The 57,671-nt window shown below is 55.8% G+C and carries 52 protein-coding genes and 2 pseudogenes (1 of these 54 cut by a window edge); 17 read left to right on the top strand and 37 right to left on the bottom strand.

What is annotated here, in order from left to right; translation table 11 throughout:
• Positions 1 to 516 carry the 5' portion of a DUF1206 domain-containing protein gene (locus tag JMN22_RS03060; RefSeq protein WP_030141799.1) on the bottom strand. 288 nt of this gene lie to the left of the window's left edge, so 516 of the gene's 804 nt are visible here — the first part of the coding sequence; the start codon lies at positions 514 to 516; its stop codon lies off the left edge, out of view.
• A gap of 386 nt (positions 517 to 902) precedes the next feature.
• Here JMN22_RS03060 and JMN22_RS03055 point away from each other — a divergent pair, with 386 nt between their 5' ends.
• The gene (locus JMN22_RS03055) at positions 903 to 1,358 is read left to right on the top strand and encodes a hypothetical protein (RefSeq protein ID WP_198795758.1); all 456 of its coding nucleotides are present in this window, start codon (positions 903 to 905) and stop codon (positions 1,356 to 1,358) included.
• Positions 1,359 to 1,375: 17 nt separating this feature from the next.
• On the opposite strand, the pseudogene JMN22_RS26480 reads toward JMN22_RS03055, so the two are convergent.
• Positions 1,376 to 1,504 (bottom strand): annotated as a pseudogene (locus JMN22_RS26480) (2,4-dienoyl-CoA reductase); the annotation flags it as partial.
• Between the two features lie 212 nt (positions 1,505 to 1,716).
• Between JMN22_RS26480 and JMN22_RS03050 the strand changes: the two are divergent.
• Entirely contained in the window at positions 1,717 to 2,961 is a 1,245-nt protein-coding gene (locus JMN22_RS03050) for a serine hydrolase domain-containing protein (protein ID WP_198795757.1), read from the top strand.
• A gap of 105 nt (positions 2,962 to 3,066) precedes the next feature.
• Here the strand turns inward: JMN22_RS03050 and JMN22_RS03045 are convergent, their stop codons facing one another.
• The 14 genes from JMN22_RS03045 to JMN22_RS02980 form a co-directional block, all read right to left on the bottom strand.
• Complete coding sequence (locus tag JMN22_RS03045; RefSeq protein ID WP_198795756.1) at positions 3,067 to 5,457, bottom strand: TonB-dependent siderophore receptor; 2,391 nt, start codon at positions 5,455 to 5,457, stop codon at positions 3,067 to 3,069.
• A 118-nt stretch (positions 5,458 to 5,575) separates the two neighbouring features.
• Positions 5,576 to 6,556 carry a FecR domain-containing protein gene (locus JMN22_RS03040; RefSeq protein ID WP_030141803.1) on the bottom strand — a complete coding sequence of 327 codons (981 nt, stop codon included), beginning with the start codon at positions 6,554 to 6,556 and terminating at the stop codon, positions 5,576 to 5,578.
• Positions 6,543 to 7,058, bottom strand: coding sequence for a sigma-70 family RNA polymerase sigma factor (locus JMN22_RS03035; RefSeq protein ID WP_030141804.1), 516 nt, complete (start codon positions 7,056 to 7,058; stop codon positions 6,543 to 6,545). The genes JMN22_RS03040 and JMN22_RS03035 overlap by 14 nt, the downstream gene beginning before the upstream one ends.
• 235 nt (positions 7,059 to 7,293) lie before the next feature.
• The gene (locus JMN22_RS03030; protein ID WP_051066039.1) at positions 7,294 to 7,992 is read right to left on the bottom strand and encodes a lysophospholipid acyltransferase family protein; all 699 of its coding nucleotides are present in this window, start codon (positions 7,990 to 7,992) and stop codon (positions 7,294 to 7,296) included.
• Positions 7,989 to 9,026 carry a beta-ketoacyl synthase N-terminal-like domain-containing protein gene (locus JMN22_RS03025; protein ID WP_198795755.1) on the bottom strand — a complete coding sequence of 346 codons (1,038 nt, stop codon included), beginning with the start codon at positions 9,024 to 9,026 and terminating at the stop codon, positions 7,989 to 7,991. The genes JMN22_RS03030 and JMN22_RS03025 overlap by 4 nt, the downstream gene beginning before the upstream one ends.
• Positions 9,023 to 10,234 carry a beta-ketoacyl-[acyl-carrier-protein] synthase family protein gene (locus JMN22_RS03020; protein ID WP_030141807.1) on the bottom strand — a complete coding sequence of 404 codons (1,212 nt, stop codon included), beginning with the start codon at positions 10,232 to 10,234 and terminating at the stop codon, positions 9,023 to 9,025. Before JMN22_RS03020 ends, JMN22_RS03025 begins: the two co-directional genes overlap by 4 nt.
• The gene (locus tag JMN22_RS03015) at positions 10,231 to 10,482 is read right to left on the bottom strand and encodes an acyl carrier protein (RefSeq protein ID WP_198795754.1); all 252 of its coding nucleotides are present in this window, start codon (positions 10,480 to 10,482) and stop codon (positions 10,231 to 10,233) included. The genes JMN22_RS03020 and JMN22_RS03015 overlap by 4 nt, the downstream gene beginning before the upstream one ends.
• Before the next feature lie 22 nt (positions 10,483 to 10,504).
• Positions 10,505 to 11,119 carry a methyltransferase family protein gene (locus tag JMN22_RS03010; protein ID WP_202334958.1) on the bottom strand — a complete coding sequence of 205 codons (615 nt, stop codon included), beginning with the start codon at positions 11,117 to 11,119 and terminating at the stop codon, positions 10,505 to 10,507.
• Positions 11,100 to 12,005, bottom strand: a complete 906-nt coding sequence (locus tag JMN22_RS03005; RefSeq protein ID WP_030141810.1) for an NAD-dependent epimerase/dehydratase family protein — start codon at positions 12,003 to 12,005, stop codon at positions 11,100 to 11,102. Before JMN22_RS03005 ends, JMN22_RS03010 begins: the two co-directional genes overlap by 20 nt.
• Positions 12,006 to 12,012: 7 nt before the next feature.
• The gene (locus JMN22_RS03000; RefSeq protein ID WP_030141811.1) at positions 12,013 to 12,594 is read right to left on the bottom strand and encodes a histidine phosphatase family protein; all 582 of its coding nucleotides are present in this window, start codon (positions 12,592 to 12,594) and stop codon (positions 12,013 to 12,015) included.
• Positions 12,591 to 13,328 carry a hypothetical protein gene (locus JMN22_RS02995; protein ID WP_198795752.1) on the bottom strand — a complete coding sequence of 246 codons (738 nt, stop codon included), beginning with the start codon at positions 13,326 to 13,328 and terminating at the stop codon, positions 12,591 to 12,593. The genes JMN22_RS03000 and JMN22_RS02995 overlap by 4 nt, the downstream gene beginning before the upstream one ends.
• A 16-nt stretch (positions 13,329 to 13,344) precedes the next feature.
• A complete protein-coding gene (locus tag JMN22_RS02990; RefSeq protein ID WP_030141813.1) occupies positions 13,345 to 14,499 on the bottom strand; it encodes an aminotransferase class I/II-fold pyridoxal phosphate-dependent enzyme in 1,155 nt (384 codons plus the stop codon).
• Positions 14,500 to 14,506: 7 nt separating this feature from the next.
• The gene (locus JMN22_RS02985; RefSeq protein WP_202334957.1) at positions 14,507 to 15,553 is read right to left on the bottom strand and encodes a GNAT family N-acetyltransferase; all 1,047 of its coding nucleotides are present in this window, start codon (positions 15,551 to 15,553) and stop codon (positions 14,507 to 14,509) included.
• 31 nt (positions 15,554 to 15,584) lie between these two features.
• Positions 15,585 to 16,169 (bottom strand): acyl-homoserine-lactone synthase, encoded by a 585-nt coding sequence (locus JMN22_RS02980; protein ID WP_198795750.1) that lies wholly within the window; start codon positions 16,167 to 16,169, stop codon positions 15,585 to 15,587.
• A 387-nt stretch (positions 16,170 to 16,556) separates the two neighbouring features.
• Between JMN22_RS02980 and JMN22_RS02975 the strand changes: the two genes are divergently transcribed.
• Both JMN22_RS02975 and JMN22_RS02970 read left to right on the top strand, forming a co-directional pair.
• The gene (locus tag JMN22_RS02975) at positions 16,557 to 17,270 is read left to right on the top strand and encodes a helix-turn-helix transcriptional regulator (protein WP_030141816.1); all 714 of its coding nucleotides are present in this window, start codon (positions 16,557 to 16,559) and stop codon (positions 17,268 to 17,270) included.
• Positions 17,271 to 17,654: 384 nt separating this feature from the next.
• Positions 17,655 to 17,994 (top strand): annotated as a pseudogene (locus tag JMN22_RS02970) (tyrosine-type recombinase/integrase); the annotation flags it as partial.
• A gap of 161 nt (positions 17,995 to 18,155) precedes the next feature.
• On the opposite strand, the gene JMN22_RS02965 reads toward JMN22_RS02970, so the two are convergent.
• From JMN22_RS02965 to JMN22_RS02885, 17 genes are all read right to left on the bottom strand, one after another.
• Positions 18,156 to 19,532: an L-serine ammonia-lyase gene (locus JMN22_RS02965; RefSeq protein ID WP_198795749.1), complete on the bottom strand. Its 1,377-nt coding sequence runs from the start codon at positions 19,530 to 19,532 to the stop codon at positions 18,156 to 18,158.
• Between the two features lie 31 nt (positions 19,533 to 19,563).
• A complete protein-coding gene (glyA, locus tag JMN22_RS02960) occupies positions 19,564 to 20,820 on the bottom strand; it encodes a serine hydroxymethyltransferase (protein WP_198795748.1) in 1,257 nt (418 codons plus the stop codon).
• Between the two features lie 117 nt (positions 20,821 to 20,937).
• Entirely contained in the window at positions 20,938 to 21,363 is a 426-nt protein-coding gene (locus tag JMN22_RS02955) for a GlcG/HbpS family heme-binding protein (protein ID WP_198795747.1), read from the bottom strand.
• A gap of 47 nt (positions 21,364 to 21,410) precedes the next feature.
• On the bottom strand, positions 21,411 to 22,190 hold the full coding sequence (folK, locus tag JMN22_RS02950) for a 2-amino-4-hydroxy-6-hydroxymethyldihydropteridine diphosphokinase (RefSeq protein WP_198795746.1): 780 nt from the start codon (positions 22,188 to 22,190) through the stop codon (positions 21,411 to 21,413).
• Between the two features lie 37 nt (positions 22,191 to 22,227).
• Positions 22,228 to 23,286: an ABC transporter substrate-binding protein gene (locus JMN22_RS02945; RefSeq protein ID WP_198795745.1), complete on the bottom strand. Its 1,059-nt coding sequence runs from the start codon at positions 23,284 to 23,286 to the stop codon at positions 22,228 to 22,230.
• Between the two features lie 22 nt (positions 23,287 to 23,308).
• Positions 23,309 to 24,157 carry an ABC transporter permease gene (locus JMN22_RS02940; RefSeq protein WP_058420301.1) on the bottom strand — a complete coding sequence of 283 codons (849 nt, stop codon included), beginning with the start codon at positions 24,155 to 24,157 and terminating at the stop codon, positions 23,309 to 23,311.
• A gap of 3 nt (positions 24,158 to 24,160) precedes the next feature.
• Positions 24,161 to 25,441, bottom strand: a complete 1,281-nt coding sequence (locus JMN22_RS02935) for an ABC transporter permease (protein ID WP_198795744.1) — start codon at positions 25,439 to 25,441, stop codon at positions 24,161 to 24,163.
• Positions 25,442 to 25,472: 31 nt separating this feature from the next.
• Positions 25,473 to 26,567, bottom strand: coding sequence for an ABC transporter ATP-binding protein (locus JMN22_RS02930; protein ID WP_198795743.1), 1,095 nt, complete (start codon positions 26,565 to 26,567; stop codon positions 25,473 to 25,475).
• A 402-nt stretch (positions 26,568 to 26,969) separates the two neighbouring features.
• The gene (locus JMN22_RS02925; RefSeq protein ID WP_198795742.1) at positions 26,970 to 29,420 is read right to left on the bottom strand and encodes a GcvT family protein; all 2,451 of its coding nucleotides are present in this window, start codon (positions 29,418 to 29,420) and stop codon (positions 26,970 to 26,972) included.
• A gap of 58 nt (positions 29,421 to 29,478) precedes the next feature.
• The gene (purU, locus tag JMN22_RS02920) at positions 29,479 to 30,336 is read right to left on the bottom strand and encodes a formyltetrahydrofolate deformylase (RefSeq protein ID WP_198795741.1); all 858 of its coding nucleotides are present in this window, start codon (positions 30,334 to 30,336) and stop codon (positions 29,479 to 29,481) included.
• Between the two features lie 10 nt (positions 30,337 to 30,346).
• A complete protein-coding gene (locus JMN22_RS02915; protein WP_060614006.1) occupies positions 30,347 to 31,285 on the bottom strand; it encodes an electron transfer flavoprotein subunit alpha/FixB family protein in 939 nt (312 codons plus the stop codon).
• Positions 31,285 to 32,034, bottom strand: a complete 750-nt coding sequence (locus JMN22_RS02910; RefSeq protein ID WP_060614007.1) for an electron transfer flavoprotein subunit beta/FixA family protein — start codon at positions 32,032 to 32,034, stop codon at positions 31,285 to 31,287. Before JMN22_RS02910 ends, JMN22_RS02915 begins: the two co-directional genes overlap by 1 nt.
• A 703-nt stretch (positions 32,035 to 32,737) precedes the next feature.
• A complete protein-coding gene (locus tag JMN22_RS02905) occupies positions 32,738 to 33,586 on the bottom strand; it encodes a 3-hydroxybutyryl-CoA dehydrogenase (protein WP_198795740.1) in 849 nt (282 codons plus the stop codon).
• Positions 33,583 to 33,981 carry a carboxymuconolactone decarboxylase family protein gene (locus tag JMN22_RS02900; protein WP_198795739.1) on the bottom strand — a complete coding sequence of 133 codons (399 nt, stop codon included), beginning with the start codon at positions 33,979 to 33,981 and terminating at the stop codon, positions 33,583 to 33,585. Before JMN22_RS02900 ends, JMN22_RS02905 begins: the two co-directional genes overlap by 4 nt.
• A 34-nt stretch (positions 33,982 to 34,015) precedes the next feature.
• Positions 34,016 to 35,203 (bottom strand): OprD family porin, encoded by a 1,188-nt coding sequence (locus JMN22_RS02895; RefSeq protein ID WP_198795909.1) that lies wholly within the window; start codon positions 35,201 to 35,203, stop codon positions 34,016 to 34,018.
• A 240-nt stretch (positions 35,204 to 35,443) separates the two neighbouring features.
• The gene (locus JMN22_RS02890) at positions 35,444 to 35,971 is read right to left on the bottom strand and encodes a cupin domain-containing protein (protein WP_198795738.1); all 528 of its coding nucleotides are present in this window, start codon (positions 35,969 to 35,971) and stop codon (positions 35,444 to 35,446) included.
• 150 nt (positions 35,972 to 36,121) lie between these two features.
• Positions 36,122 to 37,168: an AraC family transcriptional regulator gene (locus tag JMN22_RS02885; protein WP_198795737.1), complete on the bottom strand. Its 1,047-nt coding sequence runs from the start codon at positions 37,166 to 37,168 to the stop codon at positions 36,122 to 36,124.
• 131 nt (positions 37,169 to 37,299) lie between these two features.
• Here JMN22_RS02885 and JMN22_RS02880 point away from each other — a divergent pair, with 131 nt between their 5' ends.
• From JMN22_RS02880 to JMN22_RS02870, 3 genes are all read left to right on the top strand, one after another.
• Entirely contained in the window at positions 37,300 to 38,223 is a 924-nt protein-coding gene (locus JMN22_RS02880; protein WP_198795736.1) for a 3-hydroxyacyl-CoA dehydrogenase family protein, read from the top strand.
• A gap of 23 nt (positions 38,224 to 38,246) precedes the next feature.
• Positions 38,247 to 39,185 carry a 3-keto-5-aminohexanoate cleavage protein gene (locus JMN22_RS02875; protein WP_198795735.1) on the top strand — a complete coding sequence of 313 codons (939 nt, stop codon included), beginning with the start codon at positions 38,247 to 38,249 and terminating at the stop codon, positions 39,183 to 39,185.
• Between the two features lie 122 nt (positions 39,186 to 39,307).
• Positions 39,308 to 40,669 carry an MFS transporter gene (locus JMN22_RS02870; protein WP_198795734.1) on the top strand — a complete coding sequence of 454 codons (1,362 nt, stop codon included), beginning with the start codon at positions 39,308 to 39,310 and terminating at the stop codon, positions 40,667 to 40,669.
• Between the two features lie 478 nt (positions 40,670 to 41,147).
• Here the strand turns inward: JMN22_RS02870 and JMN22_RS02865 are convergent, their stop codons facing one another.
• On the bottom strand, positions 41,148 to 42,350 hold the full coding sequence (locus JMN22_RS02865; RefSeq protein ID WP_198795733.1) for a LysR family transcriptional regulator: 1,203 nt from the start codon (positions 42,348 to 42,350) through the stop codon (positions 41,148 to 41,150).
• Positions 42,351 to 42,503: 153 nt separating this feature from the next.
• Between JMN22_RS02865 and galB the strand changes: the two genes are divergently transcribed.
• The 8 genes from galB to JMN22_RS02825 all read left to right on the top strand — a co-directional run bounded on the left by galB (position 42,504) and on the right by JMN22_RS02825 (position 50,542).
• Complete coding sequence (galB, locus tag JMN22_RS02860; RefSeq protein WP_014338903.1) at positions 42,504 to 43,238, top strand: 4-oxalmesaconate hydratase; 735 nt, start codon at positions 42,504 to 42,506, stop codon at positions 43,236 to 43,238.
• Positions 43,235 to 43,951 carry a 4-carboxy-4-hydroxy-2-oxoadipate aldolase/oxaloacetate decarboxylase gene (locus tag JMN22_RS02855; protein WP_060614010.1) on the top strand — a complete coding sequence of 239 codons (717 nt, stop codon included), beginning with the start codon at positions 43,235 to 43,237 and terminating at the stop codon, positions 43,949 to 43,951. The genes galB and JMN22_RS02855 overlap by 4 nt, the downstream gene beginning before the upstream one ends.
• Before the next feature lie 5 nt (positions 43,952 to 43,956).
• The gene (locus JMN22_RS02850) at positions 43,957 to 45,048 is read left to right on the top strand and encodes a 4-oxalomesaconate tautomerase (protein ID WP_198795732.1); all 1,092 of its coding nucleotides are present in this window, start codon (positions 43,957 to 43,959) and stop codon (positions 45,046 to 45,048) included.
• Positions 45,045 to 45,971, top strand: coding sequence for an NAD(P)-dependent oxidoreductase (locus JMN22_RS02845; protein ID WP_198795731.1), 927 nt, complete (start codon positions 45,045 to 45,047; stop codon positions 45,969 to 45,971). Before JMN22_RS02850 ends, JMN22_RS02845 begins: the two co-directional genes overlap by 4 nt.
• Before the next feature lie 28 nt (positions 45,972 to 45,999).
• The gene (locus JMN22_RS02840; protein ID WP_060614013.1) at positions 46,000 to 46,884 is read left to right on the top strand and encodes a LysR family transcriptional regulator; all 885 of its coding nucleotides are present in this window, start codon (positions 46,000 to 46,002) and stop codon (positions 46,882 to 46,884) included.
• 113 nt (positions 46,885 to 46,997) lie between these two features.
• Positions 46,998 to 47,861, top strand: a complete 864-nt coding sequence (locus JMN22_RS02835) for an amidohydrolase family protein (protein WP_014338898.1) — start codon at positions 46,998 to 47,000, stop codon at positions 47,859 to 47,861.
• 53 nt (positions 47,862 to 47,914) lie between these two features.
• Entirely contained in the window at positions 47,915 to 49,228 is a 1,314-nt protein-coding gene (locus JMN22_RS02830) for a dicarboxylate/amino acid:cation symporter (RefSeq protein ID WP_044059285.1), read from the top strand.
• An 84-nt stretch (positions 49,229 to 49,312) separates the two neighbouring features.
• Positions 49,313 to 50,542 carry an OprD family porin gene (locus JMN22_RS02825; protein ID WP_198795730.1) on the top strand — a complete coding sequence of 410 codons (1,230 nt, stop codon included), beginning with the start codon at positions 49,313 to 49,315 and terminating at the stop codon, positions 50,540 to 50,542.
• 160 nt (positions 50,543 to 50,702) lie between these two features.
• On the opposite strand, the gene JMN22_RS02820 is transcribed toward JMN22_RS02825, so the two are convergent.
• The 3 genes from JMN22_RS02820 to JMN22_RS02810 all read right to left on the bottom strand — a co-directional run bounded on the left by JMN22_RS02820 (position 50,703) and on the right by JMN22_RS02810 (position 54,592).
• The gene (locus JMN22_RS02820; RefSeq protein ID WP_060614016.1) at positions 50,703 to 51,758 is read right to left on the bottom strand and encodes an ABC transporter substrate-binding protein; all 1,056 of its coding nucleotides are present in this window, start codon (positions 51,756 to 51,758) and stop codon (positions 50,703 to 50,705) included.
• A 121-nt stretch (positions 51,759 to 51,879) separates the two neighbouring features.
• Positions 51,880 to 53,532: an electron transfer flavoprotein-ubiquinone oxidoreductase gene (locus JMN22_RS02815; protein ID WP_198795729.1), complete on the bottom strand. Its 1,653-nt coding sequence runs from the start codon at positions 53,530 to 53,532 to the stop codon at positions 51,880 to 51,882.
• 139 nt (positions 53,533 to 53,671) lie between these two features.
• Positions 53,672 to 54,592 carry a LysR family transcriptional regulator gene (locus tag JMN22_RS02810; protein WP_198795728.1) on the bottom strand — a complete coding sequence of 307 codons (921 nt, stop codon included), beginning with the start codon at positions 54,590 to 54,592 and terminating at the stop codon, positions 53,672 to 53,674.
• A 159-nt stretch (positions 54,593 to 54,751) separates the two neighbouring features.
• Between JMN22_RS02810 and JMN22_RS02805 the strand changes: the two genes are divergently transcribed.
• Together JMN22_RS02805 and JMN22_RS02800 are read left to right on the top strand one after the other, a co-directional pair.
• The gene (locus tag JMN22_RS02805; protein WP_060614019.1) at positions 54,752 to 56,098 is read left to right on the top strand and encodes an aspartate aminotransferase family protein; all 1,347 of its coding nucleotides are present in this window, start codon (positions 54,752 to 54,754) and stop codon (positions 56,096 to 56,098) included.
• Positions 56,099 to 56,173: 75 nt separating this feature from the next.
• Entirely contained in the window at positions 56,174 to 57,670 is a 1,497-nt protein-coding gene (locus JMN22_RS02800) for a CoA-acylating methylmalonate-semialdehyde dehydrogenase (RefSeq protein WP_060614020.1), read from the top strand.
• Position 57,671: the final 1 nt, after the last annotated feature.

The raw sequence follows: 57,671 nt of genomic DNA, 5'->3' as shown, positions 1-57,671 counted from the left end.
ATACTTTTCAAACGACGCTTTCCATCCCTTGATAATGTGAGCGATTCCAACGCCAAGCGGAATAAGAGCAATCAGATACACCAATACATTGGAATGCTGCCAGGACAATAGATGCGCCAGCCAATCTCTGGTGTGTTCCCCTGAGTTACCCGAGCTACCTATTCCGCTTACAAGTAGGCCTAGCGCAAAAAATGCCAGAGCACCATTGACCAAACCTCCTGCAAACAGACCGGTGCGAATTATCAGACCCTTGAGATGTTTGCCGTGATGGTCGACATCACGCGTAGCTTGCAGAACACGCCATGCCGCAAATGCGAGCAGACCCGCCACGACGATTCCCACTAAAAAATAGCCAAACGGCTGGCCTAATAGGGCTTCCAGGCTTTTTTGACTGTCTTTCGGCTTTGTCGAATCTTGTGCCGCAAGCAATGCAAAGATACCGATGATCAGGTAAATCACTCCTCGAGCAGCGTACCCTCCGCGTGCAAGGACAATAAGGCTATGGCGCGCTGACATTGGCTGTTTTCCCGAAAGTAATACAGGAACAGACTCGTCTGGCTGGAAGGGGTTCTATCGTTAAATTCAAGGCCGCAGCCCTGACCGACTCAGAGTCGCTCGTTGATGACCGAGGCGACAGGCAGCTCCCAAGCCAAAAGCGGCCGGTTAGCATTTACGAAAATCGAGAAGCTATTGCTTATCGCTGTTATGCAATCTGCTCGACCGCCGTCAGGCTGACCTGAGTGCACACCGGTTCACAGCGCGAGCCATTGCCAGCAAGCGTTGGGGTTCACAAAGTCCTAAGCCCCGTAATCCATTTTAATTTACCATTCGCAGGCGGTCTGCTCCGGCGCCGCCCAGCCCACTCCTGCACTCCGAATTTCAACTGGAAGGATCCCCGTTTCATGTCCAATACTTTGTTCCGCACACTCGCCTTGTCCAGCGTGTTAGCCCTCGTCAACTGCACCACTGCAAAGCCAACCGTATCGACGCCTGTCACCTCCAAGGCCATCGAAGCCTTCGTCGACATCTGTCTGAAGACCGCCCCCTCATTCGCCGGCTCTGCTGAAGCGGCCAAGCGGTTCGGCATCAACGACCTCCAGGACATGGGCTTCACGCGCATCGGCTTCACCGCGGACAAAAACCTCGCTGTGCAACTTTCCGAAAAGGAATGCGTCGTCACCACCCCGAAGCAACCCGACGACAGCCTGACCCGCCAACTACTGAGTGCCGCGCAGACTTACTCGCAAACGCCGGTAGCAGATCGTGTGCCATCGAAGGTGCGTATCCAGGACAACAACTTTATTCTTCAACATGACCGAAACGGCGGTGAAGCTTATGTGCTGTTGCGGAATAGGTAATTAGCACTCTTACCGGACATCACGGGCATTTTGGCGACGGTCTGTATCTGGCGGGCAAACTCGAGGAAATAAACCTCACGTGCCTCACCCTGCATGGCGGCGACTTCGTAACGGCCGCCAGATAATTCCACCAGGTCCCCCCCCAGGCCGCCGTTGGCAGCCCCACCAGCGAGACACCCAATGGAAAGGCTCTGCCTAAACGCTGCCGAAGCCCCTACCGCTGACAGATCCAGAAGCCCGCTGGACCGCAGTTGGAGGTAGCCCAGCGCTCGGGCGCGATTGCAATGAGTGGGCTATGGTTCAAGCGGCCGCTCGTCTTGACGTGCGTGAATAGCAAAACAAAAAAGAAGGATAGGTTATGCACTCATCCGCTATTTTTCGTGGGACTGCGCCTGGTCGCTCGCTGCTTCTCTCACTTGGTCTGCTCGCTGCGGCTATCACCTCGGGCGCATGGGCTGAGGATTATCCCCACGCCCAGGAACCGATTGGCACCGTGGAGCAGATCTATGACGGCGCCATGCTCCCCGATCTGGCAGTCAGTACCTACCGCAACATCGACCGGCTCTTCCCCACCCACAGGATTAAAGCCGGCGATCATCCGTATGCGCTGCCGAAATCAGATAAACAGTTGCCCAACGTGCGCTTCACTGTCGGAGATAAAAAGTACGACCTGTATGACTTCGTCGCACTGGACAGCATTACGGCGATGCTCGTGCTCAAGGACGGCAAGATCGTGTTCGAGACCTATCAGCGTGGCAACACCGAGAAAACCCGATGGATGTCGATGTCGATAGCCAAGTCCATCACCTCCACACTGGCGGCTGCAGCGATCAAGGACGGCCTCATCAAGGGCATTGATGCGCAGGTGGTGGATTACGTTCCCGAGCTCAAGGGCAGCGCCTACGAAGGCGTGACCGTGCGCGACGTGCTGATGATGTCTTCGGGCGTAAAGTGGAACGAGACCTACACCGATCCGGCGTCCGATCGTCGCGCGCTACTCAAGGCGCAGATATCGCAGAAACCGCGTTCGGCCATGGCTTTGATGGCAAGTTTGCCGAGAGCTGCCGAGCCCGGCACGGCCAACACTTACAGCACTGGCGAAACGCAGGTGCTCGGCGAGATCGTCCGTGGCGCTGTGAAGATGCCGCTGGCCGATTATCTATCGCAGAAGATCTGGCAGCCGTTCGGTATGGAGAGTGATGCCCGGTGGTGGCTCGATTCGCCTGACGGGGTGGAAATCGGTGGCAGCGGCATCAGCGCCACGCTACGCGATTATGGACGCTTCGGGCTGTTTTTCATGAACGGCGGCAAGATCAATGGCACATCGATTCTGCCTGAAGGCTGGGTCAAGGAAGCAACGCTGCCGACCACACTCAAAGGCGGTAAGTCCCTGGACTACGGTTACATGTGGTGGACGGCGTGGACCGAGCCATCGGTGAAAGACGGCGCCTATTCGGCGGTCGGTATCCAGGGCCAGAACATCTATATCAACCCTGCCAATAACGTGGTGATTGTCACCTTTGGTGCCCAGCCCAAGCCGGTTGACAAAGAGCCGATCGACCCGATGGTATTCTTCGATGCCGTGGTAGCTGCGTTGAAGTAAATTCGCGCCTTGGAGAACGTTAATCTGCGGCGCGGAGGACAACTGTGGGGGTGATGACAGTGCCCGAAATATATCGGGCACTGCTTCTTATAGATGGGAACCTGCTTACCAGCTGTAACTCACTTTGGCGGTAATTTCGCGACCCGGGTTGTAGAAGTTCGCTGTGCCGGAACCGACCACGTGCTGCTCATCCAGCAGATTGCTGACGTTCACCGCAAGGTCGGTGCCCTTGGCGATCTCATAGTTGAAGGCGGCGTCGAACAGCGTGGTGCCATCGCTTTTGCCGGAGTTGGCTGCATCGAAGTAATAAGAGCCGACGTAGCGCGCACCCAAGCCAACGCTGACATCAGTGCCCGGCACGTCGTAATAGCTCCAGAGCGAAGCGGAATGCTTGGGTGCCGTGGAGAACTCATTACCCTTCAGCGAGCTGCCGTCGTACAACGAACCGCGCAGTACCTCGGACTCCATATAAGAGTAGCCACCAATCAGGCTGAGGTTCTGCGTCACCTGCGCCTTGGCCTCCAGGTCGAGGCCACGTGCCCGCGATTCGCCCACCGTCTGTTGCTCGATGACGCCGCTCGGCAGCACCACGGCGATGGTGACGTTTTCCTGGGTCAGGTCATAAACGGCTGCGGAGAACAGTGCGTCCATCCCCATCGGCGCAAACTTCACGCCCACCTCGTACTGTGTGCCTGTCTGCGGTGTTACGCCAACCTGAGGCGGCGAGACGGATTCCACCATGCTCACATAGGTGGACACCTCATCGTTGACGATATAGGTCAACGCACCTCGGTAGGAGGTTTCGGAGAAGTTGTCTTTCTCAGTGGATTGCAAGCCTTTGCTGGTAAGGTCCATCGAGTCGTTGCGCATACCCGCGGTGACGATGAAACGCTCGTAGAACGATAGGTTCTGCTGAAGGAACACGGCCTTGGTGGTCGCGTCTCGCTTGTTGACGGCATACGGCGTGATTGAGCGTGGAACGCCAGTGAACACGGGATTTGCAATGTCAATCGGGGTCGTCGGGGCGTAGACCGAGCTTTCCTTGGTGGTCGAATCGAGGTACTCCACGCCCACCAGGCTGCTGCTGTCGATGTTCTCGAAGCGGGCATCGTATTGCAGCATCAGATTGCCGTTGAACTGGTCGGCCTCGGTGTCCGTTCCAAACAGAAACCGGTCAACGGTAGTACCGACACGTGCGGCGCTGTCGCTGAGGTAAACGTAGCCAAAATCATCGGTCAATTTGCTGTAGCGCAGATTACTGCGCAATACGAAGCCGTTATCGAAATCATGGGTGACGTTACCGCTGAGGCTGGTGCGCTCGACATCATGGAAATTGTAGCTGGGCTCACCATAAAACTTGCTGCGGTCGTATTCCTTGTCCAGCGGATAACCGCCACTGTTGGGTGAACTTTCAGTTTTCAGATAGTCCAGAATTACGGTGGCTGACGTGTAATCCGTCGGTGCCCAGGTGAGGCCACCCATCACCAACCGGTTGTCGTCCTGTGAGTGATCGTACTCGCGGTCGCTGTTTTGGCCTTTGGCAGTAAAACGGCCAGCCAAGGTTTTCTCGTCGTTCAGCGCATCCCCCACATCGATGCCTGTCTCGACATGGTCAAACGAACCGTAGGTCACATAGCCTTGGCCAAACTGCTCGAAACGCGGCTGTTTGGTCACGAAATTCACCGAACCGCCCGGGTCCGCTGGGCCAAACAGCGTGGAGTTGGCGCCACGCAGAATCTCTATGCGTTCATAAGCGAATGGATCTTCGCGTACGCCGCGCATCGAACTCAGGGTCAAGCCGTCACGGTAGGTGGTGGCCTGGAAACCCCGGATCTGGAAATAGTCGTTGCGGTCATCCGTACCATAGAAGTCACTGACCACGCCCGGCGTGTATTGCAGCGCCTCTTCCGTGGTGCTGACGCTGCGTTGCTCCATTTCCTTGTTGGTAACAACCGACACCGATGCCGGTGTATTGAGAATGCTGGTTGCCACCTTGCCGCCAACCCAGAGCTCCTTGGCGACCACCGAGTTGGCATCGTCATCGGCACTGACCCTGACCTTGGCATTGATGATGAGAGGTGCAAGGCGGTATTCCTCGACGTCCGTTGCGTCGAGCTCCAGCGGGCCGGCGGGCTTTGGTTGAGGGATCAGTAGATAGGCATTCGGGCCTTGCTGTTCGATTTGCAATTCGCTCCCCTGCAGCAACGATGACAGCGCTGCCGACGTAACGAGCGTGCCATTCACGCCAGCAGTGCTGCGGTTCGCTACACTCGACGCGTCGAAGGAAAGACTGATGCCAGCCTCGCGCGCAAAGCGGTCAAGCGCCGGCGCCAGTGGGCCGGCAGCGATGTTCCACTGTTTGGCTTGATTGTTGTGGCCAGCGCTTGACGTTTGCGCCAGCGACGGCAATGCATAGCTGCTAACGATCAAACCCAAAATCGCACCTTGCAAGGCACGATTTAGTGGATGGCGCTGTGAAACAGGGGACGAACTCATTTTCTCGCTCCAAGAAAGGACATCGGCAGACTGGCCTGTATTCCGGCCTTCCTTAGAGGTCGAACGAGAATGAGAAACTACCTCATTATTTTTCAGCCGATACAAAGTTTGGATGGGTTCAGGTGGCAGCGGTCACGGTCACCCAATAACGGGTTCGATAATCAATGTGCAAGTGCAATGACTGCGCGATCAATGCCAGCACCTGGTCGTTGTCGGCGAGCTGGAAGGTGCCGGAAACGCGACGATCAGCGACTTCTTCGGCGCAGCGCAGTACTCCGGGGCGATAACGCGACAACTCCGCGATGAAATCATCGAGGCGCATATTGCGCGCACTGATCACCCCGTCACCCCAACTCCATAGATCAAGGCCGTTGTCCCTGAACATTCGGGTGCCGCTTGATGTGAACAGCAGCTGATTTCCAGCCTGGACGCTGCGGCTCGCAGGACTCTGACTGGAGCCGGGGAACACCGTGACTGATCCTTCCCGAGCCGCGACCAGAGTGCCATCGTCAAGCTCGCGTGCCAGAAAGCGGGAACTCTGAGCGCGCATGATCCCGTTACGTGATTGCACCCAGAACGGTCGTGCTCGAGGCGAGTGTTGATCCGCGCCGACATTCACGATGATTTCACCACGTCGAAGGATTATCAGGCGTCGCTGGGCGTCGAAATCGCTGTCGACGGCGCTATCGCTATTGAGCTGGATAAGGCTGCCATCATCGAGTTGGAAGCGTCGTTGCTCGCCGGTACTGCTGCGCTGCTGCGCAAGCATGGCGGGTACGGGTGTATAGTCCCGGCCGAGCCAGGCTGCCGTGCTGACAGTAGCCAATAGACCCAGTAACTTCAGGCTTTCCCGCCGCCGCATTCCATGACGGGTACCATTAAGGGTTTGCCGGGCCAGTTGAGCTGGCACGCCTGCAAATTCATCCCCAAGCGTATCCACACGCTGCCACGCCAACACGTGCTCTGGGCGCTGCTGCAGCCAGTGCTCAAAAGTGCGCTGTGTTTGCTCATCGGGTTGATTGAAGCGAAGGCGCACTTGCCAGTGGATCGCCTGGTCGACAACGGCCGGATCCAGCGCCTGCGACTCACGCCTCGACATAACGCAAGCGATAGCAGTGTTGCAGGGCTATGGCCAGGTCGCGTTCCACCGTCGCACTGGAAACACCCAGCTTTTCGGCTATTTGCGCGCAGGTCAAACCGTCGAGCCGGGCAAATAAAAACGCTTGGCGAACTCTCGGCTTAAGCATATCGAGCATGCGGTCTATGCGCTCAAGCGCATCAAGAATCAGCAGTCGGCGCTCTTCCGAGGGAACCTCGTGTTGAGGCAGCAACGTGATGCTTTCCAAGTAGGCACGTTCGAGTTCGCGACGACGATACTGATCAATCATCAGTCCGCGGGCGATACTGCTCAAATAGGCGCGTGGTTCACGCAAGGGGCTGGACTGACGGGATTTGAGCAGACGTACAAAGGTGTCCTGCGCCAAATCTGCTGCGTTATCGCGACATCCAATGCGTCGGATCAGCCAACCTTGTAACCACGAGTGGTGGGTGCGATAGAGCAGCCCTAGATCTGCAGTACCTAGTGTTTCATCGCTGCGCATCGGAATACCGGCAAGTACATGATTGATAATTAATCGCATTCTACTCGCGCAATAGGCCTCAGGTAAATACGTGGCGCTCAGCGTCCGCTTTTGGGCAAACGCTGTGATTCAACACCCGCCGCCCTTCCAGCGATGATAAAGGATCTGCCCGCCGCCGCAGTCGTTGCTGCTGGTGGCCGAGCGACGGAACGACCCGCACACCGTGCCTGGAAAGGATGCCGTGTGAGCTTCTGGCTCAAACGATTGGGATCATGTTGCTGATGATCTCGCGCGTGTGGCTCGCCAAGTCCTTGCTATTCATGCTTGCCACGACATCCGCCTCGATGGGCGGGTGGGCGACGATGCTGACGTCAGTGGAGCGCAATGAATTGTAGGCAACGTCTCTGACAGCGGAGCAGATCGTCACGGGAACGATCCCCACCCCCATGTCCTTGGCGAGCCGGAACGCGCCGCTCTTGAAAGGTAACAAGTTCCCGCCGTTGTTCCGGGTGCCTTCAGGGAAAATCCAGAGGGACGTATTGTTGGCCGCGACATTCTTGGCCACCTTGCGCATGCTCTGGATCGAGGCCCGCGGATTGCTTCGGTCAATGAACAGGCTGCCGGTCAGCCAATACAATTGCCCCACCAGGGGCAACCACTTGAGCGATTCCTTCCCGACAATGACCGTGCCTGGCTTGAGCGCCTCGGCAACGATCATCACGTCATAGTTGCATTGATGGTTGACCACGTAGATATACGGCTTGCCCTCGGCAATCGTGTTGAAGCCCCTGACAGCGACACGAACCAGAAATATTCGATTGATCACCGAATAGGCGCGGCAGGCGACGTGCAGGTTCCGGTTCTTCTTCGGATTGATCAACATGAACACACATAAAAATGGAAAGCTCAGGACGATGAACAGCCCGACCAACAGCCATCTCACTACCAGAATCATACGTCACCCACCTTGCTTGAATCCCTTGAACCCTTGGCAGCACCGGCCTGGGCTTCGCTACACCCCACCAATGCGATGCCATAGAAGCCTTCCTCATCGACACACGCCATTACCCCAACATCGCCGGCCTTGACCGATTGCGCCAAGTCGGCGAGTTGGTAGGCTCCGACCAGGGACAGGCTCAATGCTTTTGCCCGTTGCAGGACAGCGAGTTTTTCCCCGAATGCCTGGCCGAGATCGTCCAGGGCGGCCCGCCACGATTCCGCTACCGACACGCTGACCTGACCGAGTCTATCAAGCGCCACCCCATTGCCTGCCACGAACGTGAGTATCAGGTCGCCCAGGCTGGCCCCGCTCGTGGGGAACAAGCGCCCGGTCACGCAGGACCTGACCACCGGCCCCGGCGTTTGCGGATCGGAACAGGTTCGGAGACTGAAAATCGCGGCGGTATCGATTCGTTCTGCCGCGTCCAGCCCATGGCTGTCGGCATAAAGAGTACCGAATTCGCCGCTGAAGGTTTCCATGGCTGTCGCGTAGATCCGCTCGAAGTCCCCGCGCCTGGCGAATCGCAGCCCTTGCACCATCGCGCTGTAGAAGCTCAGTTCCTTGGCGCAGAGCGAAACGTTGGCACCCTTGATGCCGTATTTGATCGCCAACTGCCCCACCGAGGAATTTATGACGGTGTTGGGGATCTGTGCCGGATTGACCTGGAATGCAAAACGACTTTCGTTCGACTCCTTGATCAACTGGATGACGGTATCGATCGAACCGTTGGACGTGCCACCAATGACGGCCGCACGCGCCAGGGATTCGCCCTGGTTGGCATCCTCGATCAACGACATCGCCGCCAACAGCAACAGGGACTGTCGATCGAAGTTCTTCAACTCCCGGCTAGGCACCAGTTCGCCCGCTGTCAGGTCCCACCGGGGCGCCAGCCCATGATGCAACTCCGTGCCCCCTTGCTCGAATGCGCCGGGCATCCGCAACATGACCCAATCGTTTACGGCCAGTGCAACGATAGCGTCATTGCTCATTTGGGATTACCGAATACCAGGATTGAATTATTTCCGCCAAAAGCGAAGGCATTGTTGATGACCACGTCGACTTTTCCGGCCCTGAAACCCTCGCAAACCACGTCGATGGGTATTTCAGGATCCTGCTCGCTCACGTTGATCGTCGGCGGCAACCCTTCGCTGAGGGCAAGCATGCAGGCGATGGCACCGAAACCCGCCGCCGCGCCCATGCTATGCCCCATCATGGACTTGATCGAACTGACCGGTGGCGGTGAATGGCCAAAGACCGCCTCGATGGCCTTGTACTCGTTACTGTCATTGGCTGCCGTACCGGTGCCGTGGGCACAGATATAACCCACCGTCCCGGGCGGGACGCAGGCGTTTGCAAGTGCCGCCTTCATGCAGTCGCCAACGCTGTGATGATTGAGCCTCACCATGTGGTCCGCATCGCAATTCATCGCGAAGCCCAGCACTTCTGCATAAATGTGTGCTCCACGGCGAATGGCCCGTTCGTAACTTTCAAGCACCAGCGCGCTGCCGCCTTCGGAGGTCAGGACACCCTTGCGGCCGGCGTTGAACGGCGTGCAGTCCTTGTCGGTCATGCTGCCCAGGCGATGGAAGGTCGCGAAGGTGGCCTTGTACACTGCATCGCTCCCACCGCAGATGGCCAGCTCGCAGTCACCCGCCTGGATGGCCTCGTAGCCGAAGATCAACGCAGCATTACTGGCCGAGCAGGCATTGCCAATCGTCACGGCCTCGCCGGTGGAACCTATCGATCTGGCCACGTCTCGGCTGATCTCGGAGGCAAACGTGCGCCCCAGCGAAGCATGCAGGCCTGGCTGGGACTGCGCCATGGCCGTGACCATGTCGTCGATCAGGTTGGATTCACCATAAGTCGTGCCGAAGTAACAATTGACCCGCTTGCCAGCAATCGCTGCCCGCTCGATCCCGGCATCGGCAAGGGCGAGCCCGGTGGCGGCCAGGGCAAAATGACTCGGCGTACCCGATTCGGCGAACGCATCGAAATCAGCGACCCATTCAGCGATGGTGCCTTTCACCTCGCAGCCGTACTTTCTTTCGAAGCGCTGCGTGTCGATTTTCGACAGCGGCACGGTGCCGTTCACCCCTGTTTTCAAAGCATGGAAAAAGGCCTCTTTTCCGACCCCGATCGGACTGACCGGCCCCAGGCCCGTCACCACCACCCTTGTGCCCTTACCGGAGCTGTTCATGCACACTCAGCCTCAAGGGTCTTGTCGATAAACGAGAGTATCGAATCCACACTGGTGATCCTGGGGATGTAGGTTTCATCGACCCGCACCTGGAATGCACCTTCGATGCCGGCGAGGATTTCTATTCCCGACATCGAGTCGGCGCCATAAGCTTCGATGAAGTCCTTGTGGTTCTGGATTTCTTCGGCGTTGACCCCCAAGACCTGGGAAACGATTTCCTTGATTTTTGCTTCGTGAACGTGAGTCATGAGACCTCCTGGAATGACGCAATCAAATAATGAAAGGAATGACCTTGAAGCTGTCGGCCTGATAACGAACGTAGGATTGGCCAAAAAAACCGACCAACATTTTCTCTTCGCCGTCGACCCGTTTAAGAATCAATGCCAGTGCAACGGCGAAGATGATCGCCGCCGCGTATACGCTGGCGTACAAGCTGAATCCGGTCACAATGAGCAGCGTGCCGAAATAGGCTGGGTGGCGGATGTAGCGGAAGGCGCCCGCGCGGATCAACTCATGGTCATCCAGCACCCGCAGCGAATGGGAAAAGTGCCGTCCCAATATGATCTTTCCATGGGCTCGAAGGCCGATGCCGCACAGGATCAGCAGCGATCCGGCCAATTGCAGCATCGCATCGCTGCGCGTCAGTAACTGCAGCAGCATGACGATCGCGATGGCGCACGACACCATGAAGCCACTTTTCAGGCCTTTGTCGAATTGGCTGCCGCTGTCGGTTTCGCGCAGGAAATAAAACTCTGCGGCGAGCAGGATGGCGGCCATGACGACTGACTGGAACAACGCAAACCCCGTGCAGACATGCAGCACCCAAGAGGCGCATGCGACCGGCACCAGCAAACTGGCGGCGACATCAATCCTGAACGTTTTCAAAATAAGCCCCCACCAATACCGATAACGTTGAACGAGTCATGATCACTCTCACATCCTTTTCGACCCGCCAGGGGTATACGAACAAGTCATTGAAGCGCGCCCAGGGAAACAACTTGCGCTGGCGCCTGAAGGCATCGACGAAAGACAGCACCTTGTAGATCCTGAACAGTGTGCGCACCTTTACCGTGCGTAGCCTCGCCCGGCCTTCGGCGCCCTGGAGCCGGCGGTACACCTCGTCGACCAGATCGTTATAGGTAACTGTGTCGTCGCTCAGCAGATAGCAGGTTTGCAAAGTCCGTTCGGGAGGACGTGAGAGCCATTGGCGGATGGATCGGGCAATGCTCTCCACGCCAATGACGTGCAAGGCTGGAAGTTCGCTGGTGACCAATGGCAGTAACTTCAATTTGCACATCGAAATCATCGGCAGCAGGTTTTTATCGTGGCGGCCCAGTACCGTCGGCACCCGTAGGATCACGCCCTGCACTTTGTGGTCATTGGCACGAATAACCTGCTCGGCCGCCCATTTGTCGTCCGCGTACGCGTCCCGCCTTTTCTCCGGGTTATAGGCCTTGACGCTGCTCAGGTGGAACAGGTTTTTCTTATCGAGCGGGCCGACTCGGATGGACGCCATTATCTGTTGGGTCAGTGTCTCGTTATTGGCACGGCTCGGCCCCAGGCGACTGAGGCCGATGCCCGTGCAATTGACAATGAAATCGTGATCTTTGACCAGTTCGATAAACGCCCCAGAGCCGACCTCGCACACCGCAAAACCCGCCTTTGGCGAACGCGAATGGCGGGTAACCCGCAGGTCTTGTTCCTGCCTGAGGATTTCGTAGACACCCTGCCCGATAAAACCACTGGCGCCTAAAAGCAGTACCTTCTTCACCTGTCAGTCATCCTTTTCCAGGCGCTAAAGCCTCAACCGTAAAACACCCCGAGCGATACACCGTACGGAACTGCATGCCCTGTTTTTGCAGCGTCTTGCGCACGGTCCTCAAGAACATGCCGTGGGAGACCACGACCGTGGTCTCCCCGGTCCTGGTGCAGGCGGTATAAAGCTCATCGGCCACCTCCACGGCACGCAGGTGTTCCGATCTTCGGGATGCGGCCCCCAACGAAATCCCCATCAGCCAGAGCACGCGATGCAAGGCGAACCATTGCCTCAAGCCCATCTTCAACAAAGGCACGCGACCCAGCCGCAGGTCGAATTCCTTCAATCGGTTGTCTTGCCGGATACGTCCGGCATCGAACAGCCGGCAGGCCGTGGCATAGGCTCGGTTGATCGGCGATGAAATGATGTTCAGCCCTGGCGTCATCAACGGCCCGGACAACTCCGCACGACTCAGGAAATCGGCAATTTCGGTCTCGTCGATCGACGAAGTCTGGTTGTACTCATCCAGCAGCACTTTGGCCGAGACAGCACCGCAGCGTCCGTAGTCGATCAGGGGGGTGGCGTGGCGTATCAGATAAATCACAGTAAATAGGCACCAGTGATAATGGCATTGCCGACCATGAACAAGAACGGCGTATCCCACGTATGAGGGGACTTCGCTTCGGTCAGGGTCAGCGCGAGAGGAAAAACGGCGCACAGCAATACGAACTGATGCACTGCGAAGTAATCCTTGAACAACACGCAAAACAGCATCGACATCACAAACACGGTGGCCGAGCCTTCCAGGGTCCTTTTGAATGTCTTGTCGACAAAAAAACCTTTGGTCGTATATTCGTGTTTTCCAAACCTGATACCGACAGGCTCCGCCAGGCCGTCACCAAACGTCGTCGCCAGGATCGTGATGTAGAGCAGTTCCAGCGGGACGCCGATGGCCAGCCAGATATATTGCGTCACCCACAACACCAACAAGCCCGCGACCGTCTGGCTCACCAACCAGGACAGCGTGTTCGGTGCGTCTTCTGGCCGGTCAATACTGGCGAACATTTGTTGCGCGGTCAGCGACCGACGGCGTGACCAGCCACACATGGCAAAGAACAGGATGGCGGTGGACAGCGCCGAGAGCAGCAGCCGTTCATGGGTGTCCTGGATATTGAACAACGCAAAAAACAGACTGGGCAGCATGAACATCGCAAAGTGCCCGACCTTCCTCGTGTAATTGACACGCACCCCTCGGTTGATGACCAGCAGCCCCAATCCCTTGCACAGCATGAAGTAGAAAAGAACGATACTTAACAGCGCCGACCCCACTTGAATCATTTCGTTTTTCGTCCGTTCAAATGATCTGGCGCAGCGCATCGATGCAATAGTCCACATCGCTCTGAGTGTGGTTGTAAGTCAGGCACAACCTGATCCTGGACTGGTGTTTCGGCACGAACGGCGGCACGAACAACGACCCCATGATCCCTTTCCCAACCAACCCGGCGTTGACCCGTGCAGCTTCCATCGGGTCCTTGAACACCACCGGAATCACCGCTGTTTTCGAATAAAGCTTGTCGACACCGAGCGCGTCGATTTGCTCATGGGTGTAGCGAGTGAGTTCAGCGAGCCCGGCCCGGCGCATGCTTCCTTCCGTGGCATTGATCTCCAACGCGGTGCAGGACGCCGAGGCAACGCCTGGCGAAACCGAGCGCGAAGCATTGTAGGTCGGGCATCGGAACCTGACTTTTTCCGCGAACACCTCGTCCTTGAACACCACGAAGCCGCCCGATGAGCCGAACGCCTTGCTCATGGTGCCGACAATGTAGTCGATGTCCGAGAGCACCCCGGCCGCTTCGCAGGCACCTTGGCCGCTGTTGCCCAGCATGCCAACGCCGTGCGCGTCGTCGATGTAGATTTCCAGCGCCGGATGGAGTTGCTTCAAACGGGTGATTTTCTCGAGATTGGCGACGTCGCCGTCCGCCGAGAACACCCCGTCGGTCACGATCAGGATTTTCTTGTCCAGGTTCAGCAGGACCAATTGCTCCAACATTTCGATGTTGGCATGACTGTAGGCCCTGAAGGGGCTGCCCGATAACTTCACTCCGTCCCAGATGGAAACGTGGGACAGCTTGTCGAGCAGGATCAGGTCGGCGCGCTCAGCCGCCAACGGAATAACGCCGAAGTTCGCCTGGTAAGAGGTGGTGAACATCAACGCGGTGCGCCCGGTATACAGCTCGCTGTAGCGCTGCTGCAAACGCTCGTGGTACTCGGTGAAACCGCTGAAAATCATGGGTCCGCCAATGTTCGAGCCGTACTTCTGGATGGCGGAAATGGCCGACTCTTTCATGCGCGGGTGATTGGAAAGCCCCAGGTAATCGCACGATGCAAAATTCAGCATCGTCCGGCCATCCAACAGCGTCATGTCCCGGCCGCACGCCGAGCGCACTTGAGGGAAGTACGTGTAGAAACCCAACTCTTTCGATTTGAACGCGACGTCATCAATACGCATAAAACTCTCACTTAACCGATGCGGTGTATCTAAAAATGCGATAGACCCTTTCGGTGCAAATGCCATCGCGGGTGAGGTGGCGCATCGTTCGAAGCACCATGACGTTATCCTCGAGCATCCAGGACACACTGATTTTGCTGCGGCCCATCTGGTGCAAGGCGATGGCGGACAATTTCAATGTCAGCGCAACCGAGAGGCCTTTCTTCTGATATTCCGGAGCCACCCCGGTAAAGAACGCGCGGCCATATAACCCCTGCTCGTTCATTGCCGGAGCAAACATGGTGAAGCCAAGGATTTCGCCGTCCTGTTCGGCAATCAGTGCCGACATGTCCTTGATGTTGCGAGCCGCCACTTCAAATTGCCCGGCGGTAGAAGGACTGAAACCCCAGTTCCGTTGCCATGCGCGGTTGTAGCAGTCGGCCAACGCTTGACTCTTGGCGACCAACTCGTCCTGGCCATAACGATGAAACTGAATACCCGCCAAGCGCCGGGTCAATTTTTCTTCCAGGTCGTGCTGTTGGTAGCCCTCGGCTGGGGGCTCGAAGACAATTTCAATCAGGTCCTTTGCCTTTTCGCAGCCGGCCTCGATAAAGGCGTCAGCTAGCTCAGGGCTGTTGGACGGCAACGAAAACACATTGAAGTCCGACTCGAATGTTCGCAAACCGCGCTCAACGAGGAACGAACTGTGGAGAGGCCCCACCAGCTCCGTCACCTGTCCGGGCAACAACCCCGTGTCGTTTATGTACTCGACACAACTGCCCAACAGCTGTTTCAGCATGCTCGCCAGCGGCAAGGCCATCAGCGTGGAGAAATACGCGTTGCCCAAGCCATTGACCGTGTCTTGCCGATCGAAATGCACGATGCAGAACGCGACGACCTCGCCCTCTTCATCCCTCCACGCCACCGGCACATTGTGCTCGGTCGCCGAGTAGGTGCAGGCCGTGGTGACCCGCTGCTCAAGTTGTTGCCGAGAGCGCCCCACGGCCGAAATACGTGCATCCAGGCGTACCAGGGCATCCCAGTCGCACGCCGCCAAGCCCGATACTCTACTCATCAATTATTCCAACCATGATTCGCGATGATGACTAGGCGGCCTGAGACAAAGCGCTGGTGGTTTCGTCGTCGATTTCGATCCAGAAAGGCACGACACTTTTATTGTCGATAAGCCGTGGCGCAGAAATCCTTCGGGTGTTGACGCCCATCCGCTTCAACAGACGCTCGTTGCCCACGGCTGTAAAGGCAATCAGCCGAAACGCGCCTTTCGAACGTGCGACGTCGATGACTTCCTTGACCAGCTTCACTGTATTTCGCCAAGCTTGCTCAGCCGTCAGTACTTGCCCTTTCGGCTTGCTGATGGCGAACCGGGAAAGTTCCCATATCTGCGGCGACGAAGGCAGCGGATTGCTTCCCATCAAATATGGGAAAACATCCCCCAGCAGATAAGGCCGATGCGTGGGAATCAATCGAGCACAACCGAAGATCTCCTGATTGTCATCACAGGCCAGTACATACACTGTGTCAGAACGATCAAAGGCGTCTAATTCAATTCCTTTTTCACAAGCCAAAGGCCAGCCTAACTCTTTAACGAATACTTGGTATCTATATTTAGCCAGTGCAGCTTCCATTCCTGGCAAAAGATCGCTAACAGTCCCTGTTACCGCGGTCAGCATAACTACCTCCTGACGAAAATTATTCCGCCAGTACAACAAACCGGGCTCTTTGTGGGTAGCTGCCCGAATGGGCAGGCCAGGTAAATCAGCGTGTCGCCACACGGTACTTCTTGAAAATAACGAACTGTATCCACGACAAAAGAATAGTCCCGTCTCTTGCCAGCCTTTCTAGCACTTTCGTACTAAAAAATTCGCCATTAGCTCTGCCCGCTATTGCTCTATCTAGACGCATCGGCGATGCCGAATGTTTGCAAGCGTCGTGCTGCTGGCCTTATCGGCTGAAGGATTGCCGTCGGAAGGCCTCTCCATCTCCCGGCAGCGTTTCAATCCTGTATGATGTGCCCCGCTCTTGTCACGAAAGAGCGCTGACCACGGAAGGTAATATTGGTGATTGATTGGCGTGAAGACTTTATAGCGCGTGTGGCTGGCTGCACTTACGAAAACCAGCTATTTAACGAGCTCGTTAAAATTACAAGAAACTTAGGCTTCGAATTTTGTTCTTATGGATTAAGACTAAGTTCGCCGTTAGCGCCGACGCAATACTTTCTGCTTTCAAATTACCCGGACGCCTGGGAAAAAAAGTACATTGCCGGCGATTATTTCTCCCAAGACCCCACCGTTGAACATGGACTGACCCGTTCGATTCCATTGCGCTGGTCTGCGCAGCAGCAAAATCCAGGGCGCGGGTTCTGGGAAGAAGCGCGGCATTACAACCTCAACCATGGCTGGTGCCTTTCTTCGCGGCGCGAACATAACTCGATCGGTCTGCTCTCCGTCTCCCGCTCAAGCGAACGCATTTCAATACAGGAAATGGAAAGCAAAGAGACCAAGCTGATTTGGCTGACTCATCTGGTACATGAGGCCATGGCGCAGTTTTTCTTCGCAAAAACCAGGGTTGATACTTACAAGCCACTGACCGCCCGGGAGAAGGAAATACTCAGGTGGACGGCATCGGGAAAAACCTATGTCGAAATCGGGATCATCCTGAACATCGACATACGAACGGTGAAGTTCCATCTGGTGAATGCGATGCGCAAATTGCGGGCGTCGAACAAGACTGAAGCGGCGGTCAAGGCGTCGTTATCTGGCTTGTTGTCCTGAGACACCAATGTTCTGAAGCCCGAATGATGACCGCGCCTCTCATGGGAAGGCGTGGCCCGTGCAAGCCTCGGTTACCTAAGCGCTAACGTGTAGCTGTACTTTTCTGCCGTGGAAACCATGGTCGGCTTTTTCAACAGAATCGGCCGAAAGCTGCCTGTCGACATGAATACCGACATTTTCTCAGGCACAAAAAAAGCCACTCATCTGAGTGGCTTTTTTAAATCTTGGAGCGGGAAACGAGACTCTTATCTGGCGTCCGACTCGTTGAAATGTAAGGGGTTTCTTTTCTTGCCGGGGCAGGAAAAGACTTGATTCTGGACTTGTTTCTGGGGTGTTTCAAGAGCGAAAAAGGGGTAATTCGCCAAAAAGAAGCCGCATCCTCCCCCGGCTGAGCTGTTGGAACTGCACAAACCGCTTCCAGCAAATGACCGCCGATTACAACGCCCTCCCCGCAGGCCAAAAATATGACAGCATTCGGCCGCTAGAGAAGGAAACCCAACTCGCGTTCTGGATCAGCCTGGGCACGCTGTGCCGGATTGGCGAGTTGTTGCAGGCCGAATGGAAAAATGTCGATCTGGACCGGCAGACCTGATTCCTCCCCAGTGAAAACATCAAAGGCACCCGCGGCAAGAAACAAGACCACCATGTCTTCCTCTCCCCCTTCGCCCTGCATTTTTTTCAGGAACTCAAGACCCTCAAGGGAGACTCTCAGTGGTGCTTTCCGAAAATTTTTCGGATGCTAAATTGTCGCTGCCCTTCGCCCAGGTTCGCACCTCGTGCGCATCTACCAGGGCCCAATACAACAAAGATCCGGCCAATCGGTGGTTGCGACAGCTCATGTTCGCGTTGTTCTGCGATTAAGGGCAGATCACTCTGACGTCTGACTCAGCATTCGATTATGTTCACCGCAAGACCGCCTCGCGCGGTTTCCTTGTACTTGCTTTTCATGTCCGCTCCCGTTTGACGCATGGTGCGGATCACCTTGTCGAGCGAGACGAAATGTTGCCCATCACCACGCAAAGCAAGGCGCGCGGCGTTGATGGCCTTCACCGAACCCATGGCATTTCGCTCAATGCAAGGAACCTGGACGAGACCACCGATGGGATCGCAGGTCAGGCCGAGATTGTGCTCCATGCCAATTTCCGCCGCGTTTTCTACCTGTTGCACCGTTCCACCGAGGACTTCGCACAGCGCTCCAGCCGCCATCGAACAAGCCACCCCCACTTCACCTTGGCAACCGACTTCTGCGCCAGAAATCGACGCGTTTTCCTTGTAGAGAATCCCGATTGCAGCGGCAGTGAGCAGGAACCGTTGCACCCCTTCTTCATCCGCCCCGGGTACAAACCGGCGGTAATAGTGAAGAACCGCCGGGACGATACCAGCGGCGCCGTTAGTGGGTGCTGTCACTACACGGCCCCCACTGGCGTTTTCCTCATTAACCGCCAGGGCATAAAGGTTGACCCAGTCGAGCACTGAAAGGCTGTCCCTTAGATTGGCCTCAGGACTACCACTGAGCTGACGGTGCAACGCCGCAGCACGACGCTTGACCTTCAGCCCGCCAGGCATGATGCCTTCGTTGCGGCAGCCAGCAAGCACGCAATCCTGCATCACTTGCCAGATATGCAGCAGACCTTCACGGGTTTGCTCCGGACTACGCCACGCCTTCTCGTTCTCGGCCATCAACTGGCTGACCGAGAGACCGTTACGTGAGCACTGCTCAAGCAGCTCCCGTCCAGTCAAGAAAGGATAACGAAGTGGCGTTTGATCTTCGACGATACGATCAAGCCCTATCGCTTCTTCATCCACCACAAACCCGCCGCCCACCGAGTAGTACTCACGGCTACAAATCTGTAAGCCAGCCCTGTCGAATGCACGCAGGATCATGCCGTTTGGGTGATAGGGCAAAGGCTTACGGATCATCGCCAGGTGCTCTTTCTCAACAAAGCGAATGGACTTCCCCCCCAAAAGCTTCAGGGTTCCGGAACCGCGAATTATCGACAACCTTGCCTCTACTGCCGTGGTATCGACTGTATCCGGGTACTCCCCTTCCAGCCCCAGCAGTATGGCTTTGTCGCTTCCGTGCCCTTTTCCTGTGGCGCCGAGAGAACCGTACAGTTCTGCCCGAACACTCTCCACTTGCTCCAGCAAACCTTGGTCCCTCAGTCCCTCGGAAAAGCGCACGGCTGCGCGCATGGGACCGACGGTGTGCGAACTGGAAGGACCGATGCCCACCTTGAACAGATCAAAAACACTCAGCGACATACTCAACTCCGCATCGAATGCTGGTGGATGATCAGGCTTTGTAGACCGGGAAACGCTCGCACAATTCTGAAACGCGGCGGGCGATACGGGCCTCTACCTCGGCATCACCGAGTTTGTCGAGAATGTCGCAGATCCAGCTGGCAAGAACGCTGCATTCGGGCTCCTGGAAGCCACGTGTAGTCACCGCAGGTGTTCCAATGCGCAAGCCAGAAGTTACGAACGGCGACTGTGGGTCATTCGGCACGGCATTTTTGTTGACCGTGATGCGCGCGCGGCCCAAAGCGGCGTCGGCATCCTTGCCCGTCAGACGTTGGCGAATCAGGCTGACAAGGAACAGATGGTTGTCGGTCCCACCCGAGACCACGTCATAACCGCGCTGGATAAACACGCTCGCCATAGCCTTGGCGTTTTTGATCACCTGCTGTTGATACGTTTTGAATCCAGGCTCCAGCGCCTCCTTGAAGCACACAGCCTTTGCGGCGATCACATGCATTAATGGGCCGCCCTGCCCGCCTGGGAAGACCGCGGCATTGAGTTTGCGCTCAAGGTCTTCATTACCTTTGGCGAGAATCAAACCACCACGGGGACCGCGTAGCGTCTTGTGCGTGGTGGTCGTGACTACGTGGGCGTAAGGAAGTGGATTTGGATACAGACCTGCCGCTACCAATCCAGCCACATGGGCCATATCGACGAACAGGTAGGCGCCGACCTTATCGGCGATGGCGCGAAAGCGCGGGAAATCAAGGGTTTTCGAGTAAGCGGAAAACCCGGCGATGATCATTTCGGGTTGATGCTCGACCGCCAGTCGTTCGACTTCGTCGTAATCAATCAACCCCGTGACGGTATCGATACCGTACTGCACCGAGTTGTAGAGCTTGCCGGAGAAACTGACCTTGGCACCATGAGTCAAATGCCCACCGTGGGCCAGACTCATCCCCAATACGGTGTCACCCGGTTGAAGGAGTGCCAGGTAAACAGCGGCATTCGCCTGACTACCAGAGTGCGGCTGAACGTTGGCGTAATCTGCACCAAACAACTCCTTGGCTCTGTTGATCGCCAACTGCTCGACCTTGTCGACGTGCTCGCAGCCGCCGTAGTAACGCTTGCCCGGGTAACCTTCAGCATATTTGTTGGTCAGCCCACTGCCCTGGGCTTCCATCACCCGCTGACTGGTGTAGTTTTCTGAAGCAATCAGCTCGATATGCTGTTCCTGACGGCGCTCTTCGGCGTCAATCGCACTCAGCAGTTCATCATCGTAGCCCTGGATTTGGTCTTGCTGGCTGAACATCGTTTAAATCTCCATCAACTTTTATTTTTGTTCGGATCAGGAAATCAGGCGCGCAGAAACGGTTCCAACAGCAAACGTGAACGCGCCGGATGAATGACTTTTGAATTTTTGAGTTGGTCAGCTGATATAGGCGGTAAAGGCATTGACACCTGCTTGCGCCACAACTTCATCTTGATCGGGAGTACCTGAACTGCACCCTACCCCACCCACGATGAACTCTTGCATGAAGAGCGGCAGTCCACCGGCGACGATGGAAAAACGTCCCTGGTTGCTGGTATTGATGCCGAAGGCCGATTTGCCTGGCACGCTGATTTCGCCATAGGCGCGCGTCGATTTACGTGCGGCGGCAGCCGTGAAGGATTTGCTGATGGCAATGTCGATACTGGTGATCCGCGCATTGTCCATACGCTGAAACATGATCAGATGACCGGCGTCATCGGTAATGGCGATGTCCATATCAACCGCCAGTTCCCTGGCTTTCGCAAGACAAGCTTGCATGATGTGTTGAGCATCAGCCATTGTCAGTCTGGGTACCATTTTCATTGTCTTCGACCTCAGATTTGATGAATTAAAACCACTCCAATCCGTGTTTAAAACTCTAGAACTCTCTTCTTGGGTTTTACTTCTGCTCCTCCTCGCTCAATCTCTGCAAAGAACTCAGGCAGTGAAGTCGATAGCGCGGACAGGATCTTGCCCAGCGTATTAACCCCAGGGCTTGCTTGATTCTTTTCTATGACAGATATGGAACTATGGGTAACCCGTGCTTTTTCAGCGAGCTTGCGCTGAGTAAGACCTTGTCGAATACGTAGTGATTTAAGCGTTTGCGCCATCACAAAATCATCCGCCCCAGCTGTTTTTGCACCCTTGGGCAGGGACAGCCCGTCACGGGCTACAAGGACCGGTGCTTCCTCGGCAGGTATGTGCCGCTCGAACTCAAGCCAGGTTGTTTTATAGGTTTTACCAGTGACGGGATGCACTGCTTCCGGGGCGAGCACAGCAAGCGGCATTATCACGTAAGGTCTATCGATAAGATCCGACCTCGGCAGCACCCCATGCGCGTAAGTCCCCACGAAATCTCCATACAGCAAAATATCGATATCCACTGGCAAGACGATTCGAGGAACCAGCACGCGGGCGTACCTAGCCTCAAAACGCTTTAGGACATCACTCAACTGGCCCAGCGATAGATCAGTGCGCCCGGACAGAACAACGTTAAAAAAATCGTCGCCCACGCAGCCGGCAGCCGCGGAGGAATAAACCGGGGAGTACTGAACATCCACTAGCAATGCGGCCAGGAACTCCAACGCCAACCCCAAATGATGATCTCGGTCCTGGTTACTCCCTAGCCCGAGGTAAACCAAAGTCGACATGGCGCTGGACTCCTGAGAAGGCTGTGAAGGCAAAGGTTTACTTTGTCAGCCAGGCATTGAAGCGTTCATTGAGTTCGTCGGCATGGTCACCCCACCACTCGGCATTCATTTGTAACGCTGTCTTGAAGTTTTCCGGGGAGGTCGGCAGATGCGGTTTCATTTCCTCGCTGACCAGGGCTTGCGACGATTTACGCGTCGGGCCATAGGCGATGTATTTGCTTTGCTCAGCCAGCACCGGGGTGCTCGTGGCGAACTTGAGGAACTCCATGGCCCGCGCTTTGTTCTTGCTGCCGGCCGGCACAGCCCATACATCCATGTCGTACAGCTGACCGTCCCAGATAATCTTGAACGGTTGCTTCTCTTGGGTCTGGGCCGTCCAGATACGTCCATTCCATGCCGAGGTCATTACGACCTGGCCGTCCGCAAGCAATTGCGGCGGCTGAGCACCCGCTTCCCACCAGATCACCTGACTCTTGATCGAGTCGAGTTTGGCGAAAGCCCGCTCGATACCCGCCTCAGTTTCCAGGGTGGAATACACTTCATTACGAGGCACCCCATCGGCCAGCAGTGCCCACTCCAACGTGCCTTGAGGCGCCTTGCGCAAGCCACGCTTGCCAGGGAATTTGTTCAGGTCGAAGAAATCCTTCAGCGTTGCGGGCTGCTCACCTTTGAACGCGTTGACGTTGTAAGCGACCGCCGTCGACCAAATGATGTTGGCCACCGCACAGTCGGTGACAGCGCCGGAGATGAAGTCCACGTCAACCGGGGCGCCGCCCGTCCCTGCTTCCAGGTCCTTGCTCGGGTTGATACGTTCGAACAGCCCCGCATTGCACGCCTGAACGGCATCCGGTAATTCCATGTCGACGACGTCCCAAGTGACGTTTTTGGTATCGACTTGAGCTTTGAGCTGAGCGATGCCACCGGAGTAATCCTCCAGCGTGGTTTTCACCCCAGTTTTCTCGCTGAATGGCTTGATCGCTGCCTTGGTCTGGGCAGCCGCCAATGAGCCACCGTACGTGACAATCGTCAGATTCTCTTGCGCCATCGCAGACACACACACGAGGCTTGTTACCGCGCATATCAACATCTTTTTCATAACTGCTTCCCTAGATCTCAGATCAATTAGTGATTCCACGAACGCGGAGCGAACGACGGCGCAGGACTTCGATAGACAGCAACAGCAGGACAGACAAAATGATCAGCAACGTGGCAGCAGCGAGAATCGTGGGACTGATCTGCTCACGCATTCCGGACCACATCTGACGAGGGATGGTGCGCTGCTCGACTCCCCCCAAAAACTGAACGATCACCGCCTCGTCGAACGAAGTGATAAATGCGAACAGCCCGCCTGAAATGATGCCGGGGCGAATGAGCGGAAACGTCACGTTGAAAAACGTGTAAGTCGCCGATGCGCCCATGCTGGCGGCGGCGCGGGTCAGTGAATGATCGAACCCCACGAGCGTTGCGGTGACGGTCAGAATCACGAAAGGCGTACCCAGCACAGCGTGCGACAGGATCAGCGCGAGCAGGCTCTGGCCAATCCCCAATTTGCTGTAAAAGAAGTACATGCCAGCGGCGGAAATAATCACCGGGACGATCATCGGCGAAATCAGAATGCCGGTGAGCAGGCGTTTGTACGGCAGGTCAGCGCGGCTCAGCCCAATGGATGCGAGCGTACCGAGCGCGGTAGCGATCACTGTTGCACCACACGCCACCAGGAAACTGTTCTTGATCGACAGCACCCAAAGCGGGTCGTTGATCAGCTGGTGATACCAGCGTAGGGAAAATGCTTCCGGTTTCAGGTGAAGCATGTCCGACGTGAAGCTGAAATACGGCTCGACGTTAAAGGACAACGGGATGATTACTAGAATCGGTACCACCAGAAACAGCAGCACGAGCAGGGCAAATCCGCGCACGGTGAAAAACCAGCAGCGTTCGAAAGGTCCGATGTAATTTGGAAGGCTCATGGCTCACCCCAACTTCATATTGGTAATGCCTACGAATCGGTCGTAGACCCAGTACATCAGCAGCACTACCACCAGAAGCAGGCTGGCAATTGCCGAGGCAAGACCCCAGTTCAAGGACGTCTGCATGTGATAGGCGATGAAGTTGCTGATCATTTGGCCGGTTCGGCCACCGACAAGTGCAGGCGTAATGTAGTAACCAACCGCGAGAATGAAGACCAGAATCCCCCCGGCACTGACGCCCGGCAGGGACAGCGGAAAGTAGATTTTGAAAAAAGTCCGCATGGAGCTGGCGCCCATGGAGTGCGCGGCACGGATGTAGGTCTGGTCGACACCGCGCATGACGCTGTAAAGCGGCAGCACCATGAACGGCAGCAGAATATGCGTCATGGCGATGATGGTGCCGTACAGGTTGTACATCAGATCGAGCGGCTGATTGATGATGCCGAGACTGCGAAGGACATCGTTGAAAACCCCGTTTGACTGGAGAATCACGATCCAGGCGCTGGTCCGGACCAGCAACGATGTCCAGAACGGCAGTAGCACGAGGATCATCAGCAAGTTGCTGAAGCGGTCCGGCAAGCTGGCCAGGAAGTACGCCAGCGGATAGCCCAGCAGAAAGCAGATGAAAGTGATCGCGACGCTGACCGCAAGCGTCTTCAGCAGGTTGTCGACATAGATCTGTCGGCTTTCAGGCTGCTGGACGATGTCGCCGTTATCGTCGTATTGACGATCCAGCGCCGCCAGGTAATGAACTGCGGAAATCGAGGGCGCCATCACCTTGAGCTGCGACCACGTTGCGATTTCACCCCAGCGTTTGTCGATGCTGATCATCAGCGGTTTGAATTCGGTGATCCCTACCTGACTCTGTTTTTCCAGACCTCTCGCCGTCTTGTTCAACAGCAGCTTCATGCCGCTTTGCACGCGGTTCAAGTCAGTCCCGACCCGGTCCAGGTTCTGCGATTTCAGCAGGGCGAGAATATCGTTGCCGAGGACTGCAAACATCTTCTCCTCAGGCAGTGCCTGCCGCTCCCAGTGCTTCAACTCGACTGCACTGTTGGGCATATAGTCCGCGAGCGTGCCGTTTTGCACGCTGCGCATCAGCATGTCGCCGATCGGCATGAGAAAGAACACGGCGATAAATGCAAGCAGTGGCAACACCAGTAGCACGGACTTGAACTTGTTCCGACGCTCGGCCTTGTCCAGGCTTTCCTTTATTGACTGGCCAACCTTCGGCTGCACAAACAGCCGATCCGCAGGCCCTTCAGACATTACAGGGCGATTCATGGAGTGATCTCCGTGTGAGCGGTGACGAAAGTTAGATAACGGTGTTGAGCGCTCGACAGTCGTCAGCACGCCACCCTACGGTCACCAGGGCGCCGGGGGTCGGCGTCGACTGGTTGACGCCATTCACCACTTTGACGATGAAGTCTTCCTGGTCCGCGACGCTTAACCGCAGACGCAGGTGGTCCCCGTGATAGATCAGCTCTTGAATTTTTGCCGGTAGCCGGTTGTCACATTGACCGTCGGCCGGATCGAGGTAGACGCGCTCTGGGCGAATCGACAAGGTGGTTTTCGTGCCTCGGGCGGTACTCGCGGATTTCGCCGCAACGGCCTTCACTCGGAGGTTGCCGACTTGCACCTGGCAGTAATCACCATCGCGCTCGATGACCTCACCCGTCAGCCGGTTGTTTTCACCGATGAAGCTGGCAACGAAAGCGGTCTCGGGTTTCTCGTACAGGTCGGACGGATTGGCCAGTTGCTGAACCACACCATCGTTGAACACCGCAATGCGATCGGACATGGTCAGTGCTTCAGTCTGATCGTGGGTGACGTAAACAACGGTAATACCCAGCTGCTTGGAAAGGCGCTTGATCTCGTACTGCATTTGTTCACGCAGTTGCTTGTCGAGCGCGCCGAGCGGCTCGTCCATGAGCACCAGGCGAGGTTCAAAAATCAGCGCCCGAGCCAGGGCCACTCGTTGTTTCTGCCCACCGGACAGTTGCGCTGGCATGCGATTGCCCAGCGGGCCCATGGCGACCATGTCTAGTGACTTCTTAACTTTGCCCTGGATGTCGCTTGAAGACAGGCCGCGAACCTTGAGCGGAAAAGCCAGGTTCTCAGCAATGGTCATGTGCGGGAACAAGGCATAGTTTTGAAAGACCATGCCGATACCGCGCTTCTGTGGCGAGATATCGTTAACCGGCTGTTTGTCGATGGAGATTTCCCCGTGAGTGACGGTTTCAAAACCCGCCAACATCATCAGGCACGTTGTCTTTCCAGAGCCGGACGGCCCAAGCATGGTGATGAATTCGCCTCGCTGAATATCCAGATTGAAGTTTTTGACCACGAGGTTTTCGCCGTCGTAGCTCTTCTGCACATTGCGAAAACTCACAAAGGATTCTGTTTGCATGTGAACACCCTTCTGCAATTCTTTGATCAGCTAAGTGCGAAGCCGTCTTAAACGGCGCTCACACGGTTTCTCTTGTTCGCGTGGACACAGGACAGCCATCAATCAGGCGTACGGACGCCCGTGTCTGATGGTCGACGCGGCAAACTCAAGAGGAATCTTTCGGCAGAAAAGGCTCAGGGCGAGCCCGGAATCGATAAGGTGTGATGGAGCGGCACAAAGCTGCGCCCCCGACGGGGTTGGCGACGACTTGGACCTGGCGATGCATTTTGCATTCATGGTTGTCTCCGGCGATTTTTGCGCCTGGCCCGGAGTCGGACCTCCGGGCACTGCGCGATTCAATCGACTTGTTGTTATGACGTTTCTATACCGTGCCTGACCGCCGCTAATACGGTTGCCAGGGGGTCAGCACTTGATTTTGTTCATCTCAGGGTCGTAGAACGCTCGAAGGCTTGCCTCCACCTCATAGCGCTTGGTGGCCACCTCGATCTCGTACTTGCCTTCTTTCACCCAGTCGGTCGTTGCACCTTCGGCGTTACAGACATAGCCCATGGCGACGTTGCCGCCGATGAAGTGGCCGTACATGCCAGAGGTGGTGCGGCCGACGATTTCTCCGTTCCGATAGATCGGTTCTTCGTGGTAGTTGGTGGCCTCCGGGTCGAGGAACTTGAACAGGACCATGCGCTTTTTCACGCCTTCGGCTTTCTGCTTGAGCAAGGCCTCCTTCCCGATGAAACCGCCAGCCTTGTTGAAGTCCGAGGCAAATGACAGCCCAGCTTCCAGCGGCGTGTCCTCCTCCATCACGTCGTGGCCGAAGTGGCGATAGCCCTTCTCGATACGCAGGGAGTTCAGGGCGTGATAACCACACAACTTCAAGCCGTAAGGCTCACCCGCCGCGACGATTCGGTCGAATACATCCGGGGCGAATTCAGTCGGGATGTACAGCTCCCAGCCCAACTCGCCCACGTAGGTAATCCGTGACGCTCGTACGCGGGCATAGCCGAGTTCGATCTCCCTGGACGTGGCAAACGGGAAACCTTCGTTGGAGAGGTCGTCGGTGGTCAGCGGTTGCAGCACATTGCGGGCGTTAGGGCCCATCACGCTGATCACGGCCATCGACGAGGTGACATCGGTGTAGACCACATTCGCCTCGTCCGGCGTGTTGCGGCGCAGCCAGTTCAGTTCGCGCGTCTGCGTCCATGGACCGGTGACGATGAGGAACGACTCCTTCTCAAGTCGTGTCACGGTTAGGTCGGCCTCGATACCTCCGCGCTCATTGAGCCACTGGGTGTAGACGATCTTGCCCGGCTCGACATCGATGTTGTTGCTGCAAATGCGGTTGAGCACCGACATCGCATCGCGGCCCTGGACCAGTATCTTGGCGAAGGAGCTTTGATCAAACAGGCCGACGGTTTTGCGCACCGCGTTGTGTTCGGCTGCCGACCACTCGAACCAGTTTTGCTTGCCCCAGCTATAGCCGTATTCCGGCTTCTCACCCACCGGTGCGAAGAAGTTAGCGCGTTCCCAACCCACCACTTCGCCGTAGCAGGCATTGGCGGCCACTAGGCGGTCATGGAGGATACTTTTGCGCGCGTTACGGGCGGACTCGAACTGACGGAATGGCCAGTGCATGGCATACAACAGGCCCAAACCTTCCGTGGTGCGGTCATACAGGTACTGAGAGTTGCCCTGGAAAGGCAAATTACGCTTGATGTCGACGTCCCACAGATCCATCGGCGCGTGACCTTTGGCGATCCACTCGGCCAGCACCTTGCCGGCGCCGCCCGCTGACTGGATGCCCACCGAGTTGAAGCCCGCAGCGACAAAATAGTTACGCAACTCAGGTGCTTCGCCCAAGTGGTAGCGGTCATCGGGGGTAAAACTTTCCGGGCCGTTGAAGAACACTTGCAGGCCGGTTTTCTCCAGCGCCGGGATACGGCGAATGGCGGCTTCCAGGTAGGGCTCCAAGTGATCGAAATCAGGCGGCAACTCATCAAAACTGAAGCTGTCGGGAATGCCTTCATGGCCCCACGGTTTGGCATTGGGCTCAAAGGTGCCGATCAGCAGTTTGCCGGCGTCGGTCTTGAAGTAGTTGCAGTAGTCCAGGTCACGCAGTGTCGGCAGCATGATGCCGTTGATTTCCGGCATCGGCTCCGTGACCACGTAGTAGTGTTCTGCGGCGTGGAGGGGAATGTTGACCCCGGCTTTCTTGCCGAAATTACGCGCCCACATACCGGCGCAGTTCACCACGAACTCAGCGTCGATATCGCCTTGAGCCGTGACGACGCCAGCGGCCTTGCCATCCTTGATCTTGATGTCCAAGACCTGGGTGTTTTCAATGATTTTAGCGCCACCCATTCGAGCGCCCTTGGCGAGTGCCTGGGTGACGTCAACCGGGTTGACCACACCGTCCAGAGGCAAATACACGCCGCCGACGATGTCTTCGATGTTCAGAAGTGGCCACAGGTCAAGCGCTTGCTCAGGGTTGACCACTTCACAGGGAAAGCCACAAAGCTTGGCCATCGAAGCGCCGCGCTTGAGCTCGGTGAAACGTTCCTGGTGAGTCGCGACGCTCAAGGAGCCGTTACGCACGAAGCCAGTGGCCTGACCGGTTTCAGCTTCAAGGCCCTCGTAGAGACCAGCGCTGTACTTCGCCAGCATGCTCATGTTGTAGGTCGCGCGCAGGGTCGGCACCAGGCCGGCGGCATGCCAGGTCGTGCCGCAGGTCAGCGTCTTGCGCTCCAGCAGCACGACATCCTTGATACCCAGTTTGGTCAGGTGGTATGCAACGCTGCACCCGATAACCCCACCACCGACGATGACGACACGAGCCGAACTCGGAACGGTATTGCTCATTTTAAAACTCCAGGGCCAGCACCCCAGGCAGGGCAACTGGCTCGACGATTGGGGGTGCTTAAAACACGATGGTTTTATTGCCGTACACGAGCACGCGATCTTCGAGATGGTTTCGAAGCCCACGGGCCAATACGGTTTTTTCGACGTCTTTGCCTAACCGCACAAGATCATCAACAGACTGTTCGTGGCTGACGCGCGCGACGTCCTGCTCGATGATCGGCCCCTCGTCGAGGTCTTCGGTGACGTAGTGACAGGTTGCGCCAATCAGCTTTACCCCACGACGGGACGCCTGGTGATAAGGCTTTGCGCCGATGAACGAGGGCAGGAAGCTGTGATGAATGTTGATCACTTTATGGCGGTATTTTTCACACAGGTTCTGCGGAAGAATCTGCATGTAACGAGCGAGAACGATGCAGTCCGCGCGGTACTCATCGATCAGTTGTTCGGTTTTGGCAAACCCCGCAGCCTTGTTGTCTTTGTCGACCGGTACGTATTCGAATGGAATGCCGTACCACTCGACCAGGCTGCGCAAATCCTCGTGGTTGGAAATCACGCAGGCGATATCACAGACCAGATCACCGGTCTTCCAGCGATCGAGCAGATCGGTCATGCAGTGCGAGCCTTTGCTGCACATCAGCACCACACGCTTGCGCTGGTCACTGTCGACCAGCCGCCAGTTCATTGACATCTCTTGTGCAAGTGGTTCGACTTTGCGTTTCAACACTTCGAGGTCAAACGGCAGAGTCTCTGCGCGAACAACCATGCGACTGAAAAAGCGATTGCTCTCTTCGTCAGAGAACTGCGAGGCCTCCTCAACCCAACCGCCATGACTGGCGAAAAGACCCGCCGTGCGGGTGATGATTCCCACCCGGTCTGGACAATCGAAAGCGAATGTATAGGTACGCTTGGCGCTCATTTCCGACTCCTTAAGACAGGGCAGCTTCAAGAGCTGGAACGGCTTCGAACAAGTCGGCAACCAGGCCGTAGTCGGCGACGCGGAAAATCGGCGCCTCCTCGTCCTTGTTGATCGCGACGATGATTTTGGAATCTTTCATGCCGGCCAAATGTTGAATGGCGCCCGATATGCCAACAGCGATGTACAAGTCAGGCGCCACGATCTTGCCTGTCTGGCCAACCTGCATATCGTTGGAGACGAAACCTGCATCGACGGCTGCGCGAGAGGCACCCACGGCGGCACCCAACTTGTCGGCGACCTTTTCCAGCAGGGCGAAATTTTCGCCACTGCCCATGCCACGACCGCCGGAAATAACGATCTTGGCCGAGGTCAGTTCGATCCGCTCAGAGACGCTGAAATCGGCACTCAGGAATTTGGAAAGACCGGTATCGTGAGAGACGGAAATGGACTTGATGGACGCCAATGCCCCGGTCCGTTCGGCAGCTGCAAACGCCGTGGTGCGGACGGTCAGCACCTTGACTGAGTCAGCGCTTTCAATGGTCGCCAGGGCATTACCGGCGTAGTACGGCCGAACGAATGTGTTCGAGGAAACGATTTCCACAACGTCACTGACCTGGGCGACATCCAGCAATGCAGCCACACGAGGAAGCAGATTTTTGCCATACGCCGTAGAGGCGGCAATGACATGGCCATAGGTCGAGGTCTTCACCAGCTCGGTCACCAGAGCGGCCACATTCTCCACACCTTGATCTGCATACTCGGGCGCATCTGTAATCAGTACGCAACTCACACCCGCGAATCCGGCCAACTCCTCAGCGACACTGCCCGCCTGCTGACCCGCCACCAAAACGTCGACGTCTGCCCCAAGGCTCGCCGCCGCTGAAAGCGCGTTCAAGGTGCCCGATTTAAGAGCGCCTTCGTGGTGCTCAGCAATCAATAAAACAGCCATCAGATCACCCCCGCTTCGTTCTTCAGCTTCTCGACCAGTTCTTGAACGCTACTCACACGAATGCCTGCCTTGCGCTCAGGCGGCGCCGAGACCTTGATGACTTTCAAACGAGGAGTGATATCGACACCGAGGTCGCCGGCATCAATGACCTCCAGTGGTTTTTTCTTCGCTTTCATGATGTTCGGAAGAGAGGCGTAGCGTGGCTCGTTCAGGCGCAGGTCCGCGGTGATCACTGCGGGCAACCGCAAGCTTCTGGTTTCCAGTCCACCGTCGACCTCGCGAATGACATTGACCCACTCACCGACGACGTTGATTTGCGAAGCGAAGGTGCCTTGAGCGCTGCCCATCAAGGCGGAAAGCATTTGACCGGTCTGGTTGTTATCACCATCAATGGATTGCTTACCCAGGAGAACAATGCCGGGCTCTTCACGCTGGGTGACCGTGTAGAGAAGCTTGGCAACGGCAAGGGGTTCCAGATCGCTACCTGCCTTGACCAGCACGGCTCTGTCTGCGCCCATTGCCAGTGCGGTGCGCAACTGCTCCTGGCAAGCATCAGGCCCCACCGATACAGCGATGATTTCGCTGGCCTGCCCGCTTTCCTTCAACTGAAGTGCGGCCTCCACAGCGATCTCGCAAAAGGGGTTTATCGACATTTTTACGTTGTTTAACTCAACGTCAGATTCATCCGCCTTGACGCGGACTTTGACGTTGGCGTCTACGACACGCTTCACCGCCACCAGCACCTTCATAGCAATCTCCGAATAAGTCCAAACCTCTGGAATCCGATGCTATAAGCCCCTATAGACGCTTACAAACGATCTATATTGGGCACATGGATAAGCAAGGCTTATTCGTATAGCCATCTTGCTGGTTAAATTTTTGTCCTTTTCTCAAACGAAAAAACCTGACACAAACGTCGAGTAAAGTGCACCAAGCAGAGAACAATTCCTTTTGGTTCAGTCAGACTACTAGCCGTTACCCCTCATCAAATCTGGTACTTCGATGGCAAGCCGCCCCACACGGCTTCACGGCTAAATTCAGAGGATCATTTTGCAAGCCAGGCATTGAACACTCATTCAGCTCGTCAGCATGATCACCCCACCACTGCGAATCCACCTGCAACGCTGTCGCAAAGTTATCTAACTCGATCGGCATACTCGACTTCATACAGCCTGGACCAGTGGTTAGGACGACTTGCATGTAGGCCCACAAGCAATGTACTGGTTTTGGTCCGCCAAAATCTGAGTCGAGGTTGCGAGACGCGGGAAGCCCATGGCCTTGGTCATGTTGGGAGCACCAACTGGGACAGCCCACACATCAATGTCCTACATCTGACCGTCCCAGATGATTTTGAAGGGCTTTTTTTCTTTCGTTTGTGCGGCCCAGATCCTGCCATTTCAGGCGGAAGTCATCGTAACCTGACCGTCAGTCAACAGCCGTAGCGAGAACCGACTAATACGGATAAAACCCTTTTCCCGTTTTTCTTCCCAGCAACCCTCCAGCCACCATTTCTTTCAGTAATGGTGCAGGGCGGTACTTACTGTCACTAAAACCGTTGTGGAGCGACTCCATGATGGCTAACAACGTATCCAAGCCGATCAAATCTGCTAATGCCAGTGGCCCAATTGGCTGATTGCAGCCGAGCTGCATCCCCACATCGATGTCTTTGGCTGTAGACAATCCTTCCTGAAGAACCAGAATCGCCTCATTGATCATAGGAACCAGGATTCGGTTAACGACGAAGCCTGGACGGTTTCCAGCATTGATCGCGCTCTTACCCAGACGATCTGACAATTCAACCATCTTGGCGTGTGTGACGTCAGAGGTTTGCAGTCCCCGGATAATTTCGATCAATCCCATCATTGGCACAGGATTGAAGAAGTGCAGGCCAATGAATCGTTCTGGCTGAGCCACGCTAGCGCCAAGCTCAGTGATCGAAAGCGACGATGTATTTGTTGCGATGATGCAGGTAGGGTTAACGCACTGAGCAATTTGTTTCAGTATCCGTAGCTTCAAATCCAGGTTCTCGGTGGCTGCCTCTACAACGATATCTGCAACATTCAACAGAGAGTAATCAGTAGTGGTCTGCACTCGCCCTATTGCGGCTTCTGCCTGGGTACTGGATAGCGTTTGCTTTGAGACCTGGCGGTTAAGGTTCTTTCTCAAGGCCGAAAGCCCGCCCGCCAATGCCTCATCATTGATATCGAGCATGAGCACGCTGTAACCTGCTGCGGCACATACTTGCGCAATACCGTTACCCATGGTGCCGGCACCGATCACGCCAATCGTTTGAGTGGTCACTTCATTTCACCTCTTGTTGAATCATGGCTAACCGCCTCAATAACAGCTTCCGCTGCTCGGAAAGCTTCTGCTGAGGCAGGAACGCCTACATATACAGCGCAGTGGAGAAGAACTTCTCGGATCTCCGTCACGGAACACCCATTATTGAGTGCGCCCCGTACATGCCCGGCTAGCTCTCTAGGGGCTTTGAGAGCGGTCAATGCAGCAAGTGTTATGAGGCTACGGGTCTTCAGGCACAAATCTGCCCGTCCCCATACGCTGCCCCATGCATGGTCATTTATGAAGTCTTGGAGGGGTTGTCTGAAGGCAGACATATTGGTCATAGCCTTATCGACAAACTCATCCCCCATTACGGATCTGCGGATGTCAATTCCGCTTAGCTGTTGTTCAGTCATGTAGGTTCCTTAGTGCAGGATGAGTCGAGGGGGCTTACAGGAATTTGACCGGGTAACTGATAATTACACGGTTGTCGTCCATGCTGAAATTGCTAAAGTCACGCCGCAACGTTGAGTTGCGCCATTTGAGCGAAAGGCTCTTAAACGTCCCGCTTTGAATAACGTAGGCGATCTCGGATTCACGCCCCCATTCTTTGCCGTTATCGGTACTGCTGGTATGTACGTTGTCGCCAGAGACATACCGGTTCATCAAGGTCAGCCCTGGAATCCCCCAACCGATGAAGTCGTAGTCGTGTCGAAACTGCCACGATTTTTCTCCTGCGTTGTCATAACTGGTGATGAAGCCATCGTTGGCAAGCGCGCCACCGCCTGCACCGTTGACCCGCATCCAGCCAGTGCTACCGTGTACCTGCTGCAAGCCGAGATAAAAGGTGCTTGTGCCGGTCTTGGCGGAAAGCATTGCGGTAAATGTTTTGTTATCCATCTGACCGGCTTTGGCTGCGCCGTCTTCGTCTCCTAGGAAAATTCCGGTGTTTGCACCGAGCTTCCATGATCCGACCTCCTGGGAATGCACGATATTCAGATATTGCTGCTTGTATATATCCTGCAGCTCGGCATACCAGAGGCCCACGAGGGTGGCTTTGTTGTTGAAGGTGTACTCGCCTCCGGCGAAGTTGAATCGATCCGAAGTCGCTCCAGGTTTCCCGGCCATAAACATGTCATCCATGCTGGCGTCGTTGCGGGGGCTGTTACCTCTGAATTGCCCCGTGTAGAAGCTTAGATTCTCGATTTCCTTGGAGGTAATCTGAACGCCGCGGTAAGTTTGAGGCAGAGACCGGCCATCGTCGGAACGCAGGATGGGTAAAGCTGATTGCCATTCACCGACCTTGAATTCGGTCTGTGAAATTTTGGCCTTCAGTGCAATCCCTAGCCGACCGAAGTCGTCTGCTGGACGTCCGTCATCATGCACTGGCAATAGCTGTGTACCTGCTGTGCCACGACCACCGTCCAGCTTGATCGAATACAACCCTAATACATCGAGGCCAAAACCAACCACACCACCTGTATAGCCGGAACGGGCATCAAGGATGAAGCTTTGTGTCCATTCTTCAGCTTTTGCTTGGGGGGACGTAGCGTCGAGAAAATTACGATTCTGGTAAAAATTTCGGAAGTTAAGTGTGGCACTCGCGTCCTCAACAAATCCCTCAGCCAAAACCGTCATGGATGCTCCAGCTGAAATAAACAATCCAATAGCACTTGGTACAACTACTACGGAAAGTGTGGATCGTAAGGGGCGGACAAGGATTTTCATTGTTGTTATTCCTTTTTTTGGGCGCAGCTATCCCCACAACAGAGAAGTCGCGTCGAACGATTCGAGAACTCAGAGAGGCGTTTCTATCAGACGCTCTGGCTAATAAGTGATACCGCCACTCAGGCGGCATTACTCAGCTCGGCAGAGTTACTAGCTGCCCTTGGCATCAACCAACACAGCCATTAGTAAGGCATCAACCTCGCCACGGTTCACCCACGAGTGATTCGTCCCCCGTTGGATGACGACGTCGAAAGGTTTCATGTCCACCTCCTCATCATCGAGTACGAGGGTGATGGCCCCTTGCAGAAGAACGATGTAATCCGTCGTGGCACTCTTATGCATACCGGGATCCCGTCGGGTGTCCGGCTGCACGTGGACGGCATTCATGCTGGCGAATAAATCGCTCCACGCCTTCGCCTTTTCCTCAAGAGATAGGTGAGCACTACTGACTTCTGGCGAAATCTGAAAGAAGCGAAATACGGTTCCACATGCCGCCGGTTCCAAGGAGTTAGAGCTGGCCCCGAGGTCAGCGCTGGAAGCGTGGTCATGGGGTGCTTTGGTCGTTGTCCAAAGTTCGGTTAAGCCACCGATTAGATTGGTCGCGGGGCCGTCAGATAAGACTGAGGAGCGACCTTCGTGATTGTTGCAGGTAATTATTCGGCGAATAGGAATCAGCATTGACTGGCACTCTTATTATTGGTTGAGCCGCATGCGAGACAGACTAACCGTAAGGTGAGCTGCCTTTTTTAATCATACGAAAGACAGGATGTGAGGACGAGGTCATAAGCGGATGTAAAAAGGTCATTTCCGGACAGGAACATTTCCTTTTTAACGAGATGTGTCACCCTCATCCCGGATTTGGCGCGGAGTTTTTCCTGTCCAGCGCTTGAATGCACGTCTGAAATTTGTGCCGTCGCTGAAGCCTAGCTTGGCAGCGATGTCTTCGGTGCTCATCTTCGTTGTTTGGAGATATTCAACTGCTAGGCTGCTACGAACGTCATCCAGGATCGCCCCGTAGTCCGTACCCTCGGCGCCCAGCTTTCGGCGCAGGGTACGGGTGGTGAACCTCATGTGCTGAGCCACTTCTTCCATGGTTGGGAATCTGTTCGGAGTAAGCATCATCAATTGGTACACCTCCCCTGAAACGCCAGAGGATGTCTTCGCTTTACCAATCAGTCGGTCACAGGTTTCCTGAAGCAGACTGCGGGTTAATCGGTTGGCCAATTGCGGCGCCTGATTCAGGATGGCGCTTGAGTAATGCAGTTCATCGACAGACTCGTCGAATAGGCAATCACATTCCAGCCAGCGCTCATACAAAGCTCTGTTTCGTGGTGCCGGAAATGAAAAAAGCGCCTTAATGGGCCGACAGTCTGGGCCGGCTGCGTCATGTAGGTGGGTCACGTGCTGAGCCATCTGTTGCTGGATCAAGAACTCACGCGTCTCTTCAGAGATCAGCTTGAGGTAGATGTCCGAGAACTCCCAGATCGCTGTCTCAGCTTCTTCTCGCCAACTGATATGCAGCGTGGGCGTGGCGAGTACGTGGTACTTCACTCCGAAATCAAAGAAGTCGCGCAGAGTGAGACTGCACATCAGCGCATAGCCGTACATGCCATACGCGGACAAATGCATACGAGCGCCGACCTGAAATGCTGTAGATGCGTCAGCTGCTGCTCTGATTACGTTTTCGCAGGCGCCAATGTACTGATGAACAGAGGTCAGAGCATTAGGATCGTAGATTTTGCTGGCGTCTAAATGAGTGTTGCGAAGAACCTCTTCAGCAGTGATTCCTTGCTCAGCCACAGTCTCTACAAGCGTGGCAATTTTGTAGGGTGCGAAGATTTTTTGGTTCAGCAATATATGCCCGGGCGCCGGCATGATTTGGCCTCTAACTAATGTCCGAATCGGACTGGAAGATGTCCCCTAGAAACCTTATCAGGTTCTCGGCGCACTCGTACTATGGCTCCAACAAAAAGGTCCTCAGGGCTAGACAAAAAAACGGAGTCACCATGAAAGAAAGCCTACATGCTTGCGTCATCGGCGCAGGCCTCATGGGTCATGGCATCGCACAGGTTTTCGCTCAGGCCGGACACAAAGTAACCATCTGCGACCCAGACGCTGCCACTCTCGACGTTGCTCCCCAGCGTGTCGCTCATAACCTTAAGCAAATGGGAATTAGTCCTGCCGCTGTTCTCGCCAAAATATTCCTCGCACAAGATTTAAGAAGCGCCGTCGCGGATGCGGATATCGTCATTGAGGCGATTCCTGAGCGCTTGGAGCTAAAGCAAAAACTATTTGCCGAGATAGCTGAACACGCCCCTAAACATACGATTTTTGCGAGCAATACCTCGGTGATCCCCATCACCTCGATTGGCGAACTCCTGAGCGATGACGCTCGCGCACGCCTTGTTGGCACTCACTGGTGGAATCCCCCTCATCTGGTTCCGTTAGTTGAAGTCGTACGCACCGAATATTCCAGCGAGGCTTCATTCGAGTCGACATTTCAGCTACTTCTTAGCCTCGGTAAATCACCTGTGAAGGTTCACCGTGACGTTGCTGGCTTCATCGGTAACCGCCTCCAGCATGCTATGTGGCGCGAGGCTATCTCCTTGGTCGCCCAAGGCGTCTGCGACGCCGAAACAGTCGACACGGTCGTCAAGCAAAGCTTTGGAATGCGCCTGCCGTTCCTTGGGCCTATGGAAAACGCCGATCTGGTTGGGCTAACGCTTGCCAAGCAGGTGCACCAGGTCATCTTTCCAGACCTCTGCAACGACACTCAGCCCAACGCACTCCTGGATCAACTGCTTGAGCAAGGTCATGAAGGTATGCGCTCCGGACAGGGACTACGCACTTGGACACAAGAACAGGCCGACGAAGTTCGCAAGCAACTTGCGCTTCGCCTGATCGACTCTGTTAAACACCCGGCTAGTTGATAGCCCTTGCTGAGCAAAAAATCATGAACAATAAGAATCGGAAAGTCATCATCACCTGCGCTGTCACCGGGGCGATGCATACTCCATCAATGTCCGAGTACCTGCCGATTACACCCGAGCAGATTGCACAACAGTCAATTGATGCAGTCGAAGCCGGCGCCGCCATCGTGCACTTGCATGCACGCGACCCCATTGATGGTCGTCCCTCACCAGACCCGGCTCTTTTCGATCAATTCGTGCCGGAAATCGCTCGTCAGACCGGAGCGGTAATTAACATCACTACCGGTGGCAGCACACGTATGACGCTTGCTGAACGACTCGCCTATCCCCTTCGGGCAAAGCCGGAAATGTGCTCGCTAAATATGGGTTCGATGAATTTTTCAATTCATCCAATCGCTAAAAAAATGCAGAACTGGAAACACGAATGGGAAAAACCATACGTGGAAGGAATGGAAGATCTCATCTTTCGGAACACGTTCAAAGACATCAAAAACATCATGTTGGAGTTGGGTGAGTCTGGCACTCGCTTCGAACTTGAGTGCTATGACGCGGGGCATCTGTACAACCTCGCATATTTCGTAGATGAAGGGTTGATCAAGCCTCCATTCTTCATTCAATCCATTTACGGGGTACTCGGCGGCCTTGGACCGGACCCGGAAAATCTCGCGATGATGCGCGGCGTGGCCGACCGACTATTTGGGCGTAGCAACTATGAGTTCTCCATTTTGGGCGCCGGCCGCCACCAGATACCTTTGCTCACCGTCGGCGCGATTATGGGTGGCCATGTACGCGTCGGCCTGGAAGACAGCATCTACCTAGAGAAAGGCGTTATAGCCCAGAGCAACGCCGACCAAGTCCGAAAGATTCGTCGAATTCTCGAAGAACTTTCTTATGAGATTGCGACACCTGACGAAGCCCGGCAAATCCTGGGATTGAAAGGCGCGCATAACGTGGGCTTCTGAAATCCAGCCCGGGCAAAAGCTCCCAACATCCACGTATACAGGTCGACGGCCACTTCTGTCGAGTGGTCGTTACTGTAGTGTACGTGGAAAAAACAATAATAAAACCAGTGCGAGGGTTCACTATGACCAACATTCAGACGGTCAACCAAGACGATGCTGATGCAGGTACCGCTAGCGGTTCGATAACGGAAAACGCTGTCTATCGAAAGATAACCATGCGGCTAGTTCCGCTGCTTTTCTTGGCCTATTTACTCGCTTTTCTGGATCGCATAAACGTCGGCTACGCAAAGCTACAGATGAGTGCCGATCTTGGATTTTCAGAAGCTGTATATGGCTTGGGCGCCGGGATTTTTTTCATCAGCTATCTGCTGTTTGAGGTGCCTAGCAATCTTTGGCTTGAGCGCGTCGGCGTACGTATCACTCTTTTGCGAATCATGGTTCTTTGGGGGCTCGTATCTGCCTCGACCATGCTGGTCCAAACCCCTGAGCAGTTCTACTTCGTGCGGCTGCTTCTGGGCATCTGCGAAGCCGGATTCTTCCCTGGTATCATCCTCTACCTTACCTACTGGTTTCCCAGTTCGCGACGCGGAAAGGTTACTGGGCAGTTCATGTTTGCCATCCCTGTTGCGGGCATCATCGGTGGGCCACTCTCGGGGTGGATCATGTCGTCAATGGATGGCGTTAACGGTCTGCATGGCTGGCAGTGGATGTTCTTGATCGAAGGGATGCCAACTGTCTTGCTCGGATGTCTCTGCTACTTGCTTCTCGCAAACCGCCCCTCTGAAGCAAAGTGGCTTTCCGATAGCGAAAAGCAAGTGATCATCTCCGCAATGGAAAGGGACGCGGATTCCAGCTTGAGTAGCGTGCATGTCGGAACGCTTTCCAAAATGCGCCTGGCCCTGAGCGACTATCGAGTTTGGTTGTTGGCGTTCATTTACTTCACGACCGCCTGTGCCAACTATACGTTCACCTTTTGGTTGCCCACAATCATCAAGGGGTTAGGAGTCACTGACGTCTCCCATATCGGGGCATATTCGGCAATTCCCTATGTGTTTGCCGCACTTGGGGTACTCTTCGTGTCGGCTAGTTCTGACAAGCGCAAAGAGCGTCGTTGGCACGTCGGAGGCTCCCTTATCCTCGGAGCAATTGGACTGGCTACCACTCCATTCTTGAACAACTCGTTGATGGCAACACTGTTCGTGCTCAGTTTTGTTGGTTTCTTCCAGTTCGGGGCGGGAATCGCCTATTGGGCTATTCCCTCGACCTACCTGAACAAAGCTACGGCAGCAGTAGGTATAGGTTTGGTCAGCTCAATTGGCGTAGTAGGTGGTTTCGTCAGCCCAGCATTGCTCGGCTTCATCAAAGATCTAACTGGCAGCCTCGACAATGGGATTTTTACCATCGCGTTGCTGATGCTAGCTGGCGGCTTGGCGATCCTGATTGCTTTGCCCGCGCGAGCAGTGCGTGTAGGTTCTCAACCGTAGACATTTACCTAACTCGCTGCTGTTTGTTAGAGGCCGTAAAGGATAGAGCAGCAGCGACGGGTACCTATTTCGATCTGCGTCGTAGCAGTCACCAGGACCTAATTTTCTGAATGAGTCGCTTGAGTCTCCTTTACGCACATGTTAGCTAAAACCTCTTGTTTTAAGATAAATTCGTGGGGCTTTTCCTACGCAATAACTTCTGCGTTCATTAATGAAAAAAATAACTTTACAGCTCGCGTCTAACCTCGAAGTAGAAAATCACGGCTGAGCGGTCCGACCCTTGCAGGCCGCTCAAGTCCTCCGCGCCAAGAGCATCAATGATGCAAAATCACAGCAACCTTTCAGGTTGATCGCTCGGAGCGCCGCTCACGCTTAATATATTCTCTGGGCTCTTATGCATGTCGGTAGGTGGCGCCTTACAAGACAAAGAGAGAAACGAAACCAGAGGCAAAACTGCGTCAGGTCGACTCGGTGAATCTCATCGATTTTCCGCTACCACTTCCCTGATTTTGTCCATTAACGCCTGTGCTGCCGGTGATTGAAGCGCCCCTGTTCGGGAGATCAGTCCGATCGGTCGCGTGGTATGACTAAGGGGAAGCGGCAATCGCATCAGATCACCACTGGCTATTTCATGCTCTAATTGATGCGCCGAAACAGCAGCGAGCATATCTGAACGCAGTAACACCCCTCGCAGGATCGCCAGGTCAGCCGTTTCAATCACGGGGCTGGGTAAGGCGATGCCGATATGGGTGAAAAAGTCGTCCAGCAGCTGCCGCGCGGGGGAACCGGCGCGTGGGAGAACCCAGCGAGCGACGCTTAAATCTTCATAGACAACATTCCTCTTCAACCAAGGGTGTTCACGGCGTACCAGAATCACCATCTCTTCCTGCAACAGGGCCTCGCTTTGCAAGTCACTGGCGTAGGCCGACGGACGTAATGCACCCAGGATGAAATCCACATCCCCCGCGCGCAACTCCCCGGCCAACAGATCGAACGGGCTTTCGTTGGTCACGATCCGTATATGGGGGTGCTCCGAAGTCAGGCGCACTACGGCTTCAGGCAATATTCCCGTGCGTCCAAGCGGCAATGCCCCCACGTGCACGGCGCCTTGAAGGGAACCACCCAGCGCGGCGATGTCAGCGTCGATATGACGAAGTTCGTTTAGTGCTCGACGCACCCGCAACAACATCGCCTGGCATGGACGGGTCGGCAGCAAGCCATGGGGTGTGCGTTCAAACAGGTTGCAACCGCTACCTTGCTCAAGGACTTTGATGGCGGCACTGATTGCCGGCTGCGATACCCCATGGATGCTCGCGGTAGTTTGCATATGGTGCGTCTTGCAAAGCGTCACGAAGACTTCCAGACGGCGCGTCTGGTACAGGTAAAGCGGTTCAGGGGTATGTCCCGGCATCTGCCCCAGCAAAGGCACAACAGCCTGCAACTCCTCCACGGTACGACGAGCGCGGGGAAGCATGCCTTCACCATAGTCGGTCAGACGCATACCGTTGACGTTACGCTCGAACAGCACGACTCCAAGACGTTTCTCTAAGGCCAGGATGGAGCGCGTCACGACAGGTTGAGCACGAAAAAGCACGGTAGACGCCTTGGATACACTGCCGTAGTCGACGACATGAAGGAACGCCCGAACCTGCATGAGATTGGGAAGTTCGAGACTGTTCATGAGCACCTATAGGGTTTCAGAGAAGTGGTTGCACAGCATGAATAACTCGCCTCGATAAGTAAAACGCATGCCTCTTACAACCGAACGCATTATTCATCGCCGCAACCAAGTGCGAATGTGGCCCTACCCAATAGCCGTAAGAAGAGCCCTTCAATGACTCCTACAACAAAAACCGCACTGGTCGTCAGCGCCCATTCCGCCGATTTCGTCTGGCGTGCCGGCGGTGCCATCGCATTACATGCAAGCCAGGGTTATGCCGTTCACATCGTATGCCTGTCCTACGGAGAACGAGGTGAATCGGCCAAGCTCTGGCGCAAAGGCGAGATGTCCGAAGACAAAGTCAAAACCGCCCGTCGCAGCGAGGCAGAAGCAGCGGCACAGATCCTGGGCGCCACTGTGGAATTCTTCGATATCGGTGATTACCCAATGCGAGCCGATAAAGAGACCCTGTTCCGTCTGGCCGACGTGTTCCGCCGAGTGCAACCAGCATTTGTCCTCAGCCATTCGATCAAAGACCCTTACAACTACGACCATCCGCTGGCGATGAACCTGACCCAGGAGGCACGCATCATCGCCCAGGCAGAGGGTTACAAGCCCGGCGAAAAAATTGTCGGGGCCCCACCGGTCTACAGTTTCGAACCTCATCAACCGGAGCAGTGCGAATGGCGCCCGGATGTGCTGCTGGATATCACTGAGGTCTGGGACAAGAAATATGCCGCCATCCAGTGCATGGCCGGTCAAGAGCATCTCTGGGAGTACTACACCCGTGTCGCCCTGCAGCGGGGCGTACAAGCCAAACGCAATGTCGGCATCACCTCCACCCGAAACATCGAGTACGCCGAGGGCTACCAGAGCATCTTCCCTCGCGTGACGGAGAATCTGGCATGAGCGCGCTGATCGGAAAAACCGGCATCGTCGTACGCAACATTCCCCGTGCCGACAGCACGTTAATTGATGAACTGGATCGCTTCGGCGTCGCCACCGTGCATGAGGCCCAGGGCCGTAAAGGCTTGTTGGACTCTGCCATTCGCCCGATCCAGCAAAACCAGAGCACCACGGGAACGGCGGTGACCGTGTTGGTCGCACCCGGCGATAACTGGATGTTCCACGTCGCGGTCGAACAATGCCAACCCGACGACATCCTGGTAGTTGCGACGACATCGCCCTGCACCGACGGCTACTTTGGCGACTTGCTCGCCACGTCGTTGATGGCCCGAGGGGTACGTGGCCTGATCATCGATGCCGGAGTGCGGGATACTCGAACCCTCAGAGAGATGGGTTTCAAGGTATGGTCACGAGCGATTCATGCCCAAGGCACCGTCAAGGAAACGCTAGGTTCGGTGAACGTACCGATCATCTGCGCCGGCCAGTGGGTGGAGCCCGGTGACGTCGTGGTCGCGGACGACGATGGCGTGGTGATTGTCCGTCGGGAAGAGCTGCCAACGGTCCTTGAAACCAGTCGCAAGCGCGCCAGGCTCGAAGAGGAAAAACGCCTGCGCATGGCAGCCGGTGAATTAGGCCTGGATATCTACAACATGCGGCAGAAACTCGCCGATCGTGGGCTGACCTATTACGACAGCCTCAGCGATCTGCAAGGATGACCCGTATGAGCCAGACTCGTATTCCCTGCTTGATGATGCGCGGCGGCACATCCAAGGGCGCGTACTTTCTTGCCCACGACCTCCCCGCCGAAGGGCCGCTGCGTGACCAGGTATTGTTGGCCGTGATGGGATCACCCGATACCCGACAAATAGACGGTATCGGCGGCGCGAACTCCTTGACCAGCAAGGTCGCGATCATTCGCCGCTCAGAGCGTCCTGACGCCGATGTCGATTACCTGTTTGCCCAGGTGCTGGTGGAACAGGCCCAGGTCGATTACGGCCAGAATTGCGGAAATATCCTGGCAGGGGTTGGACCGTTCGCCATCGAACGTGGCCTGGTGAACGTCCAGGGCCCCGTTACGTCGGTACGGATTTTCATGGAGAACACCAGTCAGATCGCCATCGCCCATGTCCCCACCCCGGACGGTGCGGTCAGTTACGCAGGAGAAGCTCGCATCGACGGCGTTCCCGGCACCGGCGCCCCGCAGATTATCGAATTCGAGGATGTTGCCGGCTCCAGCTGCGGTGCACTGCTGCCGACAGGCAACCCCGCAGATCGTTTCGACGGTATTGATGTGACCTGCATCGATAACGGCATGCCGGTTATTTTGATTCGAGCCACCGATGTCGGTCGTAGCGGTTACGAAAGTGCCGAACAATTGGACGCTGACAGCGAGCTCAAAGCCACGCTCGAATCCATCCGCCTGCAGGCGGGCCCATTGATGAATCTGGGGGATGTCAGTCAGCGCAGCGTACCTAAAGTATCCTTGATTGCCGCCCCTCGTGATGGCGGCGCGATTTGCAGTCGCACCTTCATCCCCCATCGTTGCCACGCCTCGATCGGGGTGTTCGGTGCGGTGAGCGTGGCTTCCGCCTGCCAGGTTCCGGGCTCGGTCGCCAGCGGACTGGCCCAGGCAGCGCATACCGGTGACCGAGTACAAGTATCGGTAGAACATCCGACGGGAGAGTTCACGGTGGAATTGCGCCTGCAAAATGGCCAACTGGCGGGCTGTGGACTGCTGCGTACGGCCCGGTTGCTGTTCGACGGCGAGGTTTGTGTTGCGCAGGGCGTCTGGCCGAATGAGGTGAAACCATGAAGCCGACTACCATCACGCTGATTGGCTTCGGCGAGGCGGGTCGTATTTTTGGCCAGGATCTTGTAGCTGCCGGCGTGACTGTATTCACCTATGACCGCCTGCACGAAGATCCTCGCACTCGCGCCGCTCTCCACGACAAGGCTCGACGCAGCGGCGTCCGTCTGTGCGACAGTTTCGCCGAAGCCATTGCACTCGCAAACTGGGTCATCTCAGCGGTCACCGCCGATGCGGCGCTGGATGTTGCTCGGACGGCAGCGGCGCTGATGAGATCCGATCAGCTGTTCATCGATATCAATTCCGTTGCTCCGTCCACCAAACGGGCTGCATTCGCCGCCATGCAGCCGCGCGGCGTCGGTTACATCGATGCCGCCGTTATGGCCCCGGTCCAGCCTCAACGCTTGAAAACACCCATTTTGGTAGGCGGTTCAGCCGCCGGGCTGGTTGCTGAGCGGCTCGGTGAGCTGGGCATGAACGTTCGCCCAGTGTCCGAAGAAGTGGGTGTCGCATCGGCAATCAAAATGTGCCGCAGCATCATGATCAAGGGGCTGGAAGCGCTGACGACCGAGTGTTTGAGCACCGCACGACAGTATCAGGCTGAGCACGAGGTGCTCGCCTCATTGCATCAGAGTTTCCCGCAGATGGGCTGGGACGGCGCGCTACCTGACTACTTGATCAGCCGCGTGGCAGAACATGGTCTGCGCCGGTCCGAAGAAATGAAAGAAGTGGCAAAAACCTCGAGCGACATGGGGGTGGTGCCGAACATGAGCCAGGCGATCGTCAACGCCCAGCGTGGCCTCGTGGACGCTATGGTGGATGCCGACGTAGATTACCCAAGCTTGGAGCCATTCGACTGGCTGCGCTTGATCGATACCCTCTACGGTCGTCCGCTCACTCGCGAAAGCCTTGTGGAGAAAAAGCAGTAACATAGGGTTTTTCGTCGAGATCGGCCCCATGGACCTAAAACAGCTCGAATGTTTCGTAAGAGTCGCGGAGTTCGGAAGCTTTACTAAAGCCGCTGCGGTATTGAACATTTCCCAGTCAGTGGTCAGCCGCCAGGTTCGGCAACTTGAGGTCGAACTCCAGGAACACCTCTTGCTGCGCAATGGCCGTGGCGTGCTGCTAACGGCTTCCGGCCAACGGTTGTTCGACCACGGAAAAGGCATCCTTCGTCAGGTACAAGTAGCTCGCGAAGAGCTGCGCGAACAACGTGACACCTTGTCAGGCAAAGTAGTGATCGGGCTTCCTCCCAGTATTTCCCGGCGCCACACCGTGGCGTTGGTCTCGGCGTTCCGCGAACGATTTCCGGGTTGCTCGCTAGGGATCAAGGAGGGATTGAGTCACTCGATGCGCGAGTGGCTTTTGCTCGGCCGCCTGGACTTCGCGCTGTTGTTCAACCCAGCCCATAGCGCACAGTTACATTACGAACACATCCACTCAGAGCCCTTGATGTTGATCGGGGCCAGCGGTTCAGACTTGCCTGAAACAGTTGCCATGGGCGATTTGGGGCACTACCCGTTGATCATTCCCAGCGAACCTCATTCGCTGCGTCGACTGGTCGAAACGCAGGCCTCACGCCATGAGGTCACACTGGATGTCTGCCTGGAAATCGACAGCATTCCTTCACTACTAAAGCTGATCAAACTCGGCATGGGCTATGGCGTATTGTTCCGCTCTGCCCTCGCCGAGAGCGACGTGCTGCCCGACGGCTTGAAAGCGGCACAGATCGTGGAACCCTCCATTCCTACCCACCTGTTTATTGCGACCTCGGAGCAGCGGCCGTTGACGCGTCTGGCTGAGAAGACATTGGCCATGGTCCGTGAAATCTGCATACCGTGAAGATACGCATGCAAAAACTGCATAGCTGCTAGAACTCAGACTCTGTTGTTCGACGCGTTTGCAACGACGACCATCAGTCATCGCTTTCAAACGTAGAACAATAAGGACACCCAATGAAAAGTTGCCTGGCTCCGGACCCCAACCCCACCAAACCTGTTCAAACATTGCCAACAGGTGCCTGGGACGCGCACTGCCATGTGTTCGGCCCCGCCGCGCAGTTCCCTTATGCCGCCGACCGCAGTTACACCCCGCCTGACGCGCCCTATGAACAGTTGCGAGCCCTGCATGACCACCTGGGGTTCAGCCGCGCCGTGATCGTCCAGGCCAGCTGTCACGGCAGTGACAACCGCGCGATGCTCGATGCCATTGCCCGTAGTGAAGGACGTTATCGTGGCGTGGCTATTGTCGACGGCAGCGAAACCGACGCCCAACTTGCCGAAATGGACGCTGGCGGCGTACGTGGGGTGCGTTTCAATTTTGTCGCGCACCTGGGCGGCGCACCCGACCTGGAGGTGTTTGATCGCACGGTGGAACGACTCGCCCCGCTTGGCTGGCATGTGGTGTTGCACCTGGACGCTCAGGACATTCTGACTTACGCCGAGCGCCTGGAACGCATTCCCGTGCCGTTCATCATCGATCACATGGGCCGCGTCAAGGCTCAAGACGGGATCGAACAATCGTCTTTTCTGGCCTTGCTCGATCTCATGGAAAATCCATTGGCCTGGGTCAAAGTCTGTGGCGCTGAACGGGTGTCGATCGGTCGCCGGCCCTTCGATGACGCAATCCCGTTCGCCGAGCGACTGATCCAGGCAGCCCCGGATCGAGTGCTCTGGGGAACCGATTGGCCGCACCCGAACATCAGCAAGGACATGCCTAACGACGGCGGCCTGGTGGATTTGATGTTCCGCTTCTGCACCGACCCGGTATTGCGCCAAAAGCTATTGGTAGACAACCCGCTGAAATTGTACGGACGCTGACAGCAGGACCCTTTGCCACACCTCCAACAATAAGATGGCAGCGAGTAAACCTTATGAGCCCTATCCCTGTGCCCGCGCAGGTCGAAACACCGACCAGCACTCACGTAAAAACCAAACAACCCTTTTACCGTGCGATGTATTTCCAGGTCCTGCTGGGAATCATCGCCGGTGTGCTGGTCGGTCACTTCTGGCCTGATTTCGCCGCCGACCTCAAACCGTTGGGCGATGCGTTCATCAAACTGATCAAAATGATCATCGGCCCCGTCGTTTTCTGTACGGTGGTGACCGGTATCGCTGGCATGCGTGATCTGAAAAAGGTCGGCCGTGTCGGCGGCAAGGCATTGTTGTACTTCGAAGTCATTTCAACGGTCTCACTGCTGATCGGGTTGATCGGTGGCCACTTGTTCAACCCCGGCGGCGGCTTCAACGTTGACGTCAACACGCTCGATGCCAAGGCCGTCACCGGCTTTGCGGAAAAAGCCCAGCATTTGCACATGGTCGATTTCCTCATGGGCATCATCCCTACTACCTTCTCCCAGGCCTTCACCGAGGGCAACGTGCTCTGCATCTTGCTGGTTTCGGTGTTGTTCGGTTGCGCGTTGTCAGCCATGGGAGAGAAAGGCAAACCGGTGTACGACATCGTCGAGGGCTTGTCGGGGGTGTTTTTCCGCATCGTCCACATCATCGCCAAACTGTCAGCAGTGGGTGCATTTGGTGCCATCGCGTTCACTGTCGGCACCTACGGTGTCCAGTCGCTGCTGCCACTGCTCAAACTGATTGGCAGCTTCTATTTGCTCTGCATATTTTTCATCATCGTTGTACTTGGCAGCGTCGCCCGGTTGTGTGGTTTCAGCATTCTGCGTTTCCTTGGCTACATCAAAGAGGAACTGTTGGTGGTGCTGGGTACCAGCTCTTCAGAGGTGGTGATGCCGCAAATCATGGACAAAATGGAACGCCTGGGCTGCTCCAAGCCCGTCGTGGGCCTGGTGATTCCGACCGGATATTCCTTCAACCTGGATGGCACCAACATCTACCTGACGATGGCCGTGCTGTTCATTGCCCAGGCGTTGAACATTGACTTGAGCCTGTCACAACAGTTGACCCTGGTGATCGTGGCGATGCTGACATCCAAGGGCGCCAGTGGCGTGTCAGGCGCCGCGTTCGTCATGCTGACCAGCACCTTGATGGTGATACCGGTCGTGCCCGTCGCCGGTATGGTGCTGATTCTGGGTATCCATCGCTTCATGGGCACAGGGCTGGCCATGACCAACCTCGTGGGCAACGGTGTAGCGACCTTGGTGGTTTCCGCCTGGGAAAAAGAGCTGGACCGCAAAAAGCTGGCTCAAGAGCTGGGCTGCAAGGCTTAACACCTCTCCCCTCACAACTTTCCGTCGCGTTTCTGTTCGGTCCAGTACCGAACAGCGACCCGTCGTGTCAGGAATATAATAAAAATGAACCGTAACCTCTCTATTGCATTGTTCGTACCCGGTGTTTGCTGGAGCATTTCCACGCTTGCCCAAGGCTTTATTGAAGACAGCAAGGCAACCCTGGAAGCACGCAACTTCTACTACAACGGCGACTTCCGGGATGGCGTCGGCGTGTCCAAGCGGGATGAATGGGCACAAGGTTTTTTGCTTAACTACGCGTCCGGCTTTACACAGGGCACTGTAGGATTCGGCATCGATGCCTTGGGATACGCTGGTTTTCAATTGGATTCCAGCCCAGACCGTACCGGTAGCGGCCTGTTACCACGACGCGCCTCCGGTGAAGCCGCTGACGAGTACTCAAAGGGTGGAGTGGCGGCCAAAGTCAGGTTCTCGAAAACAACCATCAACTACGGCATTGCATTGCCCAAAGTTCCGGTGCTGCAATTCAATGGCAGTCGCCTGTTTCCCCAGACGTTCCAAGGCACCCAACTCAGCTCCAGCGAGATCGAACACCTGACCGTCAATTTCGCGCAGTTCGATAAAACCGTCACGCCGGACTCTACCGATAAACGTGATATCGGTATTGCGGCCAAAGATGGGCGTTACAAGGCAACAGGTGTCGGAGACCGTTTCCGTTATGGGGGTGGCAGCTATGAACTCACGCCGACACTCACGGGAAGTTATTACTACGGTGAGTTGGACGACGTGTATCGCCAGCAATTCCTCGGACTGGTTCACACCACGCGTCTTGGAAAAGGCAAAGTGACCACCGATGTACGTGCGTTCTCCAGCCGCGATATCGGCGCCGCAAAAGCGGGTGAAGTCGATAACCGGGCCTATTCCGCCGCGGTGGGCTACAACCTCGACAGCGGCCACAGCGTAATGGCCACCTACCAAGTCATGAAGGGCGCGACCGGTTTCCCTTACATCAACAACCCCTACTTGCCCAACTACGTGCAATACCACGACTTCGGTAGCGCCGGTGAGCGCAGTTGGCAAATGCGCTATGGCTACAACTTCGCGGCAATGGGTATTCCTGGCCTGACCTTTTTCACCGCTTACATCCGCGGGACAGGCTTGGACAAACCGGGCGCCGAAAAGGAATGGGAGCGCGACATCGATGTGACCTACGCTTTTCAAGACGTCCTGAAAGGCCTCTCCGTCCGCTGGCGTAACGCAACCTACCGCAGCGATGATGGTCGTGACATTGATGAAAATCGGTTGATCGCCAGTTACGCATTTTCTTTGTTTTAAATAACGCACAAAAAAAGCCCGACGCTAGCGTCGGGCAAATGTGCACCAAGCAGAGAACAATTCCTTTTGGTTCAGCCAGGCTACTAGCCGTTACCCCTCATCGAATCTGGTACTTCGATGGCAAGCCGACCCACACGGCTTGACGGCTAGATTCAGAGGATCATTTTGCAAGCCAGGCATTGAAACGTTCATTCAGCTCGTCAGCATGATCACCCCACCACTGCGAATCCACCTGCAATGCTGTCGCAAAGTTATCTGGATCAGTCGGCATACTCGACTTCATATCAGCGTGGACCAGTGGCTGGGACGACTTGCGTGTAGGCCCATAAGCGATGTACTGGCTTTGGTCCGCCAGAATCTGAGTGGAGGTTGCGAAACGCAGGAAGTCCATGGCCTTGGCCATGTTGGGAGCACCAACCGGAACAGCCCACACATCGATGTCATACATCTGACCATCCCAGATGATTTTGAATGGCTGTTTTTCTTTCGTTTGTGCGGCCCAGATCCGGCCATTCCAGGCGGAGGTCATCGTGACCTGACCGTCAGCCAGCAACTGTGGAGGTTGAGCGCCAGCCTCCCACCAGATCACTTGGCTCTTGATAGAGTCGAGTTTGTGAAAAGCCCTCTCAAGCCCCTTATCAGTCTCAAGTGTTGCGTATACCTGATCACGAGGAACACCATCGGCTAACAAAGCCCATTCAAGGTTCGCCTGGGGGGCTTTACGCAGGCCACGCTTGCCAGGATATTTCTTGAGGTCAAAGAAATCAGCCAGCGTGGTTGGTGGCTGCCCTTTAAAGGCATTGGTGTTGTAGGCCACCGTCGTACTCCAGATGTAGGCACCGACCCCGCAATCATTAAGTGAACCTGGAAGAAAATCCTTCGCTGTGGAGCCATCAGGCGCGGCCTCGAGATCTTTCGCCGGGTTGATGCGGACCAGCAAACCGGCATTGCATGCCCGCACAGCATCTGGCAGTTCCATGTCGATCACATCCCAGGCAACTTTTTTAGACTCAACCTGGGCCTTGAGTTGGGCGATACCTCCCGAATAATCTTCAGTGCGAATCTTGACGCCTGTTTTATCTGCATAGGGTTTGATCGCAGCCTGCTGCTGAGCCGCCGCGACACTCCCGCCATATGTGACAACCGTCAGGTTTTCTTGCGCCATTACGGCGAAGGAGGTCAAACCAGAGACGAGGACTAACGCTAATTTTTTCATGACGCTCCCGATAGATTTCTAGTAAGGAAGGCAGTGTGTTCATCGAATTAGTTATTGTTCTGTTCCACGCATCGCACTAGTAACGCTCCGGTCGCTCAATCGCGTAGCGACTCTTTCTCCTCTACATGCTGGTGTAGTTGGGCCCCCCGCCTCCCTCGGGTGCACGCCAAACGATGTTCTGACTCGGGTCCTTGATGTCACAGGTTTTGCAGTGCAGACAGTTCTGCGCATTGATTTGAAATCGGCTCGCCGCCCCTTCCTGCACAATCTCGTACACACCGGCAGGACAGTACCGTTGCGCAGGCTCGGCAAAGGTGGGCAGGTTAAAAGCAATGGGTATTGAGGAGTCCCTGAGCGTCAGATGACAGGGCTGGTCTTCTTCATGGTTCGTGTTCGACAGATAGACTGAGGAAGTTTTATCGAAACTCAGGACGTTATCGGGCTTCGGGTAGTGAAGGACCGAAGCGCTATCGGCAGGATCCATGGTCGAGTAGTCGGGGCGTTTGTCGTGGAAAGTCCAAGGCAATTTCCCTTTCAACAGGTTCAGATCAACCCAGGCGTATGCGGCCCCGATCAGATTGCCGAACCTGTGCATGGCGGGTCCGAAATTACGCTGCTGGTAAAGTTCGTCGTGGATGGACGATGCCCTGAATTTCCCGTCATACGCTGCCAGATCCTGGCCAGCCGACTCATTGGCAGCAAAAGCCTCAAAGATCGTTTCAGCCGCCAGCATTCCGGACTTCATCGCCGTGTGGGAGCCTTTGATCTTGGCGAAATTCAAGGTGCCGGCATCACACCCAATCAGTAGACCACCCGGAAAGTGCATTTTCGGCAAGGACTGAAGCCCGCCTTTCGCAATGGCTCGCGCGCCGTAGCTTATGCGAGAGCCGCCCCGAAGATACTGCTCGTAAAGAGGGTGATGTTTGAGCTGTTGAAGCTCATCAAACGGCGAGAGGTAAGGATTGCGATAGTTGAGATCCACGACCTGCCCGATCACCACCGTGCCGTCCTCCAAGTGATACATGAAGGCGCCACCCTGCGTGCCACTCTGGGTCAATGGCCATCCAGTGCTATGAATCACAAGCCCGGGAACATGTTGCGCAGCGGGGATTTCCCAGACTTCCTTGATACCCAAACCGTAGTGTTGAGGATCGGAATCGGCATCGAGCTGATACTTGCTGATCAGTTGCTTGCCCAAGTGCCCGCGACAGCCTTCCGCGAAGACAGTCTGCTTACCGATCAGCTCGATACCCGGGGTGAAGCCGCCTTTGTGTTCTCCGGCCCGTCCCACACCCATGTCTGCGGTTACAACGCCTCTGACCCTGCCTGCCTCATCGTACAGAACGTCGGAAGCAGGAAAGCCTGGAAACACATCGACGCCCAGAGCCTCCGCTTGCTGGCCTAACCAACGACAAACGTTGCCCAGGCTGACGATGTAGTTACCTTCGTTGTGCATCGTGCTGGGCGCGAACACCCCGGGAACCCGAATTGAAAGGCTCGAGGATGACAGATAGAAAATTTCGTCTGACTGCACCGGGGTGTTCAGTGGTGCCCCCATGTTTCGCCAGTCAGGAAATAATTCATTGAGCGCGGTGGGTTCGAATACAGCACCGGACATGATGTGCGCGCCGACCTCTGCGCCTTTTTCAACGAGACATACCGTCAGGTCCCGTCCTTCTGCAATCGCCAGCTGACGCAGGCGAATGGCAGCAGATAGCCCGGCAGGCCCTCCACCCACTACGACGACATCGAATTCCATAGCCTCGCGTTGCATCAAAACCTCCACAGGCATCGAACATAGCCTCTGGAGCCCATCGTACGAGCGGCTTAACAGCTACAACAAACGATGTATCAGTTGCTTATTAATAAGTTTAGCTAATCCATGAGTGACCACTCGGAGGCTCGACAACCCGTCACCCGTTCACCGCAAGCGATTCCAGAAAGGTCTCCAAAACCAAATGGGGACGGCGACCTTTTCGAGTGACAGAAGCCAGCGTCAGATCGTAAAAACAGGAATAGGGTTTCAGTGCTCTGAGCCTTCCTTCTGCAACCCAACTCCGCGCGTAATGGTCGGGCAGGTAACCGATGTACTGCCCGGTGAGAATCAGGAAAGCCATCCCTTCCCGATCCGATGCGCTGGCAGTGCACTTCAGCGCTTGATAGTGCTCCTGGATGGTTGCAGGTAGGCGGAATGTCGGGGCTATGGCGTCCTGCTCCTGGATACGCTGCTCACTCAAATCCAGATCCTTGAGGAAAAACAAAGGATGGCCAACACCGCAATAGAGCTGGGAACGCTCGCTATACAGCGGCTGATATTCAAGACCTGAAAGCGCACCGACTTGCGGGATGACGCCAACGTGCAGGCGACCATCCAGCACGCCTTGCTCAACCTCACCAGGTGTACTCATTCGAATTTGAATCTGAACGTCAGGTCCTTTCTTCTTGAGTGAAGCCAGTGCGTCCGTGACACGCATGTGCGGCATCGTTACCAGGTTGTCCGTCAGGCCAATGATCAACTCGCCCCGAAGGTGACTGTGCATCCCGTTGACTTCGCTTCGAAATCCCTCCATTGCGGACAACAAGCGTAAACACGCCTCGTACACCTGCTGCCCATCCTCCGTCAGGGAGAACCCGGCGCGCCCTCTCTGGCATAACCGTAAGCCTAATCGCTGTTCAAGCTCTGTCATTTGCTGGCTGATCGCTGACCTGCCAACACCGAGAACACTCTCGGCAACGGAGAACCCACCGCATTCCACGACACTCCGAAAAATTTTGAGCATTCGAATATCAAAATCAGTGACTTGAGCAACGGGATTGGGACGGCGCGCTTTCATAGTTTAGACAACCCGAAACTAAAGGTATCGAAAGGTATGTTTTATCGAATCTAATCGCGTGTCAGTTTCTAAGCAAGCCTTGAATTCGCATTCAGGACGCTCAACAGGACAACTCTCCGATTGACCACGATGAGTATCTCTCCACGAGGACCACTGCTCATGAACACACAACAGGCTCACACACCTTCCCTGGCCAGCCAGCTGAAACTGGACTCGCACTGGATGCCGTTCTCGTCAAATCGCAACTTCCAGCGCGATCCACGTTTCATCGTTTCGGCTCAAGGCAGTTGGCTGACCGATTCCGACGGCAGAAAGGTCTACGACAGCCTCTCCGGCCTGTGGACCTGCGGTGCAGGCCATTCGCGCAAAGAAATCCAGGAAGCCGTAGCCCTTCAGTTAGGTACGCTGGATTACTCGCCTGCGTTTCAATACGGCCACCCGTTATCGTTCATGCTGTCCGAGCGTGTCGCTGACCTTATGCCCGGCGACCTCAATCATGTGTTCTATACCAACTCCGGCTCCGAGTGCGCAGACACCGCCGTAAAAATGGCCCGGGCGTACTGGCGCCTGAAAGGTCAGTCGACCAAGACCAAAATGATCGGCCGGGCACGTGGATACCACGGCGTGAACATCGCTGGCACCAGCCTGGGGGGCATCGGTGGCAACCGTAAGATGTTCGGTCAATTGATGGATGTCGACCACCTGCCCCACACGTTGCAGACTGGATTGGCCTTCACCAAAGGCATGGCGGAAACCGGTGGTGTGGAACTGGCAAATGAGCTGCTGAAACTCATTGAGTTGCATGACGCGACGAACATCGCAGCCGTTATTGTCGAGCCTATGTCGGGCTCCGCAGGTGCCATCGTTCCTCCCAAAGGCTACTTGCAACGCCTTCGCGAGATCTGCACTCAACACAATATTCTGTTGATTTTCGACGAAGTGATCACCGGGTTCGGGCGCATGGGCACCTGGAGCGGCGCAGAGTACTTCGGTGTGCAACCGGACATCATGAACGTGGCCAAACAGATCACCAACGGCGCCATTCCGATGGGCGCGGTGATTGCCTCCAGCGAGATATATCAAACGTTCATGACTCAGGCGAGCCCTGAATACGCGGTCGAATTCGGCCATGGCTACACCTACTCGGCGCACCCGGTTGCCTGCGCCGCGGCCCTCGCGACACTGGATCTGCTGGAGAAGGAAAACCTCATTCAGCAATCCGCCGACCTGGCGCCGCATTTCGAACGCCAGTTGCACGGCGTACGGGGTGCCAAACACATCGTTGACATCCGTAACTGCGGCCTCGCCGGCGCCATTCAAATCGCACCCCGTGGCGGCGATGCGATTGTGCGTCCGTTCGAGGCTGGCATGGCGCTCTGGAAGGCCGGTTTCTATGTGCGCTTCGGCGGCGACACCCTACAGTTCGGGCCGACCTTCAACGCCAAACCGGAAGACCTGGACCGGATGTTCGATGCCGTCGGTGAAGCCTTGAACCACATCGACTGAAGTCACAGACCCTGCGCGCTGGTGAGCCGTACTTGCCAGCGCAACCCTTTTTTTCAACTTTCGAGGTCTCTATCCATGAGCATCATTCAGCACCTGATCAACGGCGAACTTGTCGCTGGCGCCGGTCGTACCGCCGACGTGTTCAACCCCTCCACGGGCGAAGTCATTCACCAGGTTTTTCTCGCGGACCGCGCCACCGTTCAAAGCGCCATTGACGCCGCCACCGCCGCGTTTCCCGCATGGCGCAAGACGCCAGCGGCCAAGCGTGCTCAGGTAATGTTTCGCTTCAAACAATTGTTGGAACAGAACGAAGCCAAAATCGCCCGGATGATCAGCGAAGAGCACGGCAAAACCATTGAAGATGCCACTGGGGAACTCAAACGTGGTATCGAGAACGTCGAGTTTGCGTGCGCGGCGCCTGAAATCCTGAAGGGTGAGTTCAGCCGCAACGCGGGCCCGAACATCGATGCCTGGAGCGACTTCCAACCTGTCGGCGTTGTGGCCGGTATTACGCCGTTCAACTTTCCAGCGATGGTTCCACTCTGGATGTATCCGTTGGCCATCGTCTGCGGCAACTGCTTCATCCTCAAGCCTTCTGAGCGCGACCCAAGCTCTACCCTTTACATTGCAGAGTTGCTGATAGAAGCGGGTTTGCCTAAAGGGGTAATGAGCGTAGTTCACGGCGACAAAGAAGCGGTCGATGCGCTGATCGAGGCGCCGGAAGTGAAAGCATTGAGCTTCGTAGGGTCGACGCCTATCGCTGAATACATCTACGCCGAAGGCACCAAACGCGGCAAGCGTGTCCAGGCCTTGGGCGGCGCTAAAAACCATGCTGTGCTCATGCCGGACGCTGACCTGAACAATGCCGTTAGCGCCCTCATGGGGGCGGCTTACGGCTCGTGCGGCGAACGCTGCATGGCAATTTCCGTCGCCGTTTGTGTGGGTGACCAAATCGCCGATGCACTGATCGATAAGCTCGTACCGCAGATCCAGGCGCTGAAAATTGGCGCCGGCACATCCTGTGGCCTCGACATGGGACCACTGATCACTGGCGCCCACAGGGACAAAGTGAAGGGCTACGTGGACGAAGGTGTTGAGTCCGGGGCCGAGTTGGTCGTCGATGGTCGTGGGCTTCAGGTAAACAACAACGAAAATGGCTTCTTCTTAGGTGGATGCCTCTTCGACCGCGTAACGCCTGAAATGCGCATCTACAAGGAGGAGATTTTCGGCCCCGTGCTGTGCATCGTGCGCGTAGCGAGCCTTGAACAAGCCATGCAACTCATCAACGATCACGAGTACGGCAACGGCACTTGCATCTTCACTCGCGACGGTGAAGCTGCGCGCTTGTTTTGTGACGAGATCGAAGTGGGCATGGTGGGTGTGAACGTTCCGCTACCGGTCCCGGTGGCGTACCACAGCTTTGGCGGCTGGAAGCGCTCGCTGTTTGGCGATCTTCATGCGTATGGTCCGGATGGTGTTCGTTTCTACACTCGTCGTAAGGCGATTACACAGCGCTGGCCGCAACGGGCCAGCCATGAGGCTGCGCAGTTCGCGTTTCCGAGTAACAGTTAAG

Source organism: Pseudomonas sp. HB05, from assembly GCF_016756915.1.
Lineage (GTDB): Bacteria > Pseudomonadota > Gammaproteobacteria > Pseudomonadales > Pseudomonadaceae > Aquipseudomonas > Aquipseudomonas alvandae.
Note: the sequence above shows the minus strand (reverse complement) of the source record. Positions and strands in the feature narration are given on the sequence as shown.

Coding starts and splice junctions, on each gene's coding strand:
- JMN22_RS03055 (WP_198795758.1), top strand. CDS start 903: ATGTCCAATACTTTGTTCCGCACACTCGCCTTGTCCAGCGTGTTAGCC.
- JMN22_RS03050 (WP_198795757.1), top strand. CDS start 1,717: ATGCACTCATCCGCTATTTTTCGTGGGACTGCGCCTGGTCGCTCGCTG.
- JMN22_RS03045 (WP_198795756.1), bottom strand. CDS start 5,457: ATGAGTTCGTCCCCTGTTTCACAGCGCCATCCACTAAATCGTGCCTTG.
- JMN22_RS03040 (WP_030141803.1), bottom strand. CDS start 6,556: ATGTCGAGGCGTGAGTCGCAGGCGCTGGATCCGGCCGTTGTCGACCAG.
- JMN22_RS03035 (WP_030141804.1), bottom strand. CDS start 7,058: ATGCGCAGCGATGAAACACTAGGTACTGCAGATCTAGGGCTGCTCTAT.
- JMN22_RS03030 (WP_051066039.1), bottom strand. CDS start 7,992: ATGATTCTGGTAGTGAGATGGCTGTTGGTCGGGCTGTTCATCGTCCTG.
- JMN22_RS03025 (WP_198795755.1), bottom strand. CDS start 9,026: ATGAGCAATGACGCTATCGTTGCACTGGCCGTAAACGATTGGGTCATG.
- JMN22_RS03020 (WP_030141807.1), bottom strand. CDS start 10,234: ATGAACAGCTCCGGTAAGGGCACAAGGGTGGTGGTGACGGGCCTGGGG.
- JMN22_RS03015 (WP_198795754.1), bottom strand. CDS start 10,482: ATGACTCACGTTCACGAAGCAAAAATCAAGGAAATCGTTTCCCAGGTC.
- JMN22_RS02995 (WP_198795752.1), bottom strand. CDS start 13,328: ATGATTCAAGTGGGGTCGGCGCTGTTAAGTATCGTTCTTTTCTACTTC.
- JMN22_RS02990 (WP_030141813.1), bottom strand. CDS start 14,499: ATGCGTATTGATGACGTCGCGTTCAAATCGAAAGAGTTGGGTTTCTAC.
- JMN22_RS02985 (WP_202334957.1), bottom strand. CDS start 15,553: ATGAGTAGAGTATCGGGCTTGGCGGCGTGCGACTGGGATGCCCTGGTA.
- JMN22_RS02980 (WP_198795750.1), bottom strand. CDS start 16,169: ATGCTGACCGCGGTAACAGGGACTGTTAGCGATCTTTTGCCAGGAATG.
- JMN22_RS02965 (WP_198795749.1), bottom strand. CDS start 19,532: ATGTCGCTGAGTGTTTTTGATCTGTTCAAGGTGGGCATCGGTCCTTCC.
- glyA (WP_198795748.1), bottom strand. CDS start 20,820: ATGTTCAGCCAGCAAGACCAAATCCAGGGCTACGATGATGAACTGCTG.
- JMN22_RS02955 (WP_198795747.1), bottom strand. CDS start 21,363: ATGAAAATGGTACCCAGACTGACAATGGCTGATGCTCAACACATCATG.
- folK (WP_198795746.1), bottom strand. CDS start 22,190: ATGTCGACTTTGGTTTACCTCGGGCTAGGGAGTAACCAGGACCGAGAT.
- JMN22_RS02945 (WP_198795745.1), bottom strand. CDS start 23,286: ATGAAAAAGATGTTGATATGCGCGGTAACAAGCCTCGTGTGTGTGTCT.
- JMN22_RS02940 (WP_058420301.1), bottom strand. CDS start 24,157: ATGAGCCTTCCAAATTACATCGGACCTTTCGAACGCTGCTGGTTTTTC.
- JMN22_RS02935 (WP_198795744.1), bottom strand. CDS start 25,441: ATGAATCGCCCTGTAATGTCTGAAGGGCCTGCGGATCGGCTGTTTGTG.
- JMN22_RS02930 (WP_198795743.1), bottom strand. CDS start 26,567: ATGCAAACAGAATCCTTTGTGAGTTTTCGCAATGTGCAGAAGAGCTAC.
- JMN22_RS02925 (WP_198795742.1), bottom strand. CDS start 29,420: ATGAGCAATACCGTTCCGAGTTCGGCTCGTGTCGTCATCGTCGGTGGT.
- purU (WP_198795741.1), bottom strand. CDS start 30,336: ATGAGCGCCAAGCGTACCTATACATTCGCTTTCGATTGTCCAGACCGG.
- JMN22_RS02915 (WP_060614006.1), bottom strand. CDS start 31,285: ATGGCTGTTTTATTGATTGCTGAGCACCACGAAGGCGCTCTTAAATCG.
- JMN22_RS02910 (WP_060614007.1), bottom strand. CDS start 32,034: ATGAAGGTGCTGGTGGCGGTGAAGCGTGTCGTAGACGCCAACGTCAAA.
- JMN22_RS02900 (WP_198795739.1), bottom strand. CDS start 33,981: ATGACTGAACAACAGCTAAGCGGAATTGACATCCGCAGATCCGTAATG.
- JMN22_RS02895 (WP_198795909.1), bottom strand. CDS start 35,203: ATGACGGTTTTGGCTGAGGGATTTGTTGAGGACGCGAGTGCCACACTT.
- JMN22_RS02890 (WP_198795738.1), bottom strand. CDS start 35,971: ATGCTGATTCCTATTCGCCGAATAATTACCTGCAACAATCACGAAGGT.
- JMN22_RS02885 (WP_198795737.1), bottom strand. CDS start 37,168: ATGCCGGCGCCCGGGCATATATTGCTGAACCAAAAAATCTTCGCACCC.
- JMN22_RS02880 (WP_198795736.1), top strand. CDS start 37,300: ATGAAAGAAAGCCTACATGCTTGCGTCATCGGCGCAGGCCTCATGGGT.
- JMN22_RS02875 (WP_198795735.1), top strand. CDS start 38,247: ATGAACAATAAGAATCGGAAAGTCATCATCACCTGCGCTGTCACCGGG.
- JMN22_RS02870 (WP_198795734.1), top strand. CDS start 39,308: ATGACCAACATTCAGACGGTCAACCAAGACGATGCTGATGCAGGTACC.
- JMN22_RS02865 (WP_198795733.1), bottom strand. CDS start 42,350: ATGAACAGTCTCGAACTTCCCAATCTCATGCAGGTTCGGGCGTTCCTT.
- galB (WP_014338903.1), top strand. CDS start 42,504: ATGACTCCTACAACAAAAACCGCACTGGTCGTCAGCGCCCATTCCGCC.
- JMN22_RS02855 (WP_060614010.1), top strand. CDS start 43,235: ATGAGCGCGCTGATCGGAAAAACCGGCATCGTCGTACGCAACATTCCC.
- JMN22_RS02850 (WP_198795732.1), top strand. CDS start 43,957: ATGAGCCAGACTCGTATTCCCTGCTTGATGATGCGCGGCGGCACATCC.
- JMN22_RS02845 (WP_198795731.1), top strand. CDS start 45,045: ATGAAGCCGACTACCATCACGCTGATTGGCTTCGGCGAGGCGGGTCGT.
- JMN22_RS02840 (WP_060614013.1), top strand. CDS start 46,000: ATGGACCTAAAACAGCTCGAATGTTTCGTAAGAGTCGCGGAGTTCGGA.
- JMN22_RS02835 (WP_014338898.1), top strand. CDS start 46,998: ATGAAAAGTTGCCTGGCTCCGGACCCCAACCCCACCAAACCTGTTCAA.
- JMN22_RS02830 (WP_044059285.1), top strand. CDS start 47,915: ATGAGCCCTATCCCTGTGCCCGCGCAGGTCGAAACACCGACCAGCACT.
- JMN22_RS02825 (WP_198795730.1), top strand. CDS start 49,313: ATGAACCGTAACCTCTCTATTGCATTGTTCGTACCCGGTGTTTGCTGG.
- JMN22_RS02820 (WP_060614016.1), bottom strand. CDS start 51,758: ATGAAAAAATTAGCGTTAGTCCTCGTCTCTGGTTTGACCTCCTTCGCC.
- JMN22_RS02815 (WP_198795729.1), bottom strand. CDS start 53,532: ATGCAACGCGAGGCTATGGAATTCGATGTCGTCGTAGTGGGTGGAGGG.
- JMN22_RS02810 (WP_198795728.1), bottom strand. CDS start 54,592: ATGAAAGCGCGCCGTCCCAATCCCGTTGCTCAAGTCACTGATTTTGAT.
- JMN22_RS02805 (WP_060614019.1), top strand. CDS start 54,752: ATGAACACACAACAGGCTCACACACCTTCCCTGGCCAGCCAGCTGAAA.
- JMN22_RS02800 (WP_060614020.1), top strand. CDS start 56,174: ATGAGCATCATTCAGCACCTGATCAACGGCGAACTTGTCGCTGGCGCC.